The organism is Loktanella sp. Alg231-35, from assembly GCF_900143545.1.
GTDB lineage: Bacteria > Pseudomonadota > Alphaproteobacteria > Rhodobacterales > Rhodobacteraceae > Yoonia.
Genome location: NZ_FREV01000005.1, coordinates 1 through 57671, shown reverse-complemented (window position 1 = coordinate 57671; position 57671 = coordinate 1). Strand labels below are relative to the sequence as shown.

Annotated in this window: 54 protein-coding genes and 3 pseudogenes (1 of these 57 running past the window's edge); 22 read left to right on the top strand and 35 right to left on the bottom strand. The window is 56.9% G+C overall.

The features are described 5' to 3' along the window. The 13 genes from DHN10_RS13000 to iolD all read right to left on the bottom strand — a co-directional run. Window positions 1-457, bottom strand: partial view of an ABC transporter permease subunit gene (locus DHN10_RS13000; RefSeq protein ID WP_108815782.1) — the 5' portion only. It extends 437 nt beyond the left edge of the window; the window shows 457 of its 894 coding nt (coding positions 1-457); its start codon is at window positions 455-457; its stop codon lies beyond the left edge, outside the window. Beyond that, window positions 457-1464, bottom strand: coding sequence for an ABC transporter permease subunit (locus tag DHN10_RS12995; protein ID WP_108815781.1), 1008 nt, complete (start codon window positions 1462-1464; stop codon window positions 457-459). The genes DHN10_RS13000 and DHN10_RS12995 overlap by 1 nt, the downstream gene beginning before the upstream one ends. Next, entirely contained in the window at window positions 1458-2567 is a 1110-nt protein-coding gene (locus DHN10_RS12990; protein WP_108816061.1) for a M24 family metallopeptidase, read from the bottom strand. The genes DHN10_RS12995 and DHN10_RS12990 overlap by 7 nt, the downstream gene beginning before the upstream one ends. Before the next feature lie 63 nt (window positions 2568-2630). Beyond that, window positions 2631-4223, bottom strand: a complete 1593-nt coding sequence (locus DHN10_RS12985; RefSeq protein WP_108815780.1) for an ABC transporter substrate-binding protein — start codon at window positions 4221-4223, stop codon at window positions 2631-2633. Window positions 4224-4486: 263 nt separating this feature from the next. Continuing rightward, window positions 4487-6184: a dipeptide ABC transporter ATP-binding protein gene (locus tag DHN10_RS12980; protein WP_108815779.1), complete on the bottom strand. Its 1698-nt coding sequence runs from the start codon at window positions 6182-6184 to the stop codon at window positions 4487-4489. After that, window positions 6184-7089, bottom strand: coding sequence for an ABC transporter permease (locus DHN10_RS12975; protein ID WP_108815778.1), 906 nt, complete (start codon window positions 7087-7089; stop codon window positions 6184-6186). The genes DHN10_RS12980 and DHN10_RS12975 overlap by 1 nt, the downstream gene beginning before the upstream one ends. Continuing rightward, window positions 7086-8060: an ABC transporter permease gene (locus DHN10_RS12970; RefSeq protein ID WP_108815777.1), complete on the bottom strand. Its 975-nt coding sequence runs from the start codon at window positions 8058-8060 to the stop codon at window positions 7086-7088. The genes DHN10_RS12975 and DHN10_RS12970 overlap by 4 nt, the downstream gene beginning before the upstream one ends. Window positions 8061-8086: 26 nt before the next feature. Beyond that, window positions 8087-9667, bottom strand: a complete 1581-nt coding sequence (locus DHN10_RS12965) for an ABC transporter substrate-binding protein (RefSeq protein WP_108815776.1) — start codon at window positions 9665-9667, stop codon at window positions 8087-8089. 138 nt (window positions 9668-9805) lie between these two features. Then, entirely contained in the window at window positions 9806-10798 is a 993-nt protein-coding gene (gene iolG / locus DHN10_RS12960) for an inositol 2-dehydrogenase (protein ID WP_108815775.1), read from the bottom strand. Window positions 10799-10802: 4 nt separating this feature from the next. After that, window positions 10803-11630 carry a class II fructose-bisphosphate aldolase gene (locus DHN10_RS12955; RefSeq protein ID WP_108815774.1) on the bottom strand — a complete coding sequence of 276 codons (828 nt, stop codon included), beginning with the start codon at window positions 11628-11630 and terminating at the stop codon, window positions 10803-10805. Then, a complete protein-coding gene (locus DHN10_RS12950) occupies window positions 11627-12469 on the bottom strand; it encodes a 5-deoxy-glucuronate isomerase (protein ID WP_108815773.1) in 843 nt (280 codons plus the stop codon). The genes DHN10_RS12955 and DHN10_RS12950 overlap by 4 nt, the downstream gene beginning before the upstream one ends. A 14-nt stretch (window positions 12470-12483) precedes the next feature. After that, on the bottom strand, window positions 12484-13464 hold the full coding sequence (locus tag DHN10_RS12945) for a PfkB family carbohydrate kinase (protein ID WP_108815772.1): 981 nt from the start codon (window positions 13462-13464) through the stop codon (window positions 12484-12486). Further along, entirely contained in the window at window positions 13464-15335 is a 1872-nt protein-coding gene (iolD, locus tag DHN10_RS12940; protein WP_108815771.1) for a 3D-(3,5/4)-trihydroxycyclohexane-1,2-dione acylhydrolase (decyclizing), read from the bottom strand. Before iolD ends, DHN10_RS12945 begins: the two co-directional genes overlap by 1 nt. A 118-nt stretch (window positions 15336-15453) precedes the next feature. On the opposite strand from iolD, the gene DHN10_RS12935 reads away from it, so the two are divergent. From DHN10_RS12935 to DHN10_RS12925, 3 genes are read left to right on the top strand one after another with little or no spacing between them, the layout of a single operon-like run. Next, window positions 15454-16557: a Gfo/Idh/MocA family protein gene (locus DHN10_RS12935; RefSeq protein ID WP_108815770.1), complete on the top strand. Its 1104-nt coding sequence runs from the start codon at window positions 15454-15456 to the stop codon at window positions 16555-16557. Further along, on the top strand, window positions 16558-17460 hold the full coding sequence (locus DHN10_RS12930) for a sugar phosphate isomerase/epimerase family protein (RefSeq protein WP_234417126.1): 903 nt from the start codon (window positions 16558-16560) through the stop codon (window positions 17458-17460). A 24-nt stretch (window positions 17461-17484) separates the two neighbouring features. Beyond that, complete coding sequence (locus tag DHN10_RS12925; RefSeq protein WP_108815769.1) at window positions 17485-18639, top strand: Gfo/Idh/MocA family protein; 1155 nt, start codon at window positions 17485-17487, stop codon at window positions 18637-18639. A gap of 18 nt (window positions 18640-18657) precedes the next feature. On the opposite strand, the gene DHN10_RS12920 is transcribed toward DHN10_RS12925, so the two are convergent. The 11 genes from DHN10_RS12920 to hutI form a co-directional block, all read right to left on the bottom strand. Further along, window positions 18658-19653: a LacI family DNA-binding transcriptional regulator gene (locus DHN10_RS12920; RefSeq protein WP_108815768.1), complete on the bottom strand. Its 996-nt coding sequence runs from the start codon at window positions 19651-19653 to the stop codon at window positions 18658-18660. Between the two features lies 1 nt (window position 19654). Beyond that, window positions 19655-19906: a hypothetical protein gene (locus DHN10_RS12915; RefSeq protein ID WP_108815767.1), complete on the bottom strand. Its 252-nt coding sequence runs from the start codon at window positions 19904-19906 to the stop codon at window positions 19655-19657. Then, entirely contained in the window at window positions 19890-20663 is a 774-nt protein-coding gene (locus tag DHN10_RS12910) for an ATP-binding cassette domain-containing protein (protein WP_108815766.1), read from the bottom strand. Before DHN10_RS12910 ends, DHN10_RS12915 begins: the two co-directional genes overlap by 17 nt. Before the next feature lie 13 nt (window positions 20664-20676). Continuing rightward, window positions 20677-21750: an ABC transporter permease gene (locus DHN10_RS12905; protein WP_108815765.1), complete on the bottom strand. Its 1074-nt coding sequence runs from the start codon at window positions 21748-21750 to the stop codon at window positions 20677-20679. An 85-nt stretch (window positions 21751-21835) separates the two neighbouring features. Continuing rightward, window positions 21836-22780: a substrate-binding domain-containing protein gene (locus DHN10_RS12900; protein WP_108815764.1), complete on the bottom strand. Its 945-nt coding sequence runs from the start codon at window positions 22778-22780 to the stop codon at window positions 21836-21838. A gap of 73 nt (window positions 22781-22853) precedes the next feature. Then, window positions 22854-23696 (bottom strand): TIM barrel protein, encoded by an 843-nt coding sequence (locus tag DHN10_RS12895; protein WP_159086995.1) that lies wholly within the window; start codon window positions 23694-23696, stop codon window positions 22854-22856. A 93-nt stretch (window positions 23697-23789) separates the two neighbouring features. Beyond that, entirely contained in the window at window positions 23790-25310 is a 1521-nt protein-coding gene (locus tag DHN10_RS12890; RefSeq protein WP_441338183.1) for a trimethylamine methyltransferase family protein, read from the bottom strand. A gap of 100 nt (window positions 25311-25410) precedes the next feature. After that, on the bottom strand, window positions 25411-27081 hold the full coding sequence (gene hutU, locus DHN10_RS12885; RefSeq protein ID WP_108815761.1) for a urocanate hydratase: 1671 nt from the start codon (window positions 27079-27081) through the stop codon (window positions 25411-25413). Then, a complete protein-coding gene (hutG, locus tag DHN10_RS12880) occupies window positions 27078-27878 on the bottom strand; it encodes an N-formylglutamate deformylase (RefSeq protein ID WP_199910684.1) in 801 nt (266 codons plus the stop codon). Before hutG ends, hutU begins: the two co-directional genes overlap by 4 nt. Next, a complete protein-coding gene (gene hutH, locus DHN10_RS12875; RefSeq protein WP_108815759.1) occupies window positions 27875-29419 on the bottom strand; it encodes a histidine ammonia-lyase in 1545 nt (514 codons plus the stop codon). The genes hutG and hutH overlap by 4 nt, the downstream gene beginning before the upstream one ends. Further along, the gene (gene hutI, locus DHN10_RS12870; RefSeq protein WP_108815758.1) at window positions 29416-30609 is read right to left on the bottom strand and encodes an imidazolonepropionase; all 1194 of its coding nucleotides are present in this window, start codon (window positions 30607-30609) and stop codon (window positions 29416-29418) included. Before hutI ends, hutH begins: the two co-directional genes overlap by 4 nt. 76 nt (window positions 30610-30685) lie before the next feature. Between hutI and DHN10_RS12865 the strand changes: the two genes are divergently transcribed. The 4 genes from DHN10_RS12865 (at window position 30686) to DHN10_RS12850 (ending at window position 35028) form a co-directional block, all read left to right on the top strand. Then, window positions 30686-32050: a formimidoylglutamate deiminase gene (locus DHN10_RS12865; protein WP_108816059.1), complete on the top strand. Its 1365-nt coding sequence runs from the start codon at window positions 30686-30688 to the stop codon at window positions 32048-32050. Continuing rightward, entirely contained in the window at window positions 32047-32748 is a 702-nt protein-coding gene (locus DHN10_RS12860) for a GntR family transcriptional regulator (RefSeq protein WP_108815757.1), read from the top strand. Before DHN10_RS12865 ends, DHN10_RS12860 begins: the two co-directional genes overlap by 4 nt. A gap of 77 nt (window positions 32749-32825) precedes the next feature. Then, window positions 32826-33638 (top strand): phytanoyl-CoA dioxygenase family protein, encoded by an 813-nt coding sequence (locus tag DHN10_RS12855; protein WP_108815756.1) that lies wholly within the window; start codon window positions 32826-32828, stop codon window positions 33636-33638. A gap of 97 nt (window positions 33639-33735) precedes the next feature. Next, window positions 33736-35028 (top strand): glycosyltransferase family 4 protein, encoded by a 1293-nt coding sequence (locus DHN10_RS12850; RefSeq protein ID WP_108815755.1) that lies wholly within the window; start codon window positions 33736-33738, stop codon window positions 35026-35028. Here DHN10_RS12850 and DHN10_RS12845 read toward each other — a convergent pair. Both DHN10_RS12845 and DHN10_RS12835 read right to left on the bottom strand, forming a co-directional pair. Beyond that, the gene (locus DHN10_RS12845; protein ID WP_108815754.1) at window positions 35025-35972 is read right to left on the bottom strand and encodes an NAD(P)-dependent oxidoreductase; all 948 of its coding nucleotides are present in this window, start codon (window positions 35970-35972) and stop codon (window positions 35025-35027) included. The genes DHN10_RS12850 and DHN10_RS12845 overlap by 4 nt on opposite strands. A gap of 489 nt (window positions 35973-36461) precedes the next feature. Beyond that, entirely contained in the window at window positions 36462-37157 is a 696-nt protein-coding gene (locus DHN10_RS12835) for a hypothetical protein (RefSeq protein WP_108815752.1), read from the bottom strand. A gap of 186 nt (window positions 37158-37343) precedes the next feature. Here DHN10_RS12835 and DHN10_RS12830 point away from each other — a divergent pair, with 186 nt between their 5' ends. Both DHN10_RS12830 and DHN10_RS12825 read left to right on the top strand, forming a co-directional pair. Then, window positions 37344-38489: a helix-turn-helix domain-containing protein gene (locus tag DHN10_RS12830; protein ID WP_108815751.1), complete on the top strand. Its 1146-nt coding sequence runs from the start codon at window positions 37344-37346 to the stop codon at window positions 38487-38489. 392 nt (window positions 38490-38881) lie between these two features. Beyond that, window positions 38882-39160, top strand: coding sequence for a helix-turn-helix domain-containing protein (locus DHN10_RS12825; protein WP_108815750.1), 279 nt, complete (start codon window positions 38882-38884; stop codon window positions 39158-39160). A 109-nt stretch (window positions 39161-39269) separates the two neighbouring features. On the opposite strand, the gene DHN10_RS12820 is transcribed toward DHN10_RS12825, so the two are convergent. The 6 genes and pseudogenes from DHN10_RS12820 to DHN10_RS12795 all read right to left on the bottom strand — a co-directional run. Further along, window positions 39270-40484, bottom strand: a complete 1215-nt coding sequence (locus tag DHN10_RS12820) for a cation:proton antiporter (RefSeq protein WP_108815749.1) — start codon at window positions 40482-40484, stop codon at window positions 39270-39272. Between the two features lies 1 nt (window position 40485). After that, a complete protein-coding gene (locus DHN10_RS12815; RefSeq protein ID WP_108815748.1) occupies window positions 40486-40950 on the bottom strand; it encodes a carboxymuconolactone decarboxylase family protein in 465 nt (154 codons plus the stop codon). A 15-nt stretch (window positions 40951-40965) separates the two neighbouring features. Continuing rightward, window positions 40966-41268: a hypothetical protein gene (locus DHN10_RS12810; protein ID WP_108815747.1), complete on the bottom strand. Its 303-nt coding sequence runs from the start codon at window positions 41266-41268 to the stop codon at window positions 40966-40968. A 63-nt stretch (window positions 41269-41331) separates the two neighbouring features. Next, a complete protein-coding gene (locus tag DHN10_RS12805) occupies window positions 41332-41832 on the bottom strand; it encodes a peroxiredoxin family protein (RefSeq protein ID WP_108815746.1) in 501 nt (166 codons plus the stop codon). Window positions 41833-41911: 79 nt separating this feature from the next. Continuing rightward, complete coding sequence (msrA, locus tag DHN10_RS12800) at window positions 41912-42418, bottom strand: peptide-methionine (S)-S-oxide reductase MsrA (RefSeq protein WP_108815745.1); 507 nt, start codon at window positions 42416-42418, stop codon at window positions 41912-41914. Beyond that, window positions 42418-42600 (bottom strand): annotated as a pseudogene (locus DHN10_RS12795) (peptide-methionine (R)-S-oxide reductase); the annotation flags it as partial. The gene msrA and the pseudogene DHN10_RS12795, both read right to left, overlap by 1 nt. A gap of 54 nt (window positions 42601-42654) precedes the next feature. Here DHN10_RS12795 and DHN10_RS12790 point away from each other — a divergent pair. The 8 genes and pseudogenes from DHN10_RS12790 (at window position 42655) to nadC (ending at window position 49763) form a co-directional block, all read left to right on the top strand. Further along, window positions 42655-43772, top strand: a pseudogene (locus DHN10_RS12790) (IS3 family transposase). Between the two features lie 2 nt (window positions 43773-43774). Further along, window positions 43775-44056, top strand: a complete 282-nt coding sequence (locus tag DHN10_RS19755; protein WP_159086994.1) for a hypothetical protein — start codon at window positions 43775-43777, stop codon at window positions 44054-44056. A gap of 35 nt (window positions 44057-44091) precedes the next feature. Continuing rightward, entirely contained in the window at window positions 44092-44784 is a 693-nt protein-coding gene (locus DHN10_RS12785; RefSeq protein ID WP_108815744.1) for a phosphatidylserine decarboxylase, read from the top strand. Window positions 44785-44787: 3 nt separating this feature from the next. Further along, window positions 44788-45546: a CDP-diacylglycerol--serine O-phosphatidyltransferase gene (gene pssA, locus DHN10_RS12780; RefSeq protein ID WP_108815743.1), complete on the top strand. Its 759-nt coding sequence runs from the start codon at window positions 44788-44790 to the stop codon at window positions 45544-45546. 4 nt (window positions 45547-45550) lie between these two features. Next, on the top strand, window positions 45551-46174 hold the full coding sequence (locus tag DHN10_RS12775; protein WP_108815742.1) for a class I SAM-dependent methyltransferase: 624 nt from the start codon (window positions 45551-45553) through the stop codon (window positions 46172-46174). A gap of 123 nt (window positions 46175-46297) precedes the next feature. Next, window positions 46298-47347 (top strand): quinolinate synthase NadA, encoded by a 1050-nt coding sequence (gene nadA / locus DHN10_RS12770; protein ID WP_108816058.1) that lies wholly within the window; start codon window positions 46298-46300, stop codon window positions 47345-47347. 5 nt (window positions 47348-47352) lie between these two features. Continuing rightward, window positions 47353-48918 (top strand): L-aspartate oxidase, encoded by a 1566-nt coding sequence (locus DHN10_RS12765; protein ID WP_108815741.1) that lies wholly within the window; start codon window positions 47353-47355, stop codon window positions 48916-48918. Continuing rightward, window positions 48915-49763: a carboxylating nicotinate-nucleotide diphosphorylase gene (gene nadC, locus DHN10_RS12760; protein ID WP_108815740.1), complete on the top strand. Its 849-nt coding sequence runs from the start codon at window positions 48915-48917 to the stop codon at window positions 49761-49763. Before DHN10_RS12765 ends, nadC begins: the two co-directional genes overlap by 4 nt. Before the next feature lie 175 nt (window positions 49764-49938). Here nadC and thyX read toward each other — a convergent pair whose 3' ends face one another. Beyond that, the gene (gene thyX, locus DHN10_RS12755; RefSeq protein WP_108815739.1) at window positions 49939-50844 is read right to left on the bottom strand and encodes an FAD-dependent thymidylate synthase; all 906 of its coding nucleotides are present in this window, start codon (window positions 50842-50844) and stop codon (window positions 49939-49941) included. 171 nt (window positions 50845-51015) lie between these two features. On the opposite strand from thyX, the gene DHN10_RS12750 reads away from it, so the two are divergent. The 5 genes from DHN10_RS12750 to DHN10_RS12730 all read left to right on the top strand — a co-directional run bounded on the left by DHN10_RS12750 (window position 51016) and on the right by DHN10_RS12730 (window position 55687). Then, on the top strand, window positions 51016-51891 hold the full coding sequence (locus tag DHN10_RS12750) for a hypothetical protein (protein ID WP_108815738.1): 876 nt from the start codon (window positions 51016-51018) through the stop codon (window positions 51889-51891). 27 nt (window positions 51892-51918) lie between these two features. Next, window positions 51919-53286, top strand: a complete 1368-nt coding sequence (locus tag DHN10_RS12745) for a surface lipoprotein assembly modifier (protein WP_234417125.1) — start codon at window positions 51919-51921, stop codon at window positions 53284-53286. Between the two features lie 116 nt (window positions 53287-53402). Further along, the gene (mobC, locus tag DHN10_RS12740; protein ID WP_108815736.1) at window positions 53403-53831 is read left to right on the top strand and encodes a plasmid mobilization relaxosome protein MobC; all 429 of its coding nucleotides are present in this window, start codon (window positions 53403-53405) and stop codon (window positions 53829-53831) included. Beyond that, window positions 53828-55318 (top strand): relaxase/mobilization nuclease domain-containing protein, encoded by a 1491-nt coding sequence (locus DHN10_RS12735; protein ID WP_108815735.1) that lies wholly within the window; start codon window positions 53828-53830, stop codon window positions 55316-55318. The genes mobC and DHN10_RS12735 overlap by 4 nt, the downstream gene beginning before the upstream one ends. Before the next feature lie 189 nt (window positions 55319-55507). Then, window positions 55508-55687 (top strand): hypothetical protein, encoded by a 180-nt coding sequence (locus DHN10_RS12730; RefSeq protein WP_108816057.1) that lies wholly within the window; start codon window positions 55508-55510, stop codon window positions 55685-55687. Window positions 55688-55743: 56 nt separating this feature from the next. Here DHN10_RS12730 and DHN10_RS12725 read toward each other — a convergent pair. Continuing rightward, a pseudogene (locus DHN10_RS12725) lies at window positions 55744-55953 on the bottom strand (zincin-like metallopeptidase domain-containing protein); the annotation flags it as partial. Between the two features lie 29 nt (window positions 55954-55982). Beyond that, window positions 55983-57671, bottom strand: a 1689-nt coding sequence (locus DHN10_RS12720) for a UPF0149 family protein (RefSeq protein WP_159086993.1), incomplete at its 5' end; no start/stop codon positions are given.

Below are 57671 nucleotides of genomic sequence, written 5' to 3'. Positions count from 1 at the left end.
GGATCGCCACCAGCACAAGCGCCAGCAGCAGTGACGGAAACGCAAGGATCACATCCATGATCCGCATGATGATCGTATCTACCCATTTGGGCGCAAAGCCCGCAAGGAGCCCCACCAGAATACCACCCGTGGCTGCAATACTGACCACAACGATCCCCACAAAGAAGGAAAAACGCGCGCCCACGATCAGGCGCGACAGCATATCACGGCCCAGTGGATCAGTGCCCAACGGATAGGTCCAACTGCCGCCCTCTTGCCAGACGGGGGGTTGCAGTGTTGCATCGCGGAATTGGGCTGTGGCATCATGCGGTGCGATCCACGGGCCGAAAAGTGCAACAAAGGCGAAGGCCGCAAAAATCCACAGCCCAATGACCGCGCCACGGTTTTCCCGGAAATAGAACCAGAACTCTCGCAGGGGGCTGGGGCGTTCGATGACGGTTTGTGCTGTGTCAGTCATTACCGCTTCCTGATCTTGGGATTGATGACGCCGTAAAGCATATCAACGGTCAAATTCACGATCATCACGGCCACCGCGATCAGCAGCAGCCCGCCCTGCACCACCGGATAATCGCGCCGGAAGATACTATCGACCATCCATTTGCCGATGCCCGGCCAGCTAAAGATCGTCTCAGTCAGGATCGCACCGGCCAGCAGCGTGCCAACCGACAGGCCAATCACCGTGATCACCGGGATCAGCGCATTGCGCAGCGCATGCACCCCGTTGATCCGCCCCGGTGCAAGGCCCTTGGCACGGGCTGTGCGGATGTAATCCTCGCCCAGCACCTCAAGCATGGCAGAGCGTGTCTGCCGCGCAATCACCGCCAGTGGGATCGTGCCTAGCACGATCGCGGGCAGGATCAGGTGCCGCACCGCAGATCCAAACGCCCCTTTTTGCCCTGAGGCGATACTGTCGATCAGCATGAACCCTGTGGGATCAGGGAAGTAGTAGATCAGGTCAATCCGACCCGATACGGGCGTCCATTGCAGGTTGCCCGAAAACACGATGATCAGCAGCAGCGCCCACCAGAAGATTGGCATCGAATAACCAATCAGCGCGGTGGACATCAGCGCGCGGTCATAGAACTTGCCACGGTTCACCGCAGCAATCACCCCCGCAGGCAGGCCAATCACCACCGCAAAGATCATCGCACATAGTGACAGCTCTAGCGTGGCGGGAAACAGCGCAAAGAACTCATCCCAGACAGGTTTCTTAGTGACAAAGGAATTGCCCAGATCGCCTTGCAACACGCCCGTCAGATATTCCCAGAACTGCTCATACAGCGGGCGATCAAACCCGAACTGCGTGGCAAGCTCTGCATAGCGTTCATCGGTTAGACCCCGTTCGCCCGCCATCACCACAATAGGATCGCCCGGCAGAACCCGGATAAACCCAAAGGAAATCAGCGTCACCCCGATGAAAGTGGGCACAAAGGTCAAAAGGCGGGTCAGCACATAGTTCAGCATTTCAACACCGTCAGTTCCTTGGGAAATTCTGTGAGCGAGGTGCAGCCGCCTTCAGTGATCAACACGTCGTCCTCAATGCGGACGCCGAAATTGTCGATGTCATAAAGGCCCGGCTCATTGGTATAGACGGTGCCTGCGGGCAGAACCTGATGATTGCCGCGCATGATATATGGGGCCTCATGCACTTCGCGGCCCAGGCCATGCCCGGTCTTGGTGCGGATGCGGTCAGCATAGGGCGAGGCTTCGAGTACACCAATCACCGCATCATCAATCTGATGCGCGGTTACTCCGGCACGGGTGACGTCAAACCCTTTGAGGTTCGCGCGCAGCACCGTGTTATAGACCGCCTGCCCTTCATCACTGGCGTGGTCCAGAAACACCGTCCGGGTGATGTCAGCGGCAAAGCCGTGCTTGCGGGCACCAAAGTCCAAGAGCAGCGCATCGCCCGCTTTGACCGCATAATCGGCGCGGGCCTTGGCATGGGGGCGGGCCGATCCGTCACCAGCGGCAACGATGGGCGCAAAAGATTGATCCTCTGCCCCTTCGGCAAAAAGGTTCTGGATCAGCGCCTGTTCAATGTCTTTTTCGGTCTGGCCCAGACGGACGCTTTCCAATGTATGCACCAAAGCGCGTTCAGAAATTCCAATTGCGGCCTTCAGGGCGCTGATATCATCATCGGATTTGATCATCCGGGGGGCGGAAAGTTCACGCTCGGCATCCACGATCCGCAGATCAGGTTGGGCGCGCAGCATGGCGTGATGCACAAAGACGCGCATCACCTGACCTTCGACAGCCAAGGAACCTATTTTCAAATGGGCCATCAAGCCCGCAAAGGCGGCGTCATAGCCATCCTGATCGCGCCAATCAAAGACAGCACCGTCAAAACCCACCAGCTCCCAACTGCGCAATTCCAGATTGGGCACCAACGCGGCGGGCGTACCCTTGGCCGGGATCACCAGTACGAACGGGCGTTCGTGGCTCATGAAAGGATGAATGATGGCGCGCGTAAAATTCGGGCCGGGCACAAGGGCCACGGCATCAACGCCAAGATCTTTGGCAATGGCTGCGTATTCCGCAAGCCGGTCGTTCAGGAAATACGTCAAATGACAATCCACATGCTCAAATTGCTTGGGGCGCCCGATGACGGACGCCCCAAGCGATTGCGATTATTCAGACAGGCCAACTTGGTTAAAGATGTGCCCACCCAGCGGGTGAACAACATAACCGTCAACCTCTGGACGCATTGTCATGTAAACAACAGAGTGCGCGATGGTTGCCCAAGGTGCCTGCTCTTTGAAGATCACCTGCGCCTGCTCGTAGAGTGGCTGACGCTCTTCTTGCGTTGGCAGCACTTTGGCTTGCTGGATCAGATCTTCAAACGGCTGGTGGCACCATTGCGCCCGGTTTGAGTTCTCGCGACCATCACAGCCAAGTAGCACAGCCATGAAGTTGTCAGGATCACCATTGTCACCGGTCCAACCCAGCAGGATCGCACCATCACGGTCCAACTCGCGTGAACGCGACAGATACTCGCCCCATTCATAGGACACGATTTCAACCGTGACGCCGATCTTGGCAAAGTCTTCCTGCATCAGCTCGGCCATGCGGCGTGCGTTGGGGTTGTAGGGGCGCTGCACAGGCATCGCCCAGATCTTCATGTTGAGGTCCTCAACACCTTCCGCGGCAAGCATCTCCATCGCCATTTCAGGGTTGTAGTCATCATCAGCCACAGCGTCGTTATAGGACCACATGGTTGGCGGGATCGGGTTCTTGGCGATCTGGCCAGAGCCCTGGAACACAACATCGATGATTGCCTGCTTGTCGATTGCCATGTTCAGCGCACGACGGACGTTGGCATTGTCATAGGGAGGCATGGTCGTGTTGTAGGCCAAGTAACCCACGTTTAGGCCTTCCTGTTCCATCACAACGATATCTTCGGCATCTTTCATGGCCTGAATATCAGCGGGATTTGGATAGGCCGTGACATGGCATTCGCCCGCTTGCACCTTCTGATAACGCACGGATGCATCAGGCGTGATCGCAAAGATCAGGCTTTCTACACGGGCCGCATCACCCCAGTAGTTGTCATTGCGCAGATAGCGGATGACAGCATCTTTCTGGTAGGCTTGGAATGCAAATGGGCCAGTCCCGATAGGTGCTTGGTTCAGCATCTCAGGTGTGCCGGCGGCCATCATTGCGTCGCCGTATTCTGCTGACACGATCGATGCGAAATCCATCGCCATGTTGGCAATGAACGGCGCTTCGGGGCGGCTGAGGTTAAAGACGACGGTGTAGTCGTCGACCTTATCAACGCTTGCAACCAGATCAGGCATGGACATGCCGTCAAAGTATTCCCACGTACCGCCGGACACCCCGTTGTAAGGATGATCGTCGTTCTTTTGGCGGTTGAAGGTAAAGATCACATCTTCGGCGTTAAAATCGCGGCTAGGCGTGAACATATCGTTGGAATGGAACTGGACGCCCTGACGCAGGTTGAACGTCACGGTCATGCCGTCTTCGGACACTTCCCAGCTTTCGGCCAGCGCCGGGATCACCTCGGTTGTGCCGACCCTGAACTCTGTCAAACGGTTGTAAAGTGGGTGGCTGGAGGCATCAAAAGTTGTGCCTGCGGTATAGAGTGCGGGGTCAAAACCCTCTGGCGATCCTTCCGAGCAATAGACCAGTGATTGGGCCGATGCCACGGACGCGCCCAGCGCGCCCATCAGCAAGCCCAATGAAATAGTATGTTTGAATAACATCACGTTATCTCCCTTTTTCATATTTGGGTGACAAAGGTACGCGGCGCATCACAAAGCGATAGGCAACAGTCGGATCAACGTCCTTTGCTGTTCCTGAGTGTTCGCTATTGGTGTGCAGCAGTCCCCCAGTCTCGATAGGCAGATAGGAACATGATTGATTGGATTTGCCAATGGGTGCTTTTGAGGAAACTAAATTTCCCTGGGTTACAGACCCGCGTGCGTTCTGTGTTCAGGTCATTGAAGCGCCAAACACCGGCGGCGGCCTAGCCCGTCACAGCCTCTGACTGCCATTCACGCGGCATCACCGGCGTCAGCGCCAACAGCTTTTGGGTGTAGTCGGCCTTTGGCCGCGCAAATAGGTCTTCTGTTGCGCTCATTTCTTCGATCACGCCATTGCGCAGCACGGCGGTGTCATCAGCCATCTGGCGCACAACCGCGAGATTGTGACTGATAAATAGAATCGTCAGGCCAAACATGGCTTGCAGGTCTTTGAGCAGGTTCAGGATTTCCGCCTGTATCGAAACGTCCAAGGCCGAGGTCGGTTCATCACAAATCAGGAACCGGGGCCGCGCCAGAAGTGCCCGTGCCACGGCAATGCGTTGCCTTTGCCCACCAGAGAATTGATGCGGGTATTTGTCGACGGCGTCAGGGGCCATGCCGACAAGTTCCAGCATGGCAGCGGCCAGCCTTTCGCGTTCTTTGGCATCTTGGACAAAGCCATAGAACCACAACGGCTCTGTCAGGATCGCGCCAATGCGGTGACGGGAATTGAGGCTGGAGTATGGGTCTTGAAAAACCATCTGCACCAATTGGCGCGACGGATGATGGCGGCTGCGCGCCTTGCCATCGGGCAGGATATCATCCCCCAAGTGCATCGTTCCACTGCTGGGGGTGATCAGGCCCGTGATTGCCTTGGCCAGCGTCGATTTGCCCGACCCGCTTTCGCCGACCAGCCCCATGATCGATCCGGGGCGCACTTCTAGGTTCACATCCTTCAACGCCACGTAGGGCTCTGGCTTGCGGAAAAGCGAGGTACGCGGGCCTGCAAACCGCACGCAGATATCTTGCAGCGTCAGCCCCGTCAGCGCATATTGCTGCCCTTCCAGCAGCCATTTTTCGGCAGCGTTCCCGGTCACAACGCCTGCTGTGTCTTCTTCAGGTACCCGGAATCGCGCGATCCGATGGTCCAGCGGTGGCACCGCATCCATCAGCGCCTGCGTGTAAGGATGGGTCGGCGCGCCCAGCACCTGTGGCGTCTCACCTGTTTCCATGACCCGCCCGTTGCGCATGACCGTAACGCGGTCAGCAATCTGGGCGATCACACCGATATCATGGGTGATCAGCATAAAGGCGATCTGGCGGTCGCGGGCAAGCCTGCGGATCAGGTCAAGCACCTGACTTTGCACCGCCACATCCAGCGCCGTTGTCGGCTCATCTGCGATGATCAACTCTGGATCGGTGCAGATCGCCAGAGCGATGACAACGCGCTGGCGCATTCCGCCGGAAAACTGATGCGGATAGGCCTTGATCCGTTCTGCGGCATTCTTGATTCCGATCTCTTCAAGCAGATCAACGGCACGTGTGCGGGCGGCGGTTTCGCTGACGTCAGAATGGGCCTGTATGGTTTCGATCAGCTGATCTTCAATGGTCATCAGCGGGTTCAGGCTGGTTTGCGGATCCTGAAAGATCATCGAAATCCGGTCGCCCCGGATTTCATGCGCCTGTTCGGGCGTCAACTTGCGCAGATCGGTGTCGCCCAGCGACAGCTTTCCGTTCGCGACATAACCGGGTGCGGCCAGCAGGCCGATCACAGCGGCACCAACCGTCGACTTGCCTGCCCCGCTTTCGCCCACAAGCCCGTGGATTTCACCGGGCTTGATCGTCATGTCCACATCCGCAATTGCGGTCACATCGCCAAAGCGCGATGGGAATTTGACGGCAAGGTCTTTGATTGTCAGCATCAGCGCAACCTCGGGTTAAAGACATCGCGCAGGAAGTCGCCAAGGATGTTGATCGACACCACAAGGGCCACCAGAAACAGGGTGGGTATCCACAAAATCCACCACTCGCCCGACAGCAGAAACTGCATCCCGATGCGGATCAACGTGCCAAGGCTGGGGCTGTCGGCGGGCAGGCCAATGCCAAGGAAGGACAACGTGGCCTCCAATAGAATGGCAGAGGCCAGATCAACCGTCATGATCACCAGCAAAGGCCCAAGGATATTGGGCAGGATATGCACGAACATCACGCGGCTGGGACGTTGGCCCATCATGATCGCCGCCTGCACATATTCCTTGTTCATCTGCACAAAAGTCGAGGCGCGGGCGGTTCGCGCAAAATTCACCCAAAGCGATAGTGCAATCGCCAGCGTCAGCACAGCGACCCGCAAGTCCTGTTGCATCGCCGCTGGCAGAATACCCCGCGCGATGCCGTCAATCAGCAGTGCTGTCAGGATCGCAGGCAAGGCCAATTGCACGTCCGCAATCCGCATGACAATCGCATCAAACCGCCCGCCATAATACCCCGCGGCCAACCCAAGCCCCACTCCCAAGACAGCCGCAATCGTCAGCGCCGCAATGCCAATCACCAGTGATAACCGCGCCCCGTATAAGATGGACGAAATCATATCCCGGCCCTGATCGTCTGTGCCAAGCAGGTACTTGGGGTTCGCTCCGTCTTGCCAGACAGGCGGCAGCAAGCCGTCAAACAAGCTAAACGACGACAGATCATATGGGTTCACCAAGGCGATCCACGGCGCAAAAACCGCACCGATCATGATCAGCACCGCCACCAATGCCGCAACCATCGCCGCTGGCGAATGCACGAAAAGCCACAGCCCCTCATATCGCTTTAGAAACGCGATCATTGCACGTCCCTTATGCGCAAACGTGGGTCAATCGCGACATAGAGCATGTCTACGATCAGGTTCACCAGCACAAAGAAAAAGGCGATCACGACAAGGTAGACGCCCATCACCGGGATATCGACAAAGCGGATCGACTCAAGAAACAGCAGGCCCATGCCGGGCCATTGGAAAACGCTTTCGGTCACGATGGAAAAGGCAATGACCCCGCCAAACTGCAACCCAATGATCGTAATGACAGGCACCATCGTGTTGGCCAGCGCATGCCGGTAGTGCAGCTTGCGCATCGGCACGCCACGCGCCATGGCAAAACGGATGTAGTCAGAGCGCATGACCTCCATCATCTCGGCCCTGACAAGTCGCATCGTCAAGGTCAGTTGATAGACGCCCAGCGTGATGGCGGGCAGCAGCAGCGCGCGCCAACCCTCAAGGGTGAAAAGAGAACTTTCCCAACCGCCGATTTGCACGGTACCGCCACGCCCAAAGGTCGGCAGCCACCCCAATTGCACGCCAAAGACAAAGATCAGCATGATGCCAATCACAAAAGTCGGGATCGAGACGCCGACAAGTGTGGTCATCAAGATGGCTTGCGTCGCAATCCCACGCGGTCGCAGGGCGGTATAGACCCCCGCCGGAATACCCACGAGCAGAGATATCAAAAGCGCGACAACCCCAAGCTCCAGCGTGGCCGGTATCCGGTCGGCAATCATCTCTGCCACCGGCTGGCGCGTGCGGTAGGAAAACCCGAAATCACCTTGCAGCATGTCGCTGGTAAAGCGACCGAATTGCAGGATGAACGGATCGTTCAGTCCCAGTTCTTCGCGCAGGCGTTCCTGATCGGCGACAGAGGTTTCCACCCCCGTCATCTGGGTGATCGGATCACCCACAAAACGAAACAGAGAAAAGGCCAAGAAGGCGACGGCAAGCATCACAAAGACAGACTGCACCAGCCGTTTGAGGATAAAGTAAACCATCGCCTTCTTGCTGTTCTAGTGTGTGATCAGTTGACCGTCACCCAACGCAACATAAAGAAGTTATCGGCACGCTGTGTCAGATCCACATTGTCCTTCGCCGCCCAGATCAATGGCTGGGTATATAGCGGGATGTAGGCGACCTCTTCCTGCGTGATGGCGATGACTTCATCAATCATGGCCTGACGTGCAGCCGGATCAATTTCTTGCTGGATTTGCGGTAAGAGTTCATCAACGCGGGCGTTTGAGTAGTTCCCAAAGTTCCATGATCCCAACTTCTTTTCATCGTCCTGAGAGTGCATCAGGAAACGGATCGGGTGCTCCATGTCGAAAGTGCCCGGCGACCAACCCAGCAGATACATGTCGAAATCATCTTCGCGCAGCTGCGGCCAGTAATCACGCACCGGACCCGTGGACAGCTCTGCATCCAGACCAACAGCGGCAAACATTGATGCGGCAGCCCGGCAAAGCGCCTCATCGTTGATGTAGCGATCATTGGGGCACTTCAGCCCGAATGAGAACCCATCGGGATAACCTGCCTCGGCCAGTAGCTCCTTGGCACGCGCGGGGTCATAGGCCGGACGGTCCTGATTGGCCTCTGAGAAGCCAGAGATACCAGCAGGCACCAGCTGACTGGCCGCTTCGATCTTGCCACGGAACAACACCCGGTCGATGCTATCGATATCGATGGCATGGGCGGCGGCAAGGCGCACGCGTGGATCAGCAAACGGATTGCTGTCGGTCACGTCGGTTGAATAAAGCAGCGCGTCATGCTCGTGGCCAAAGCCAAACATGATCACACGGGTTTCTTCGCCTTCAAGCACCTTAAAGCCATCACGGCCTTCGACTTGCGCCACATCCTGCAATGGAATTGGCTGAATAAAGTCAATCTCGCCAGACAACAGGGCCGCAAGGCCAGTGGCAGAGTTGCCAATAGGGGTAAACACTGCCTCGGTCACATTGTGTTGGGCATCGTCCCACCAGCCGCCATTTGGCACCAGCGTCGTGCGCACGCCCGGATCGCGGCTGGACAGGGTAAATGGCCCGGTCCCGTTCACGTTCATCGTGGCAAAGTTTTCGGCATCGCGCGCGGGCAGTGCCGCATCGTTGCTTTCGGCCCAATCCTTATCAAGGATCATGAAGTTGGCGATAGAATCAGGAAACAGCGGATTGGGCGCCGCGGTCACGAAATCGATGGTGAAGTCATCAACGACACGCACCTCTGACACGGGTGCAAACCAGGAACGCACATCTGCTGCCTCGTTCGATGCACGCTGATAAGAGAACATTACGTCCTCTGCGGTAAAGGCTGCACCGTCTTGAAAGGTCACACCTTCGCGCAGGTTGAAGCGCCAGCCGTTTTCGCCCTCAAGCGGTTCCCATGACGCGGCCAGGGACGGCTCGATCGACATATCCTGCCCACGGCGCACAAGGCCTTCGTAGACGTTGTTAAGAAAAGACAGAACAGGGGCAGAGTTCACCGCATGCGGATCCATTGTCTGCGGGTCGGTTGTGGACGCCCATCGCAATGTCTCTGCCGAGGCACCCATTGCGCAGAATGCAACTGCGCTGCCCAACAGCGCGGAATTTCGCAGATTTCGTCGTGTCATGATCTCTCCCTCCAGAACCAGTTCGTTAAAGACAGACTGACCTTAATTGCCGCAAGGTCAAGACGGCATCGTATCGGCGATCCGTTCAACCTGCTGCCTGCAATCAACTTTTCGCGATAACGGGGCGTCCCAATTGGGCTAGAGTTCAACCACTTTCATTTGCCCATCACGCGCCGCCTGATCGGCAGCATCGGCCAGCATCTGCGCTTTCAATCCGTCGTGCCCTGTGGGTGTGACAGGCTGGCCGTTTTTCAGCGCCGCCACGAAGTGCTCCATCTCCGCCCGGTAGGCCGCCGCATAGCGTTCAAGGAAAAACGGCTGTGTCGGTGCTTTGCGCATGCCTGTGGCATTGGACACTTCAACGCTGTGCTCCAGCATATTGTCGGCGCGCAGCATGCCGGTGCTGCCATGCACCTCAATCCGTTGGTCATAGCCATAAGTAGCCCGGCGCGAATTGGAAATCTGGCAGATTTTGCCGCCAGCGGTCTTGAGCGTCACCACAGCGGTGTCAAAGTCACCCGCCTGCCCGATCTGAGGATCAACAAGGCAGGACGCAGACGCTGTCAATTCCACCGGTTCTTCCCCCAGCAGGAACCGCGCCATGTCCAGATCGTGGATCATCATATCGCGGAAAATCCCGCCCGAGGTCTTGATATACCCAATCGGTGGCGGTGCCGGATCGCGCGACAGGATCGTTACAAGCTCAACATTGCCAATGACCTGGTCGGCAATCTGTCGCTGCAGATGGGCAAAACTAGGGTCAAAGCGCCGGTTAAACGCCGTCATGAAGGGCACGCCCGCCTTTTCCACTACCGCCAGACAATCGTGGATGCGGTCGACGGATAGGTCGATGGGTTTTTCGCAAAAAATCGCCTTGCCCGCGCCTGCTGCTGCATGGATCAGGTCGTAATGTGTCGTGGTTGGCGTGCCGATGATCACCGCATCAATGCCCGGATCATGGATCATCGCATCCGCGTCCATGACTTTGGCACCTGTGACGCGGGCCAAAGCCTCTGCCGCCTCAGGCATTGCGTCAGCCACAGCCGCCGCGCGCGCATTGGTCATGCCGCGCAAAGTGCCCCCGTGGACCTGACCAATCCGACCACAGCCCAAAATCCCGATATTGATCATCACCCTAACCTTTCAGATTGCGCAACACGGTGCGCGCTGCTGCCATCACCGGATCATGCGTTTCCTTGAGAATGGTGACACGGTCAAACCTCTCTGGGTCACGATTGACTGCCTCGCGCATCGCATTGCCAAATGCCATGCGCAATTCGGTTCCAATGTTGAATTTGCAAACATTGGTTGTCGTCGCTAAACGGCGGCGCTGTTCAACCGGCACACCGGACCCGCCATGGATCACCAAGGGCACATCCGTGGCGGCCTGAATGGCGGCGATCCGGGGTTCATCCAAACCACCCTCTTTGTCCTGCTGCAAATGGACATTTCCCACTGAAATTGCCATCGCATCAACGCCTGTTTCTACGGCAAATTGGGCGGCTTCCGCGGGGTCGGTCCCGGCTGAGGCTTCGCCACCTGAGTAGCCGACAAACCCTATCTCACCTTCACAGGAAATCCCTGAATTATGCGCCATTTCAGCAATTTGCAGCGTCTCTTTGATGTTATCAACCAGCGGTTTGCGCGACCCGTCAAACATCAGTGAGGTAAAGCCAGAATCCAACGCTTCGGAACATTCATCATAGGTATAGCCATGATCCAAATGCGCCACGACCGGCACCGACGCACTCTCGGCCAGATGCCGGAACATTTTGCCCAACACGGGCAAAGGCGTATGCGCCCGACACCCCGGCCCTGCTTGTAGGATCACCGCGCAATTCTCGGCCTCAGCGGCGGCGACATAGGCACGCATGTCTTCCCAACCCAAGGTCACCAAACCGCCCACGGCATAGCCTTGCTGCAACGCTGGTTGCAGCACATCTTTTAGCGTCACTAAAGTCATTTGAATTTGGCAATCATGTCTTTGATGCCGGGGATCGTTTCGATCTGATAGGCATGAGATGGCTGGAAATACTGGATCAGGCTGCGCTGCGACAAGCCACCCAGAATGGTGAAGTAATACATCTGATAGCCCGGCAGCACCGCACAAGGGTGATAGCCGCTATCAAGACAAATGGTTGAGCCATCAACGATATGATAGGCATCCCCTGCCTTGCCATCCTCGCGCTGAAGCATCTGCACGCCTGACCCGTGGTTTGGTTTAAAGCGGAAGTTGTAAGTCTCATCGTGGCGCGTCTCGTCTGGCAGACGGTCAGTGTCATGCTTATGCGACGGGAACCCGGACCAGCCGCCCTCACCCACGGTGAACAGCTCTGACACCAGCAGACGGCCCACTTTGTCATGGTATTTGGTGCCTAGGATATGTTTGATCTTGCGATGCGTTTTCGTGTCGTCGGACCCGTATTGCACCAGATCCAATTCATCGGAGCGCACGGCAAAGGCATCCAAAACCTTGTCATAGCGCGCGCCGCAGACGAACACCTCGGCCTCATCTGAGGTACACACCATTTCGGCTTTGGCGCCCACGGGCACATAAACACCCTCAGGCTCTCCGTCCCAGACATCCTCGCCGCGTTCGCCAATGCCGCCTGCCTTGAAGCCTTCGATGTCAATATCAATGGTGCCGGTCGCAGGAACGATGCAGGTTTCATAACCGGGCACGGCATATTCAAACGCCTGCCCTTTGGTCAGCTTTACGATATTAAAATAGTTCAGCGGAACGGTCGGATCATCCACATCCACAATCGGTTTGTTCTGGTTGTCAAAGGGGGGGATGTGCATAGCTTCGGTTCCTCTTAAGCATCGGTCGGGCCGGGGTGTTCGGCCATGAAAGTGTTCAATGTTGGTGTATCCGCCATGGCAGGCGCGCAGCCGGGGCGTGACACAGTGACAGATGCACAGGCAGAGCCGCGCAGGATCGCCGCGCGTAAATCCTGCCCCTCGGCCAGTCCGGTCACCATGCCCGCCATAAAGCTGTCACCTGCCCCTGTGGGTTTGAGCGCCTCAACCGGCCAGATACCAGTGTGGATCTCTTCGCCGCCTGCAAAGGTCACTGCACCTTTCTCGCCCATCTTATAGACGACAATCGTGGCAGTGTCTGCGGCCAGCGCGCGTGCCTTGGCAAGGCCTTTGTCGATGCCACCGGCCATAAAGCCGAACTCTTCATCATTGCCCACAATCATATCCGATTGGGCCGCGGCACGGCTTAGCACGTCTTCGGCAACCTGCGGCGAGGGCCATGAATACGGGCGATAATCCACATCAAAGATGATCGGCAAGCCAGCAGCCTTGGCGCGCGCGAATGCGTCAAAGGTCGCACTGCGCGAAGGCTCTGCTGCAAAGACGGTACCTGCAGTGATCAGCGCGCCGAATTTGCCATAATCAACTGCCGCCACATCGTCTGCGTCCATCTGGAAATCCGCTGCACCGTTGCGGTAGATTACATTGCGGTGCCCCGCGACCCGGCTTTCGTAGAACGCCAGAGAATTGCGGTATTCGCCCCCCACAGGCGTCACATATTCGGTGCCTACGCCATAGCGCTTCAACTGCCCCACGCAGTAACTGCCCACACTGTCACCTGACACGCGGGTGACCAGAGACGCCTGCCCGCCCAGCTTGCAAATGCCTGCTGCTATATTGGCGGATGAGCCACCAAGGCCCACGGTCACGGTTTCGGCGTCTTCGACGGCGACACCTGCATCGGTAAAGAAATCAATGCCGGCCCGTCCGACAACGACAAAGTTATTCTTGGCGATGCCGTCAATCAGCGCGGACATCACACACCTTTCCGCTGTTTGTGGCGCGAGGATTCCCAATCGGCATGGGCCTCACGCACCCTGTCGGATGTGGTGACATGCGGGGTGCCGACCTCCCACCAGGTGTGGCCTTCGGTTGTCCAGCCCTCGTATGGATCGACCTTCATACAGATCACATAAGTCCGGTCCGCCGCCTTGGCGCGCAGGAATGCCGCCTCCAACTCCGCAGGAGAGCTGACCGTTTCCGCCTCAGCGCCCATCGCGCGTGCATGCGCCTCAAAATCGACACCGACTTGCGAAGTCGCCGTTGGCGTATCCGCGATCAGGTTGTTGAAGCTTTCGTTGCCCGTGTTGTTTTGCAGCTTGTTGATGACGGCAAAGCCGCCGTTGTCGAGCACCATAACGATCAATTTTTTCTCTGTCAGAACAGAAGAATAGATGTCGGAGTTCATCAAAAGATATGACCCATCGCCAGTAAAGACGATAGTATCCTGCTCCGGCTCCATCTGTGCTTGCGCGATCCGCGCACCCCAGCCACCTGCAATCTCATAGCCCATGCAGGAAAAGCCGAATTCCACATCAACCGTGCCGATATCAAGCGTTTTCCAGTTCGCCGTGACCTCTGCAGGCAAGCCACCCGCCGCCGCGACCACACGGTCACCGGTGTCACACAGGCGGTTCACTTCGCCAATGGCCTGCGCATAGGAAGCAGGCCCATTGCCCACCCGCGTATTCTCGGCCACGTAGTTGTTCCATTTCGCGCGCTCGGCCTGCGCCTTGGCGGTCCACGCATTGGATGTTTTGTGCTCTTCCATGCCAGCGGTCAACGCCTCCAGCCCCAGCATCGCGTCGCCCACCACGGTGGCTGACATATGCTTGGCCGCATCGTGGCGTGCGGCGTTCAGGCCGATAATCTTGGCATCATGCGCAAAAGCAGTCCAAGACCCGGTCGTGAAATCCTGCAAGCGCGTGCCGACGGCCAAAATCACATCGGCCTGCTCCGCGATGGTATTCGCCGAATCCGATCCGGTCACACCAATCGGCCCGATGTTCAGCGGATGGTCATGCACCATATTGGCGCGGCCTGCGATGGTCTCAACCACGGGGATGCCCGCGCCTTCGGCAAAGGCGGTCAGTTCTGCCACAGCGCCGGAATATTGCACGCCACCGCCCGCAATGATCATAGGACGCTTGGCATCTTTGAGCAGTGATACGGCCTCGGCCACCTCGACAGTGTCCGGCGCCTGACGGCGAATGCGATGCACCCGCTTTTCAAAGAAGCTGACGGGATATTCATAGGTCCACCCCTGCACATCCTGCGGCAGACCGACAAAAGCGGGGCCGCAATCGGCGGGGTCCAGCATCGTGGCCAAGGCGGCGGGCAAGGATTGAATGATCTGGGCGGGATGCGTGATCCGGTCCCAATAGCGGCTGACCGCTTTGAAGGCGTCATTCACCCCGAAGGTAGGGTTTCCATAGTGCTCCAACTGCTGCAACACCGGGTCCGGCAGGCGCGTCAGAAAGGCATCGCCGCACAGCATCAGCATTGGCAGGCGGTTGGCATGGGCAAGTGCGGCAGCGGTCAACAAGTTCGCAGTGCCCGGCCCCGCAGAGGCCGTACAGAACATAAAGCGGCGGCGTAGCCATGTCTTGGCATAGGCCGCGGCAGCAAAGCCCATCCCCTGCTCATTCTGGCCACGGTAAAGCGGCAGTTCAGCACGGTGTTCAAAAAGCGCCTCACCCAGACAGGTTACATTGCCATGGCCAAAGATGCCGAAACCGCCACCGCATAGACGGCGTTCTTCGCCATTCACAACGATCCACTGGTTCGACAGATAGCGCACGATGGCCTGCGCCGTTGTCAGCGTCACGGTCTGCTGGGCTTGCCCCATGATTCCCCCTCAATCGCACGAATTGTGCTTTGGTCACGATTGGATATTGACCTTAGGCCTAAAAGAACGATACCAAAATTGCAACCGGTTGCAACCGGTTTTTGGAGGAGCGCGCAACATGGCAGAAATTGGCATCGGGATCGTTGGTGGCGGCTATATGGGCAAGGCCCATGCGGCGGCTTATGGATCAGTGGCCACGCTTTTTGACACCGCTTTGCGCCCGCGTCTGGAAATGGTCTGTGCCTCGTCCGAGGCTTCGGCGGCCAAGTACAGGGACGCCTTTGGATTCGCGCGCGGCACCGCCGACTGGCAGGCTTTGGTGAACGATCCCAAGGTCGACGCCGTGGTGATCGCCTCTCCACAAAACACGCACCGAAAGATCGCGCTGGCAGCCTTTGCGTTGGGCAAGCCTGTGTTCTGCGAGAAACCACTGGGGGCCACGCTGGCTGATTCCATCGCCATGCATGCGGCAGCGACCGAAAGCGGCGCCATCAATATGGTAGGTTTCAACTACATCCGCACGCCTGCCTCGCAATATGCCTGCCAGTTGGTTGCAGAAGGCCGGATCGGTGATGTCACCTATTTTCGCGGCGAACACACCGAGGATTTTCTGGCCGATCCGGCCCTGCCCGGCACGTGGCGCACGCAGGGGGTGTCCAATGGCACCATGGGCGACCTTGCCCCGCATATGATCAATGGCGCACGGGCGCTGATCGGGCCGATCACAGCGCTTTGCGCGCAGGTCGAAACTGTGCACGCCAAACGCGGCACTGAAACGGTGACCAATGATGATCAGGCACAGATGATGTGCCGTTTTGAAAATGGCGCACAGGGGCATCTGTTCTTCAGTCGCGTGGCGACAGGGCGCAAAATGGGCTATGCCTATGAAATCCACGGCACCAAGGGGGCGATCCGCTTTGATCAGGAAGATCAGAACGCCCTGCATCTTTACACAATGGACGGACCCGAGGCCGAACGCGGCTTTCGCAAAATCCTGACTGGCCCCGCCCACCCCGACTATCTACCGTTCTGCCAAGGCCCCGGCCATGGCACCGGCTATCAGGATCAGATCATCATCGAAGCCAAGGATTTCCTGACCGCTATCGCCACAAAAACCAACATCTGGCCCACCTTTGCAGAGGGCCTCGAAGTCAACCGCATCGTCACCGCAGCACTGGACTCAAGCGACAAAAAGGCCTGGGTCACAGTTGCGGACTACTAAATGAAAGCAACAACCATGATTAAAATCGGGAACGCTCCCTGCTCTTGGGGTATCGAATTTGCCTCTGACCCTGCCTACCCCACGTGGCAGTCGGTGCTAAGCCAATGCGCGGGTGCCGGCTATAAGGGGATCGAACTGGGGCCCATCGGCTACATGCCCGAAGACCCTGCAATCCTACGAGACGAACTGGCCAAGAATGACCTCAACATCATCGGTGGTGTAGTCTTTCGCCCGTTCCATGACGCCGCCAAATGGGACGAAGTTGTCGACGCCTCCAAGCGGACCTGTGAAGCACTGGTTGCCCACGGCGCACAGCACCTTGTTCTGATCGACAGCATCTCGCCCCGCCGTGCCCCTACCGCAGGCCGCGCCGATGAGGCAGAACAGATGGACACCGCCGAATGGACAGCCTTCCGCGACCGCATTGCGACCATCGCGAAAATGGGTACCGAAGAATACGGGCTGACCGTTGGCATGCATGCTCATGCCGCAGGCTTTGTCGATTTTGAACCAGAGCTGGAGCGTCTGCTGGACGAGGTGGACGAAAGCATCCTAAAGATCTGTTTCGACACTGGGCACCACTCTTATGCGGGGTATGATCCTGTGGCGTTTATGAAACGACATATCGACCGGATCAGCTATATGCACTTTAAGGATATCGATCCTGCGGTGAAGGCAGATGTCGTCGCAAAGCGCACCGATTTCTACAAAGCCTGCGGTCAAGGGATTTTCTGCAACCTTGGTCAGGGTGATGTGGATTTTCCCGCGGTGCGCCAAGTGCTGTTGGATGCAGGTTTCGAAGGCTGGTGTACGGTCGAGCAAGACTGCGACCCATCCCTGCCCGGCACGCCCTTGGAAGACGCGCAAAGCAATCGGCAATATCTTGAATCCATCGGCTTTTAAGCCCCCTTACGAAAGACAAAGACCATGACAAAACTAAAATGGGGCATGATCGGCGGCGGCGAAGGCAGCCAAATTGGACCGGCACACAGGTTAGGCGCGGGACTGGACAGCCTGTTTGAATTCAGCGCAGGCGCACTGGATCACCGCCCGGAATACGGCATCGACTATGGTCAGCGGCTGGGACTGGGCGACCGGGCGTATGGCGGCTGGCAGGATATGCTTGAGGGTGAGAAAAAGCGCGACGACCGGGTCGATCTGGTGACCGTGGCCACGCCGAACTCCACCCATTTTGAGATCACCAAGGCTTTCCTTGAAAACGGCTTTCATGTGCTTTGTGAAAAACCGATGACGATGACTGTTGAAGAAGGCCAAGAGATCGTCGAGATCGCCAAGAAAACCGGCAATATTTGCGCGGTGAATTATGGCTATTCTGGCTATTCACTGGTGCGCCATATGAAAGCGATGATCGCCCGTGGCGATATCGGCAAGGTCCGTCTGGTCAATGCAGAATTCGCCCATGGCCACCATGCAGATGCGACAGACGCAGATAACCCGCGTGTACGCTGGCGTTATGATCCGGCACAGGCGGGTGTGTCGGCGCAATTCGCTGATTGCGGCATCCATGCCATGCATATGGCCAGCTTTGTGACCGGACAGGAAGTGACGAAGCTGTCCGCCGACACTGTGTCTTGCATTGATGTGCGCACGTTGGAAGACGACGCGATGGTGAACTTTCGCATGGACGGCGGCGCTGTGGGGCGGCTCTGGACAAGCTCTGTCGCCATTGGACGGCAGCATGGGTTGGGCATTCAGGTGTTTGGCGAAACCGGCGGGCTGCGTTGGTCGCAAGAGCAGCCCAATCAGCTTTACTATATGCCGCTGGGCGAACGCTTGCAGGTGATTGAACGCGGTGAGGCGAACCTATCGCCCGAAGCGGATCGGACAAGCCGCGTGACCATCGGCCATGCCGAAGGCATGCCACTGGCGTTTGCCAACATCTATTGCGACCTGGCCGAGGCGATTGGCGCTCGCAAGGACGGCCGCACGATGGATCCGGCAGCAAACCTTTATCCGCGCGCAGAGGATGGGTTGCGATCGATGGCGGCTGTGTATGCGGTGGCTGAGTCCGGCAAAGCCGAGGGTAAGTGGCTGGACGCACGGCCACCGATGTTTCGGTAAGGTGGGTTTAAACCCACCTTACGGCAGGGGCCGCAGCGTACCCCTTTCCACAATCGTACAGGCAAACAGCCGCGCCTCGGGGTAGCGGCTGTCGTCTTTCAATGAGGCCTCAATCAGCTCAATTGATGAGGCGATAATCTGTTCCACAGGGTTGCGGATCGTCGTTAGGTTGATGTTGGCCCAGCCTGCCATCTCCATATCATTCAACCCAATAATCCCAATATCCTGCGGCACGTTCAGCCCAGCATCTTCGATCGCCGAAAGTGCGCCGATGGACAGCACATCGTCACCGCAGAAATAGGCCTCTGCCGGGGTGTCTTGCAGCAAGCGCTGCATCTCCGCACGGCCTGCATCAAAGGAATAGTTGCTGGCGTAGCTAAAGGTCACTTCCACATCGGATTTGCCAATAACCTCTTCAAAACCGGCAAAGCGGTCCTGGGTCGAGGTCGCCGTTTTCGGGCCACCCAAAAACGCGACGCGGCGATAGCCGCGATCGATCAATGTCTGTCCGGCCAGACGCCCTGCCTCGATATTGTCGATGCCCAGCACGTTGACCTTGGGGGTGGCGGATTGACGGCCAAAGGAATGCACCACGGGCACGCCCGCATCCTTGAACCCTTCGGCAAATGTCGCGGGCAATGTGGATGAGGCCACGATGACACCATCGACCGAATAAGCGCGCAGCATGCGGATGGAGTTTTCGGGGTTCACCTCATCCGTCAGATTGACCAGCAGCGGGCGCAGGCCGCGCGCCTGCAGGCCTTTGGTAAAAAGGTCAAAGACTTCAAGAAAAATCGGGTTATGGAAGTTGTTCGAGACAAGCCCAATCAGCTTGGTTCGTCCGGTTGTCAGCGACGACGCCAATGCATTGGGACTGTAGCCCAGCGCATTGGCCGCCTTTTCAACCTTGGCGCGGGTTTTCTCGGAGACGGATGCGCCTTCGGTATAGGTGCGCGACACAGCAGAGCGGGAAACACCCGCGCGTTTTGCCACATCTTTCAGCGTCACCGCCACTCTAACCGCCTCCTCTTGCGTCCTCTTCGGCCTGGGCGGCCACTGCCGCCCAATCCGCTGTGTAGAACTTCCATATTGCCGTGACGCCTAGGGCAAAAAAGATCAAGGCCCAGAACGCCTCTCCGCCCGCTAATTCGACGGTCGACCACAAAATGGGAACAACGGCGGTCACCACCCTGCGCCACATCGGCAGAAAGAACGGGACCGCCAGATCGAAGAACTTCGGTTTTGGCCGATCAGGCGGCGCCTTCATATTCTGCTCCGGTTTTTGCGCCGGTGATGTATGCCACGACGTCCTGCCCGTCGGTATCCTCTTTATTGAGGTTGGCCACAATACGGCCCCGACGGAACACGATGATACGGTCCACCAGATCGAACACCTGCCGCATGTTGTGCGACACTAGGATCAGGCTTTCGCCCTGATCTTTGAGCGTGCGAATGATGTTTTCGACCTGTGCGGTCTCTTGCACACCGAGGGCGGCTGTCGGTTCGTCCATGATGGTCAGTTTCGACGCGAAGGTCGCTGTGCGGGCGATTGCCACACATTGACGCTGACCACCTGACATATTGGCGATGGTGTTACGAATATTGGGGATCTTCACGCCGGTCTTGACCAGACCGGCCATCGTATCCTCGCGCATCGATTTATAGTCCAGACGGCGAAACGGGCCGAGCCAGTTCCACATCGTCTTTTCCCGCCCCAGAAACAGGTTGTCCGGCACGTTCAGGTCATCGGCCAATGCGAGCGTTTGGAACACGGTTTCGATTCCCGCCTCGCGGGCATCGAGTGGTCCCGCAAAACTAACTTCTTCTCCGTTAAAGGTAACTGTTCCACGTGTGCGTTGTTCTACACCCGTGATCTGGCGCACGAAGGTGGATTTCCCCGCCCCGTTGTCGCCCATGATCGCCACGTGCTCACCATGCTTGAGGGTAAAATCAGCGTCCTCAAGTGCATGCACACCACCATAGTGTTTGGTCAGGCCTTTGGTTTCCAGAATGATATCTGACATTGTTCAGGTCCCCTTATGCCCGTGCCGCAGCACGTTGTTGTTGCCATTGGTCAAGTGCGACCGCACCGACGATGATCATGCCCAGAACCATTTCCTGATAGAACGCACCAAGGCGCAGGAAGGTAAAGCCAGAGGTGATCACACCGATGATCAATGCACCAATCACGGTTCCGATGATGGACCCACGCCCCCCAAAGAGCGACACGCCCCCGATCACAGCCATCGCAATGGCTTCGAGTTCGTAGGTCAGGCCCATGCCCGACTGTGCCGTCAAGTTCTTAGACGTCAGGATAACGGCGGCCAGCCCGGCCAGCATCCCTGCAATCACATAGACGAGCACTAGGTGTCGCGGCACGTTGATACCCGACATCCGCGCGGCCTGTTCGTTTGATCCGATGGCATAGGTGTGTTTGCCGTAGACGGTGTAGTTCATGATGAAGTGAAACAGCACAGCCAGCGACAGGAAGATGATCACAGGCATCATACCTGCGCCAATCTTTGTATAGGCTTCGGTCGGGAAGGACACTGGGTTGCCCAGCGACCACCACTGCGCGACGCCGCGTGCAAACAGCATCATCCCAAGCGTTGCAATGAAAGGTGGGATACGTGAATAGGCGACCAGAATACCATTCACCATTCCGGCAATGAAACCCACGCTTAGCCCCACAAAAACGGGAATGATCCAAGGCAGATCAAGCGCCCATTCGCCAAAGATCGCCTTAGGGTTTGGGCTACCGTTCACGGTGGCAACCTGTGCGAAACTCATCGCGATCATGGCCGTGGCCCCCACCACCGAGCCTGACGACAGGTCAATCCCCGCCGTGATGATCACTTGGGTCACGCCAAGAGCGATGATCCCGATAATGGCCACCTGAATGATAATGATGCGCAGGCGCGCCTCGTTGAAAATACTGTCAAAGCGGTCGTTGGTGTCAAACAGCAGGCTTTGGCCCACAAAGATCGCACCCAGCACTTCGAAAACAATAATGATCAGGATAAGTGCCCCGAACACGTTAAGCTCGTTTGGCCACTGACGTTTTGATTTGTCGAACGTCAGACCGCCGACACCATCACTATTTTCTGACATCTGCCAGATCCCTCCCTTGGGCGTGTTTTGTGTTGTGCAACAGGGGCAGTCACCCGCCCCTGTTGCGTGTTGTTATCTTACAAGCTTACTGCGTGAAGTCCGAAAGGTTGTCTGGTGTCACCAACTTGAATGGGATGAACACAGTCTTGTCGACATCGTCACCATTCGCCAGCGCGATCGCTGTTTCGATGGATCCGGCACCCTGACCTGCAAGGTCCTGGAACACTGTCACGTCCATGTCGCCAGCGGACATTGCCAGCAGCGCATCAGATGTCGCATCAACGCCACCAACGACAACGTCGTCCATGGAAATGCCCGACGCTTTCATCGCCTGAATTGCACCCAGTGCCATCTCGTCGTTGTTGCCAAAGACGGCATCGAATTCGTCACCAGACGAAAGCCAGTTTGTCATCAGGTCGTTGGCTTCGTCGCGGGACCAGTTGGCTGTCTGCTCATCAATGATGGTGATGAAGTTACACATGTCCATGCCGATCACGTCATGGAAGTCTTTTGTGCGTTGAACAGCGGCTTGGTTCGACAGTTGACCCACCAGAACATAGGCGCGCGCACCGCCGGCTTTGCCTTCAGCGCGCAGCTGACGACACATCTGGAATGCAGCCAGCGTACCGGACTCAATCTCGTTGGATGCAACAAACGCCTGACCGTCTGGCAGTGTGTCCATGTTGACAGGCTGGCGGTTGACGTAAACCAGTGGCACGCCAGCAGCGGCTGCCGCGTTTGACATCGCCTCGGTTGCGTTTGTGTCAACGGCGTTCACGATGATCGCATCAACGCCAGATGCGATGAAGTTGTTGATCTGGTCAAGCTGCTTGGCCACATCATCGGTCGCGTCTTCCATTTGCAGGCTGACGTCATCGCTTGCATCGTCAAAAGCTGTCATGCCATTGCGCATGACAGTCAGGCCGTTGTCGTCAAAACGCGCGACCGACACGCCAATTTGCATCTCTGCCATCGCGGTGGTGCCCATCATCAGGGTCGAAAGGCCAGCGGCCAAAAGGATCTTCTTCATGGTTTCCTCCCAAGGATCGTGCCCGGCGCACGGTTCATTGATACCGGGACCTCTGTCTGAGGCGATTGTTTCATCACGCCCGCCCAGCCGGAGCGCCCAGCAGTTGCGACGTGATGAATGCGAGAGACTGCGACAATGCTTCTGTCGGGTCTGTCATTTGGTGAATTTTGGGGGCGAAGGCCTCGAACGAGGCCGGGCCTTCATAGCCTGCGCCATAGAGCGCTCTGAGTTGGTCAATATTGCCCAGCCGGTCATCTGCATCGACCAGAACACGATGCGCATCCGTCATTTCGCTTGGTGACGGGGCGGGGTCAGCGACGCCAGAGATATGCACAATGGCGGTCAGCTCGGCGCAAATTTCATCGGCACCGGTCAGGAAGTGGTGAAACGTATCATGGATGATCGCAAAGCACTCTGGGCGCCCCAAGTCATCAAGAACCGCAACCACATCTTCCTTGAAACGCAAACTGCTGTTCCAGAAACCCAAAGGCTCGATCAGCCCCTTTTTTCCGTATTCTTCTAAAATCGGTTGCAAGACTGCCAGAGCTTCACGCAAGGCGTCGCGTTGCGCGCTGCGCGGCATCACATCATCGGCAACACGCGGGATCAAAACCACACCTTCGGCGCTACAGGCAGCAGCGGTCAGAACAAGCGCCTCGACGGCCTCTTGCTTATCGGCAGGGTTTTCGTTGAAGGCTTTGACCTCTGCCAAAGCCAGTATACGCTGGCCATTCGCTGCTGCGGCGCGACCAATGCTGCTGGCGTTTTCATCCTCAAATAATGCGCGGCCCAGATCATTGCGCAGCTCAACACCGACGCAATCCAACTGCGCTGCAGCACCAATGAGCTGACGCGCTGTCAGCCCAGGGGCAGTCATATGGTTTATCGCAATCGGCAGCATAGACGGTTCGGCCATTCCCTTTTCCGACTCACACTGTAGCAATCTCATTCATTTTTGCAACCGGTTGCATTATTGAATGTTTGTAGCGCACTACCAAAGATGCCCGCGTCAGCCGTGCAGGATATTGAACCGTTGCCTGATCGCCTTGTCTTGTGCGGCCGTCAGATAAGTGGGGTTATGCGTCTGCAAAATCTCGCGCACCTTGTCATGGGCAACGCTCCACGCGTCTTTTCCGCCATTTGCAGCCCAGGTGCGTGGCTCGTCCCTGTCAGCCAGCGTGGGATAGAAGTAATCCCGCTCCATCGCCGCATAAGTGTGCTGCCCGCCCAAAAAATGCCCCTCGCCCAGCACGGCCTCAACAATCGCGTCATAACCCAGGTTGTCCGCGCTCACCTCAATACCACGCAAGGCGCGGTAGGTATGCGAATGCATTTCGTCGTCGAGCACAAAGGCCTCAAAGCTTGCGCCAAGCAAAGACGCCGTCATGCCAGAGCTTTCATAGATCAGATTGCCCGCCGCCAATGCCGCCGCCAGCGATGTCAGCCCCTTTTCCATCCCGTATTGCGCGTCAATCGCCTTGGCGTCGGTCATTGAACAAGCAACCCCCGATGGCAGGCCCAGCCAGTTTGACAGCTGCGCGGATGCGGCATTCAGCACGGCCGTTTCGCCACTGCCCCCCGAAAAGGATCCTGTTCGCAGATCAATCACCAGCGGCCAGTTTGAAAACACCATCGGAAATCCGGGATGGATCGCATGCACCATCACAAGGCTAGCCAAAGTTTCGGCCAGCGATTGCGCCAGAAACCCTGCAAGCGTGGCGGGAGCTGTCGCCCCGGCCTGTGCAGCGGTAATGCATGATATCGGGATGTTGTGTTTGATGCATGCGTAAACCACGTCCACCGCATCCTCGCCAAACCGCATGGGCGAGATGATCGGGCTGATATGCGCCTTCATAAAGGGCCGCTTGGCGAATGCGCCGGGTCCGCCCGCAGCGATATCGAGCATCTCAACAATTGGGGCGACGTGTTCGGCCACGGTGAACGCTGTGGCCGTCGGTTTTGTTGTATTGGCAAGCAGCGCATAGGCCGTGTTGATGTCCAGATCATAGTTGTCCGGCACGTCCGTGGCGATGCAGCAGCGGGTGTACCAGCTGACGTTTTGCAACGTGTCCTGCAGGCGTGTGAAATTGTGCAGATCAGCCAGCGTGGACGGACGATAGGTCTGACTGTCCAAGTCCAAAGTCTGAACCGCAGCACCACCGGTGCCAAAGTGGACGCGGTTGCCGCCCACGTCGATAGAACGCGCCGCATCCCGCCCATGCAAAACAAAGGTTTTCGCCGCACTTTCAATGGCCTGACGCACCAACGCCGGGGGAAACAAGACCCGCCCTGCGCCGTCGTCAACAGCCCCTGCCCTGACCAGATCGGCCATCAGGTTGTCAGGGACTTCACCCAAACCGAGGTTTTCCAGCAGCCTCAGGGTTGTTTGAAAGATATCATTAAGGTCGGCATCCGACAGCGGCTTGTACGCGCCCCCGATCTGACCCGGCGGGCAAGGATCAACTGCAGGCTTGGCTGCGCGTTTCGCCAATCGCGCCTTGCGCCCGCCCCGGATCATGCGTTCTGACAAATGCTATCGTCCTTTTGTTGAACCTCACGAAAGGACGATAGCGGTGGTTTGGCGATGTGGCACTTAGAATCTGCGAGCCGTATCCATCAGCCCGCCGTCATCACTTGTTCAGAATGCCCGGCAAGTCCAACCCTTGTTCGCGCGCGCAATCCAACGCGATGTCATAGCCTGCATCGGCGTGTCGCATGACACCTGTCGCAGGATCGTTCCACAGGACGTTGGCAATGCGGCGGTCTGCATCCTCGGTCCCGTCGCAACAGATCACCATCCCGGAATGCTGCGAGAACCCCATGCCAACACCGCCGCCGTGATGCAGTGATACCCATGTGGCGCCACCGGCCACGTTCAACATGGCGTTTAGAAGTGGCCAATCGCTTACTGCGTCAGAGCCGTCTTTCATTGCCTCTGTCTCTCGGTTTGGGGAGGCCACCGAACCGCTGTCGAGATGGTCGCGACCGATCACCACTGGCGCGCTCAACTCGCCCGTGCGCACCATCTCGTTAAAGGCAAGACCCAGTTTATCCCGCAGCCCCAAACCGACCCAGCAAATCCGTGCAGGCAGACCCTGAAACGCGATGCGTTCGCGCGCCATATCAAGCCAGTTGTGCAGATGCGGATCATCGATCAGCTCTTTGACCTTCTGATCGGTTTTGTAGATGTCCTCAGGATCGCCAGACAAGGCACACCAGCGGAATGGGCCGATGCCACGACAGAACAGCGGGCGGATGTAAGCAGGCACAAATCCCGGAAAGGCAAAGGCGTTCTCAAGCCCTTCTTCCAGTGCCACCTGCCGGATGTTGTTGCCATAATCCAGCGTCGGCACGTCCGCGTTCCAGAAATCAACCATTGCTGCAACTTGGATCTTCATGGATGCCCGTGCCGCGGCTTCGACCGCCGCAGGATCGCTTTCCTGCTTGGCACGCCATTCCGCAACGCTCCATCCTTGTGGCAAATACCCATGGATGGGGTCATGCGCGCTGGTCTGGTCGGTCACGATATCAGGGCGGATGCCGCGCTTGACCAGTTCGGGAAAGACGTCGGCGGCATTGCCGATCAGAGCGACCGACTTTGCCTCGCCTGCCTTGGTCCATGCGTCAATCATGGCCAATGCTTCATCAAGGCTATCGGTTTTTTCGTCCACATAGCGCGTGCGCAGCCGGAAGTCAGCGCGGATTTCGTCACATTCGACGGCCAGACAGCAGGCCCCAGCCATCACAGCAGCCAGCGGTTGTGCGCCGCCCATACCACCAAGCCCCCCGGTGAGGATCCAGCGCCCCTTGAGGTTGCCATCATAGTGCTGACGGCCCGCCTCCATGAAGGTTTCATAGGTGCCTTGCACGATCCCTTGGGTGCCGATGTAAATCCATGACCCGGCGGTCATCTGACCGTACATCGCGAGGCCCATTTTATCGAGCTCGTTGAAATGATCCCAAGTGGCCCAATGCGGCACCAGATTGGAATTTGCGATCAGGACGCGCGGGGCGTCTTTGTGGGTCTTGAATACGCCGACAGGTTTGCCGGATTGCACCAAAAGCGTCTGATCTTCGTTCAAGTCCTTGAGGCTGGCGACAATCGCGTCAAAGTCTTCCCAGGTCCGCGCTGCACGTCCGATCCCACCATAGACCACCAGTTCATGTGGGTTTTCGGCAACGTCGGGATGCAGGTTGTTCATCAGCATTCGCATGGGCGCTTCGGTCAGCCAGCTTTTGGTTGAAATCTTAGGTCCGGTTGGCGGAAAGATGTCGCGCGTATTGTGGCGTGGGTTGGTCATTTTGAACCTCTCAGACGTGGCGCAAGTGCGGCAAGATGTGTCAGGATTGATGTCAAATGCACGCGGACGGCATCCGCTTTGGCGGTGTCGTAGTGCCAAGGGGGCCCTTCGCTGCGCAGATAAGTCGATTGGGCCAGTTCCATCTGGATCGCATGGATGTTGTCGGACGGCTGGCCGTAGTGCCTTGTGGTCCATCCGCCCTTGAAGCGGCCATTGTTGGTTGTGCTGTATCCCTGCGCCTGTTCGCAGAGCTGCGTCACTGCCTGTTCGATCATAGGATCGCAGGTGGTGCCCAGATTGGTCCCAATGTTGAAATCCGGCAGGGTGCCGTCGAACAGAAACGGTATCTGCGAGCGGATGGAATGGCAGTCGTAAAGGATCGCTGCGCCATGGCGCGCGCGGACCCGTGCAAGCTCGGCCTTTAGGGCGGCATGATAGGGCGCATGGAAGGTCTGCTGGCGTGCGGTCACATCATCATCCGTGGGCGCTTGGGCCCAAATCGCCTTACCGTCGAAGTCAGTCAGCGGCACGAGGCCCGTTGTATTTTGCCCGGGATAAAGGCTGTTACCTTCGGGATCACGATTGGCGTCGATGACATAGCGATGAAAGGTGGCTCGGACAGTTGTGATATCTGGCACAAGCCCCTGATGTAACTGATCTATGTGCCAGTCTGTATCGGCAAGCGCGCGACCCGTCGCATTCAACTTGGCGGCAACATCATCGGGCACAAATGTCCCTGTGTGCGGCAATCCCAGCACGATCGGGCTATCGCCTTGCTGTATTTCAACCGGCGTCACCATGCGGTTTGCCCTTTGACAAAACCGGGCAGAGCGACAGCATCAATCAGGCGCTGATCCGCGATCATCTCTGCGGCACTTTCCAGCGTGGGGGCCATATAGCGATCTTCGGCCAATGCGGGCACTTCGGTCCGGATCACGTCGATGACAGATTTTAGGTTCGCGCTGGTTTGCAGTGGCGCCCGAAAGCCAATGCCCTGCGCCCCGCAAATCGCCTCAACCCCCAAAATCACATTCAGATTCGCGTTCATTCTGGCCAGACGCCGGGCGGCATGCGCGGCCATGCTCACGTGATCCTCTTGGTTGGCAGAGGTCGGTGTGCTGTCGGTGGTGCAAGGATTTGCCAGATGCTTGTTCTCGCTCATCAACGCCGCCGTTGTGACCTCGGCTATCATCAGGCCAGAGTTGAGGCCGGGATCAGGCGTCAGAAACGGCGGCAAATCGAAGGATAGCGTCGGATCAACCATCAAGGCCACGCGGCGCTGTGCAATGGCCCCGATCTCAGAGACAGCAATCGCAATCTGATCAGCGGCAAAGCCGACTGGCTCTGCATGGAAATTCCCGCCCGAGACGATCAACCCATCCTCGACCAGCACAAGCGGGTTGTCGGTAACGGCGTTCGCCTCGACCTCTAGCGTGCGCCCGGCGAAATGGAGCAAATCCATAGCGGCACCAGTGACTTGCGGCTGGCAGCGGATGCAATATGGGTCCTGCACGCGGGTGTCGCCTTCGCGGTGGCTTTCGCGGATTTCTGACCCATCCATCAAGGCCCGCTGCGCCCGTGCGACTGCAATCTGGCCGGCATGGCCGCGCAATGTATGGATGGCGTCTTGCAAAGGCGCTGTAGAGCCCATGATAGCATCAGTTGACAGCGCGCATGTCACGACACTGGCTGCCGCGTTTGACCACGCCCCCCAAAGCCCAACCAGTGCACAGGCGGTTGAAAACTGCGTGCCATTGATCAGGGCGAGCCCTTCTTTCGGGCCAAGTGCAATCGGGTGAAGCCCCGCCTTCGCCATGGCAGCGTCAGAGCGCATGCGCGCGCCCGCAAACATCGCTTCGCCTTCGCCAATCATTGTGGCCGCCATATGCGCCAACGGGGCAAGATCACCGGATGCACCGACTGACCCCTGCGAGGGAATGACAGGGGTGACACCCTTTTCCAGCATCTTCTGGATCAAGTTGACCGTTGTCATCGCCACACCAGACGCCCCACGCCCGAGCGATAGCAGTTTCAGCACCATCATCAGCCGCGTGGTTGCAACATCCAGCGGGTCGCCCACGCCGCAGCAATGCGACAGGATCAGGTTGCGTTGCAGGGTTGCTGTGTCCTGCGCTGCGATCTTGACGCTGGCGAGTTTGCCAAAGCCGGTATTGACGCCATAAATCGCGTCCTCTCCTGCGGCTGCCTGTGCGACAAGGGCCGCCGCGGCGGTGATCCCATCATGTGCGGCAGGGTCAAGCACAGCAGCGCGTTCATTTCGCCAGATATCGTGAAGTTGGGCCAATGTCGCCGTGCCGGGGATGAGTGTGATTGTCATTGTGCGCCTTGAAAAATGCGTGAATGCAAAGGGTTGAACCCGATGCGGTAAGAAAGTTCTGCGGGGTGGGCAGCGTCCCAGATGCACAGGTCCGCCAGCGCACCGGGTTTGATTGACCCACGGTCGGTCGCGCCCAACGCCTGCGCTGCATGGCGGGTGACGCCCAACAGCGCTTCTAGCGGGGTCATGCGAAACAGCGTGCAACCCATGTTCATCGTCAGCAATAGCGAGGTCAGCGGTGACGATCCGGGGTTGCAATCGGTGGCCAGGGCCATCGGAACCCCATGTTTGCGAAAGGCATCAATTGGCGGCAGTTGCGTTTCGCGCAGCGTATAGAATGCACCGGGCAGAATGACCGCTACGGTCCCGGATTGTGCCAGTGCGGCAGCATCCGCGTCAGTAGCATATTCAAGATGATCCACAGACAAGGCGCCATAGCGTGCGGCTAATTGTGTCCCGCCGATGTTGGACAGTTGCTCTGCATGGAGTTTGACCGGCAGGCCCAAAGCACGGGCCGCATCAAAAACGCGGGCAATCTGTGCAGCATCAAAAGCAATGCCTTCACAAAACCCATCCACCGCATCAACCAACCCTTCCGCATTGGCGACTTGCAGCGCCGGAATGCAAACTTCGTCAATATAGGCCTCCGGGCGACCAGCATATTCGGGCGGCACCGCATGCGCGCCCAGAAAGCTGGTGCACACATGAATGGGACGGCAGGTGCCAATGGCCCGCGCCACCCGCAGCATCTTGCGTTCGGTATCGCGGTCCAGCCCATAGCCGGACTTGACCTCTAGCAGGGTCACTCCTTCGGCGATCATCGCGTCAACGCGGGTCAATGCTTCTTTTAGCAGCTCTGCTTCGGTTGCATCCCGTGTGGCGGTTACGGTTGAAACGATGCCGCCACCTGCTTTGGCGATCTCTTCATAGCTGGCGCCGTTCAGGCGCTGCTCGAACTCTGCCGCGCGGTTGCCGCCAAAGACCACATGACTGTGACAGTCGATCAAAGCTGGTGTGATCAACCGGCGCGCAACATCCTGCACCAAATCGCTTTGGTACTGTGTTGGCAGGTCCTTGGCTGCGCCGACCCAGACAATCCTGTTGCCTTCTATCGCAATTGCCCCATCCGCGATCAGGCCAAAGCTGTCCTGATCAGTCAACGTCGCGACGGTTGCGTTTGTCAAAATCATCGAAGCGACTCACTTGATTAATCATGTATTTAATAATATTAAGTATATACATATTAATCTGTCAACAAAGGCAATGATGAAAAAGATATGGGCACGGCACGCGTTGCTACCACAGGGTTGGGCGCAGAATGTCTTGATAAAGATTGATGCAAACGGGCGGCTCGGCACGGTCACGCCAGATGCGCCTGAGCAGGGTGAAACGCGGGGTTGCGTGCTCCCTGCCCCGGTCAATGTGCATTCGCATGGGTTCCAGCGCGCCATGGCTGGCCTGACCGAGGCACGCGGACCCAATGCCAATGATACGTTCTGGACATGGCGGCAATTGATGTTCCGGTTTTTGGACCGACTGACGCCAAAGCATATCGAAGCGATCACCGCGCTGGTGCAGATGGAAATGCTCGAAGCGGGTTATGCCACGAATGCTGAATTCCACTACTTGCACCATCAACCCGGCGGTGTGCCCTATGACAATCTGGCAGAAACCTCAGAGCGGGTCGCGGCTGCAGCAGCACAGACCGGGATCGGGCTGTGCCTGTTGCCTGTCCACTATCAGTTTGGGGGATGCGATGGGCGCGGGCTGGCCGATGGTCAGGTGCGTTTTGGCAATGACCTTGAGCGCTTTCAGTTGCTGCATGATGCGGCCGCGAAGACGCTTCAGACCCTCCCTGCGGATACAGCCATCGGTGTGGCTCCCCATTCGCTGCGGGCCGTGGCACGGGATGATTTGCGCGCATATGGCACGCTGTTTCCTTCTGGTCCGATCCATATGCATTTGGCTGAACAACTGCCCGAGGTCGATGAGGTGCAGCAGCAGTGGGGCGCGCGGCCTGTGGACTGGGCGCTTGATCACATGGGGCTGGATGCCCGCTGGTGCCTGATCCATTGCACGCAAATGACGCCAGATGAAACAACGCGCCTTGCGCAAACTGGCGCTGTTGCGGGCCTGTGCCCAATCACCGAAAGCAGCCTTGGCGATGGCATCTTTGACGGTATCCGCTGGATGGCAAGCGATGGTAAAATCGCAATTGGGTCTGACAGCAACATCCGCATCGCCCTGTCTGAGGAACTGCGCACGCTGGAGTACTCGCAGCGTCTGCGCGACAACAGCCGTGCGGCCTTTGCAACACCGGATCATGCCACGGGACGCCGGTTGTTCGATGCGATGCTGGCGGGAGGTGCGGCGGCAACGGGCCGTCAAACCGGAGCGATTACGCCGGGTCACTGGGCGGATCTGATGAGCCTCGATGATACCTCTGTTCACCTTGCTGGGCGCAGTGAGGACACCGCGCTGGACAGCTGGATATTTGCAGGCGACGACAGCCTCGTGACAGATGTTTGGTCCGCCGGTCGTCACATGGTACAGAACGGCAGACACATTCACCGTGCGGCGATCACCGACGCCTACCGCCGCACAATCCACGACCTGAAGGACGCGATTTGACCAAACCCCAATTCCGCAGTTGGCAAAGCGTTCAGGAAGAGGTTCTGCGCCGCATCCACGCCCGCGAATGGACACCCGGCGCATTGATACCCAATGAGGCTGATCTGGCCGAAGAGTTCGGCTGTTCAAGGGCCACGGTCAACCGGGCGCTGCGTACCCTTGCCGAAACCGGCCTTTTGGACCGCCGCCGCAAGGCAGGCACCCGCGTCGCGGCACAACCCGTTGCCAAGGCCACGCTGGATATCTCTGTCATTCGCATGGACGTCGAAGCACGCGGCCAGCGGTACGACCACCAGTTGACCGACCGCGCAACCACCCGTCCCCCCATGGCAGTGAGTGCCGCCATGCAAGCGCCAACCACATCAGATATGCTCTTTCTCAAAGCGCTGCATCTGGCCGATGGACAGCCCTATGCGCTAGAGGATCGGTGGGTCAATCTGGAGGTCGTGCCAGAGGCGTCGGAGGAACGATTTGACGCGATCAGCAGCAACGAATGGCTGCTCCGGCATGCACCCTACACCCATGGCGACATCGCATTTTCCGCCGCCAATGCAACCGAGGGCGAAGCGCAGGCCTTGGGCTGTGCGCCCGGTGCGGCCTTGTTCATCATTGACCGTCTGACATGGAACCGCAGCAAGGCGGTGACCAAAGTACGGATTGTGTTTGCGCCCGGCCATCAAATGCGAACAGTGCTTTAACGCATCATGAGATAGAGAAGCCATCTTGGGAACTGGTCCGCAAGATCATACGAACCGAAAAAAGGAGCGCCATAGCCATGCACCCACTTATCACGCAAGCGCATGTTGATACCTTCCAAGCGGACGGTGTCGTCCTGATCAAAGGTCTGTTCGCCGGCCATGTGGAGACGCTCCGCCACGGGATCGAGCGTAACATGAACGAACCCGGCCCTTACGCAGCCGAGAACCTCAAGGAAGGCGAAGGGGGGCGGTTCTTTGATGACTACTGCAACTGGACCCGTATCCCTGAGTTTCAGCAGGTAATCGAAAGCTCGCCCGCCGCAGAGGTTGCCGCAGACCTGATGAAATCTGACCGCGTTCAAATGTTCCACGATCATGTGCTGGTCAAGGAACCCGGCACGTCAAAGCCGACCCCTTGGCATCAAGACGGCCCCTATTACTTTGTTGAGGGCACACAAAACGTCAGCTTCTGGTCCCCGATGGATTCGGTCACTGATGCCAGCCTGCGCTGCGTGGCGGGCAGCCATGCCTGGCCCAAGCCGGTTCTGCCAAAGCGGTGGCTGGCAGATACCAGCTTTTTCCCTAATGAAGACGACTACATGCCGGTGCCTGATCCCGATGCCGAAGGCATGGACATTAAGGAATGGACCATGGCGCCCGGTGATGCCGTCGCATTCAACTATGCAACCCTGCACGGGGCGCGTGGCAACACATCTAAGGCCCGTCGCCGCGCGTTTTCATTGCGCCTTGTGGGGGACGATGCGCGGTATGTAGAGCGGCCGGGGCCGACGTCACCGCCGTTTCCGGGCCATGATATGCAACCAGGGCAGCCACTGCGCGAAGATTGGTTTCCTGTGATCTATCAACGCTCAGGTTTACCGCCCCGCTAGGGGTGGATATCGCACGCCACTTTACAGTCCTTGCTGTTGCGCAACCAGCGCGATAGCGTCCCGTCAACTCTCCTCGTGGTCCCAACGCAGTCACCTGATGCAAACCAAACCCCGTGTCCTCGTCATTGCAGAAGCCGCCAACCCTGAATGGGTGAGCGTGCCTCTGATCGGTTGGCTTCATAGTGAGGCCTTGCGCGCCGTCGCAGATGTGCATGTCGTCACGCAGGCCCGCAACCGCGCGGCATTTCTTAAGGCTGGCAGGGTCGAGGGCGAAGATTTCACCGCAATCGACACAGAATGGCTCGAAGCGCCTGCCGTGGGTGTGGCCAATAAACTGCGTGGCGACGCTGGCAAGGGTTGGACGACGTTACAGACGTTCCAGTCCATGACCTATCCCTATTTTGAACGGTTGGTCTGGCGCAAGTTCAAGGATCAGCTACGTGCCGGGGCCTTCGATATTGTGCATCGGATCACCCCGATGAGCCCGACTTCGCACTCAACCATTGCACGCAAATGTGCCAAGATCGACGTGCCCTTCGTGCTGGGCCCGATCAACGGCGGCTTGCCCTGGCCCAAGGGGTTTGGGGCAGAACGACGGCGCGAGCGTGAATACATGTCGTATATCCGCAGCGCCCATCGGCTTGCCCCCGGATATAGGCGTATGCTGGATGCGGCGAGCGCGATCATTGTGGGATCCAGTGCGACCGCTTCTGAAATCCCTTCAAATTTGACACAGAAGACCATCCAGATTTCGGAAAGTGCCGTAGATATTGACCGCTTCTCACTCTCCCCAAAAGAGGGGCTCAGCACACCGCTACGCGCCTGTTTTGTCGGCCGCATGGTGCCCTACAAGGGGCCTGACATACTGCTAAGGGCCGCTGCCCCGCTGTTGCGCGAGGGCCGCCTGCATATTGATCTGATCGGCGACGGCCCCTTGATGCCGACGCTCAACGAAATCATAGCAAGTGAGGGTATCGCAGAGGCCGTTACACTGCATGGTTGGGTGCCGCATGAAAACCTGCAATCCACCGCGATTGCGTCGGATATCTTTGCGTTCCCAAGCGTGCGCGAATTCGGCGGCACCTCGATCCTTGAAATGATGGCGATTGGCCTTGTTCCGGTGATCGTCGATTATGGGGGGCCGGGCGACAATATTCCGCCGGACCTTGGGTTCAAACTGCCGCTGAGCACACGGGATCAACTGATCACCGACCTGCGCGCGACGCTGACAGGGATTGCAGATGATCCCGCCCAGCTATTAGCGCTGCGCGAGAAAGGGCAACGCTGGATACACCAGACATTTACCTGGCCCCGGCGCGCCGAGCAGATCAACGATATCTATCAATGGGTACTGGGCAACCGCGACAGCAAGCCCGCACCGTTTGGTTAAAGCCCTGTTGGCGTGACCTCGTAACCGGGTTCTTCGGGTTCGTCGTCTGCCATCTCGGGGGGGAAGCCGGGCGCACGGATATCAAGGCCTGTGGCGTCTTCCAGACGGCGAATGATATTGGGCGAAAGTTCCCGGTCACCGTAGCGTGCAATCCCGTCCTCGAAAATCTTGCAGATCAGCGGTGAGACCTCCAAGGGCACATTGTTGCGCTCGGCGATTTCTTGAAACAGGCCGATGTCCTTCTTTACCAGATCCATCGTAAATGAGATATCGCGCGAACCATTCAGAATGACCTGACTTTCAGTGACATGGCTAAACGAGGTGCCCGAAGAAATGGCGATGGCTTCATAAGCGGTATTAAGGTCCATGCCCGCGGCTTTGGCCGTGACCAACGCTTCGGCATTGGCAACAAGGTGGACAGTCGCAAGATAGTTGGTCAGCACCTTGAGCATCGAAGCCGAACCCAGATCGCCCGTGTGCAGCACACGGCGCCCAAGCGTCGTCAGCAAAGGCAGGATCCGTTCAAAGGTGGCCCGATCACAGCCTGCAAAAATCGAGATATTGCCAGTATCGGCCCGGTGACAGCCCCCTGAAACCGGACAATCCACTGCTGCGCCGCCCGCTGCGATCACCAGACCGCCCAGGCGCTCTGCCTCGGCCTGATCGGTGGTCGACATTTCCATCCAGATCTTACTTGCGTCGATCTCTGGCAGCATTTCTTGCATGACCGCATCCGATGCCGCAGGCGACGGCAAACAGGTAATCACCACATCACAATCGCGCATCATCTGAGCGGGGCTTTCGCCTGCCTTGGCACCATCAGCGACTTTCTGCGCCACCAAATCACCATTCAAATCATGAACCGTCAGATCATGCCCGTTACGCAGCAGGCTGCCGCTGAGTTTCCCACCGACATTGCCAAGGCCGATAAATCCTATTTTCATTGTTCAGAGTCCTGTTGCTGAAAGAAGTTGTAGACGACGTCGCCATCCGCCGAGGTGACGACGAAAAACACCGTCGAGGTGTGACAGAGTAGCCGCAAGCGTCCATATGCCAGAGTATGAGCAGTGTCTGGCACGATGTCATTTGAATTCATCATGTAAAAAAAGCGCTGCCAACCCGATGACATCTGTCTGACGTCAGCGCCCTTGAAAACAAACACCTACGGCGAGTGTGGCGACTGTTACCGTGTTTGTATTGATATCCGTCAATACTGATGGAAAGCGCTTCGAGGCATTGTTGTTCGAATGGAGGGCTTTGTTGAAAAGAACGGCTATGTTGTACCACCGGGTGATGGGACTAACCGTTTAAATCAGCGTGATAGCTGTAGGCCTGTGCAGTTGCCCCCCAAGAAATACTAGATCAAGAATTGGTCGCCTCACAATGACAGTTTGAAGCAACGCGGACCGTTATCGCCCGAAATGGTTTGGACGCTAAGGCCGCGTCGGGAGCGGACGGCGCGCCCTTCCAAACAGGATACGGAAAAGCCAAAACAGCATCAGCAGGATAATTGTCAGTTCGGGAAGCGATAGAATGCCGCTATCACGCACGACCTCGGGAAAGATGCCCGCACCCGGCCCCGTGAATGCAGAGCCCGCGGCGATGAAAAATCCGATACACATACGCCACAAGTGCTGGGCGATCCGATGTCTGTCAGACAGGGTCTTGCGCAAGAGCACCGCAAGATCGTTGATGAAGGCCACGCCCGCGATACCCGCCAGAAAAAAGTAGTCGGTCGCAGCAAATCCACGCAAAATCTGATCTGGTAAGGTCAGCGCGAAAACTCCGGCGGCAACCAAGCCCATGGTATTCAGAAAGTTAATACATCCCAAGACAACGAATGGAGCACCGAGATGCCCGTTCTGCGCCCTTGCAAGCAACCACCCAGTTATGACCAAGGTCATCCCCAGCACGCCCGCATGGAAAGTAATGTAGAAGGTTTCAAACTTGATCAGCCCAAGGGCCGCGCCGAGAAATGACGACAAGCCCATCGCTGCGGTAAACACGCGGCCAGCGTTGACATGGGACGCTGCACCTTTTCGGACGGCGAAGGTGATGGCCCCCATCAAAACGGCGATGGTTCCGGATGCGATGTGGGCGACGGTGATCATGGTGACAAGAATAAACATTAGGGTTCTCTACAGTTGTGGCCGAACATCTGATGGCCGTGAAATTTAAACCCTCTCTGACCCAGAAATTTTGGTTTTTCGTCCGCGCGGGACGGCGCGTACCATTTCAACTGTCCGGAGTGGCATTTCGTACAATGATGTTGGTAGAGCATTGATGCCGGTAAAGAACTGAGCCTATCAATCTACATGCATACAGATGGAATCATCCCCCTTTCTGCCGCCTGCTTGGGTATCGCGCTGGCAGGCGCAATGGCAGCGGTACGCGGCACGCAAGACAGGCTTGCAAGTTTTTATCTCTCGCTGGTCTTTGGTGTGTTTGCCGGCATCGTTTCAATGCCGCTCGTATTTACATACGCCCCCTCGATTTACGGGTTTTACTTACCAGCCGTTCTGGTGCTGCTGCTCATTCTCCCCCCCGCAGTCTTCTATTATGTGGGTGCAAAGACGACCGAACTCCGGCCTTCGACGATACGTTGGCGCGACATCGTTTTGCCGGTTGTGGGCGGCGTGGTCATGATCGGCTATTGGTTCCAGCCCGCTGCTAACAAATCTGCGATGTTCATTGCGGGTGAGCTGCCAGCGGGGATTATACCTTCAACGCTGGTTCTGGTCACGTTCATCCTGATTTTCTGCTGGGTCGTTTCATCGTGTCTGTATCTCGTCGCGACACTTCGACGGTTGCACAAATACCGGTCTGAACTCCGGTCGCTTTATTCTAACCTTGAAGATCGCGAATTGCGTTGGCTGGACTGGTTTGTGGTGTCCCTTGTTGCCCTATGGGCCGCGACCGCATTCACTTTTGTTGCAGATAACACAGGGTTTGATCGTCTCGTTGTTAAGGAGCTCATTTGCGTCCTGACAGCCTGCCTGCTGTTATTCGTTATGGCCTTTGCATCGATAGAAACACCAGAAACGGAGATCGAAGAACATGCGCCGTCAAACGACCCGTCGGAGCCGAAGTATGCGCGATCTGCTTTGACAGAAGCACACGCGGAACAGCTTGCAACGCGGATTAGAGCGGCAATGACACAGGATGCGCTATACCTTGATCCGAACCTTTCCTTGCAAAAGCTATCCCGCCATGTGGGCGCTTTACCCAATCAAATTTCGCAAACGCTCAATGAGCAAATGGGGTCAACGTTCTTTGACTATATTGCGCATCACCGGATTGAGGCCGCAAAACCGCTTATTTTTGAGGGTGAGGCATCGACATTGACGGTGTCATTGGATGTTGGTTTCAACTCGCGCTCGACATTCTACAAAGCGTTCAAGCGGGAAACGGGCATGACGCCCAAGGCCTATCGGGACGCAGCAAGCCAGCCAAGGGATTGAAAAGCCGTGCGCGCGGAGCAGCCACCAATCTTACTGATTTATGTGCGTCTCGTTGCCGTGCGCGCTGGCTCTAAGTATTGCTGACACTGCGAGCCCACGCAGCACGAAATCAAAAGGCCCGATCTGGGCTCTCGGCTGCCGTCGGAGGCATTGCAGCATCTGCCCGAACTTCTGCACCAAAATCCCTCACGATCAAGACATCGCTGTTCTCAACCGCAACACAGCTCCTGGCATACCTATCACTGAACCCTTAGGCTGAAGCCGTCAAATGTAAGGGGAAGAAGGTCCTTCACCCGGTTCGTGCAACAAAGCCCCCATTGGGATTAAACTAAGAAATTTATGGGCCTGCATTATGCCTAGAAAGCTAGGGCAACACTTGATAGTTGATTCCAATGACAAACCAATTGCACATCAAAAGTGATCGCCTCAAAGCCATTCGTAGAGGCCGGAAAATCGGGCGACCAAAACTGGCAAAATTGTCGGGCCTTACCGAGCGAATGCTAGCTAAAATTGAAGCAGAGACCCAGTCTTCTCTGCCGCAATCGACCGTCGCAAAGCTCTCGGTCGCACTTCAAGTGCCGGAGTTGACGCTCACAGGTGATTTTCCGCTGAGTGAAGAAGACGTAAAACCTGTTAAGAAATCTCAATGCACGAGTGGTTGCTGTAGTTAACGGCCCTTAGCGGACTTTGACTAAGAGCGCAGCAATTTCTAGATCAAACGGCGACACTGCAGACTATGCAGGCTTTATGCCCATTGAGATCTCCGGTACTTGCGAAGGGTTACAGAGAGGCGCGGCCGATCCATTTGGACAATGGGACGGCGGACATGCCGTGCAAGATGATCGACAGAAAGACGGTCATCGAAACACAAGCGAGGAGTTCCTGTTCACCGGGGAAATCAAATTCGTCCATCATGATGAGCGTGAACAATATCGAGGCAAGCCCACGTGGGCCGAACCAGCCTAAGAAAAGTTTTTCGCGCAACGCTAAACCCGTGCCCAGAAGTGACAGCCAAATGGGAAGCATCCGAACGACTGTCAGAAACAAAAGGGCGAGGATGACGGCGTTCCAGGTCATGTGCTCCAACCCGTCTGGCAACAAGAGCGCACCGAAGATCAAGAAGGCAAACATCGTGAGCAGTTGCCCAACACCTTCCATGAACTCACCGATAAAGTGGATTTCGTGCTGATAGGTATTGCCGAAAACCATGCCCGCAACAAAGGCCGCAATAAATCCGTTCCCGCCAATCAATTCAGACCCGATGTAGGCCGAAAACGCGACAGCAAGGAAGGCTACGCCGCCCGCTGCCTCAACCATTAGGTCTTTGTATTGGGCGTAATCCATTACCTTGGCAACGCCCCAGCCGAACGCGATGCCGACCACTGGCCCCAAAATCACCTGCAAGACGGCAGAGGTCGCCAATCCATCGGTGTTTGCGCCATCCAAGCCCGCAGCCGCAAGGATCGCCCCAAACAACACAAACGGCAGAACCAGCCCATCATTAAGGCCACTTTCTACATTGATTGTCTCGCTGAGGTGTTCGGGCACGTCCTCGCTAGAGACCACAGTTTGCCCTAAGGCGGCGTCCGTTGGGGTAAGAACCGCCGCCGTCAAAAGCGCCATTGCCAGCCCGCTTTCCGGGCTCAAAAGATATGCGACGAGCATGCCAAGTGAGATGGTGAGCGGCAGCCCGATCACCAACATGCGCAATGGCACGTTGAAGTTCCTGCGCAGGGTCTTAAAGCGCACATGGCTAGCGTCCGAAAACAACACAAGGATTAGCGTGACTTCTGCCAGAAGGCGTTTTCCGACGTCCAGAACCTCGGGTTCGGCCAGCATCTCCAGCGGGTGCGCGCTGAGGTATCCGACGATCATGAAGATGATCGGCAACGTCAGAATGGTTTTTGAAATGGCTTTGGTCAGAAGGGAATAGACGAAAACGCACGCCAGAATGCCCAATAAGATAATCTCGAACGAACCATGCGACGTTTCCATATCAGTTTCCCAAAACCGGTGTTGCGCCTTGTGCCAGTTTCAGGCGTGTCCACAAGTTCATGTTGATGACGATGGCGGCGATTTCAGCAATTTCGACGGCTGAGAAATATGCGCTTAAAGCGTCATGCAGCGGCGCGAAACCTGCGAGATCATAGGCGGTGAGCCCCTCGCAATAGGCCAGTGCGGCTTGTTCGAACGGCGTGAACAATGTGCTTTCCTGCCAACTTGCCAAATGCGCAGTTTTTGCGGGATGGATGCCTTGGTCGTGGGCGGCTTGTGTGTGCAGGATTAGGCAGTAGGAACATGGGTTCATCTGCGCAACCCGCAGGCGCAATAGCTGTGCGAGCTGGCCGTCCACTGTCATATCAGCAGTATATCCAACCGATTTTGCCATTTGCTTGGCGATGTCATGAAACGCGATCTGATCGGGATCAAATCGCGTGTTTTCAAATGCTACGTCGGTCATTTCTTTTTCCCTAGATTAAATTTCGCATACCAATTCTGATGCGTGACCGGGACCCGCAGCAGAAACGGGCAGGTCAGGCGGATTTTGTGCTTCGCCGCACCTGGCAAGTGCAACAGACAAGATCGGCGCGGCGCCTGCGGGGGCTGGCCCTTCGTAATCTTCAAGTCCGTCGGGTTTGGTGAACGGGGGGCGAAGGGCTTCCAGCAGTTTTCTGAACGGAGCCATATCGCCCGCTTCAGCGGCTTGAAGCGCCTCTTCCACGCGGTGGTTGCGGGTGTTGGCGTTGCCGAAACCCAACTTGAGATCATGTTTGGTCATCGGGCGTCCTCTTCAAATCAAAGCAGGTTTGGCGAGGCGATTGCCACCCCGCCAAAGGTGTCGCTAGGCGTTTTCGAACTCGACGTCGTCGGCTCTGAGCGCCTTCATGAAACGCACAGGATCGATCCGGAAATCAGCGTAGACGACATTGCCCTGCGGGTCGATCACGGTGAACCAAGGCGTGCCGCCAGAGACGTAATCCTCCATAAACGACGGGTGCCGTTCGCCTTCCGCGGGCACATCATGGCCAAACGGAATTTTCAGGCTGTATTGTTCCTGATTGATCCGCAGCTTGTCGAACGTGTTGACCTTGGGCCCCTCAAAGACAGTTTGGATCGCTGCAAAGCTGAACCCTTTGTCTTTCAGGTTGTCGTGCAAATACTTCAGCGCAGGAAACCCGCGTGAATGACAACCGGGGCACCAGTGTTGAAACGCATAGATGATCTTATACCCATCACCCAGATCAGCCAGTTGCAGCGGCTTATCCATGAGGTCGCCATTGCCGTCGATCCATTTCCTAACACGCAGTTCGTGGGCCGGACCATTGAGGGAACCAAATTGCATAGTGTCTCCTTTCATCAGGCAAATGCCTGAGTCCATTTCAGGGCAGCCCCCCGCGGGACACGGGGGGAGGTATCGGCATTTATTCGGCGGCTTGCCGTCGCGGCAGAACCCAATCCGGCCGGACAAAGTGGCAGGTATAGCCATTGGGGCGGTTGACCAGATAATCCTGATGCTCCGGTTCGGCCTCCCAGAAGTCATTCGCAGGCTCAACCTCGGTCACAACTTTGCCAGGCCACAGCCCAGACGCATCAACATCAGCAATCGTGTTCAACGCCTCGTCACGTTGAGCTTCGTCGGTGTAATAGATCGCCGAGCGATAGGACGTTCCGCGATCATTGCCCTGGCGCAGTGCCGTTGACGGGTCGTGGATCTGGAAAAAGAACTCCAGAAGGGCGCGGTAACTGGTTTTTGCCGGATCAAAGTTGATTTCGATCCCCTCTGCGTGGGTTCCATGATTCCGGTAGGTGGCGAATTTCACGTCGCCACCCGTATAGCCAACGCGAGTGGATACAACGCCTGGAAGTTTGCGGATCAAATCCTGCATACCCCAGAAACAACCACCAGCCAGAATTGCACGTTCAGTCATTATATGTCCTCCACTTGGTCGATGAATGCGCCATAGCCTTCGCCGTCCATCGCATCGCGATGAATGAACCGCAGGCTGGAGGAATTGATGCAGTAGCGCAGGCCACCTTTGTCGCGCGGTCCATCGGTAAACACATGCCCCAGATGGCTGTCACCGTGTTTGGAGCGTACTTCTGTGCGCATGTCTTGGCCCCCTAAAACTGTGCCAAAGTTGGCTTAGTTTTGGAGATTGGATTGATGGCACGGAAACGGTACTCGGATGAAGATGTTCTTCGGCTTTTGCGTGAGATTGAACTGAGCCTAGCGTCTGGCTCAGATGTAGCGACGGCCTGCAGAAGTGCTGGTGTCAGCGACGCGACCTATTACACATGGCGCAAACGGTTTGGTGGCATGGGACGATCGGAGATGGCCAATCTGAAGGCGCTTCAGAAAGAGAATGATCGGCTCAAGAAGATCGTGGCGGAGCTTGAGTTGGATAAGCTGATCCTCAAAGAGAGCCTTGATTATTTAAAGCCGAAGGCCTGACGACAGACCAGCTTCGTCAGGCCGTGGTGCACAGCCGACAAAAGCTGGCAACCTCTGAACGGCGCACATGTCGGGTTCTGGGCGTGGCCCGAAGCACGTTGCAATACCAAGCGGTTTCCACGGATGATGAGGTGTTGCGCCTGGCAATGATCCGATTGGCCAAGCAATATGGGCGCTACGGCTATCGTAAGGTTGCGGAACTACTGCGAGTCGAAGGCTGGCCCGTCAATCATAAGAAGATCGAACGCCTGTGGCGCGAAGAAGGCCTGCAACTTCCAAGGCGACACAAGAAACGCAGGCGACTGTACCACAAGGACAGCTCAATCATCCGGCTGCGGCCGCAACATCCCAATCACATCTGGAGCGTCGATTTTGTGCACGACAAACTGAGCAACGGGCGGCCCTACAAGATGCTCACGGTGCTGGATGAATATACCCGTGAGGCACTGTGTGTCGCGGTCAAACCAAAGATGAACAGCGCGGATGTGCTGGATGCGCTCTACCCACTGCTTTTGCGGCGCGGGAAACCCGTATACATTCGTTCGGACAATGGCTCAGAGTTCATCGCAACAGCACTACAAGACTGGCTGAGAAAGGTCGGGATTAAGCCGATCCAGATATACCCGGGGTCACCCTGGGAGAACGGATACAACGAGCGCTTCAATGGCACGCTGCGCCGAGAAGTCCTGAATGCTGAATGGTTCCACACCACGAAACAGGCACAGATCGTCATCAATACATGGCTCAGACAGTACAATCGTGTTCGACCCCATCAGGCTTTAAACATGCGTCCGCCAATTCCAGAAACATTGCTCAAAAGTGGCCCATAGAAATGGGGCTGGACAATCTCAAGAGAGATGACGAACAGTTTGTTATTGGTGCGCTGCAAGCCGCTGCCTATGAGGCAAAATATGGCGATTGTATATTTGACCGACCCAATCATCTATATTTATGCAGGGCATTGCGGGACAAAGTTGATTTTCGCTGCCGCCGCGTCAAAGAACATACAGTTCTACAGCTTTGCGGGCTGATTCCAAATAGAGACGACTGGTCCAAGTTCTATCCCGCCACTCCTCTCTCAATTGAGTTGCAGGGGCTAGGCTTAACCTTATAGGTAGCGGGTATTACACAGAGTATTGAGACACCCCTATGAAGATGCGTGACACGTTCATTAAGCCGATGCATCCCGAAGGTCGCAGATTTGTAGCCATCTTTGCTGCCGTCACGCTTTTACTTTTCCTTGTGGCTTCTTTCTTAGGTTGGATTGGTGTTGGGCTGACGATCTGGTGTTATTACTTTTTTCGCGACCCCGTGCGCGTCACACCGACGCGCGAAGGTCTGATCGTTAGTCCGGCCGACGGCGTCGTCTCTCTTATTGAGAAGGCCATCCCACCGGCTGAGCTCGGCATGCCCGACGTGGCCCTGACCCGCGTCAGTGTTTTCATGAGTGTTTTCAATTGCCACGTGAACCGCGCCCCTATCGCGGGTCAGGTTTCGGCGATCGCATATCGTCCGGGAAAGTTCTTCAATGCGTCGCTGGACAAGGCCAGCGCCGACAATGAGCGCAACAGCCTGTGCATTGATATGGCCGACGGAAGGCAGCTTGCCGTGGTGCAAATAGCAGGGCTGGTAGCACGTCGGATTGTCTGTTTTTCCGCCAAAGGCGACACTTTATTGACCGGCGAGCGGTTTGGCCTGATACGCTTTGGCTCTCGTTTGGATGTTTACCTGCCTGATGGTGTCGCACCTATGGTCTGCCTCGGACAAGGCATGATCGCGGGGGAAACTGTTCTTGCTGATCTTACTACGGCTGAGCCTGCACGCATTGGGCGGGCGGACTAGATCATGGCCGCTGAGCCGCCAGAATCCGCAAATCAACCCAATGTTCGGGTCATCCATCTGCTGCCAAATCTGCTAACAATCGCGGCTGTTTGCGCCGGACTTACGGCGATCCGTTTCGGCTATGAACGCGACTTTGAAATGGCGGTGCGCCTTGTTCTGGTGGCCTGTGTTTTGGACGGCTTGGATGGTCGATTGGCGCGATTGATGAACCGCTGCAGCGAGGTTGGGGCCGAACTCGATTCTTTGGCCGATTTCGTCAACTTTGGCGTCGCCCCGGTTTTGATCATGCACAGCTGGTTGTTTCAGGATTTTCGAAGCGCTGGGTGGATTGCCGTATTGATCTATACAACCTGCTGCCTGCTGCGGCTCGCGCGCTTCAACGTCAGCAGCCGTTCAGAAAATGATGACCCACCTTCGGATTTCTTTGTGGGCATCCCGTCGCCCGCCGGAGCCATTCTTGTACTGCTGCCGATGATTGTCTCATTCGCCATTTCTGACCTGCCTTTGATCCCGCCTGTGATTGGCGCGCTTCACATCTGCCTGATTGGATTTTTGATGATCAGCCAAACGCCTACATACTCTTTCAAGAATGTCGCGATAGATCGCGCCAATGCCAAATTCTTCCTGTTGGGTGCTGCCATTCTAACAGCGGCGTTGCTGACCTACCTTTGGGCAACGCTCACCGTGCTTGCACTGGCATATATTGGGTGCCTGATCTGGGCCTACCTCACCTCCCCCAATTCACGGGAAACCAAAGGATAACGTCTTGGAACTCAAAGCCATTAAAACTTCATACGCGCGTTGGGCGCCGATTTACGATAGAACGTTCGGCGCCATTACAAATGTCGGGCGGTGTAAAACAGTCGAATATATCAATGCGCAAGATGCCGAGACCGTTCTTGAGGTCGGGGTCGGCACCGGCCTAGCTTTGCCGAGATATCGCCCCAACTTGGCCGTAACCGGAATTGATTTCAGCGAAGATATGTTGGCCAAGGCGCAAGCCAAAACTGATCAGCTCGACCTGAAACAGGTCCGAAACCTCGTCCAGATGGATGCGCGCGACCTCGACTTTCCGGACGCGTCGTTTGATGTCGTCGCGGCGATGCACATCATATCAGTGGTTCCTGAACCCGAAAAGGTCATGGCCGAGATGGCGCGGGTCTGCAAACCCGGTGGCCGCATTGTCATAACAAATCACTTCGCCAGAGAACGTGGCCTGTTGGCCTGGATCGAGCGGCTAACGGCCCCGTTTGCCAACCTTCTAGGTTGGCATTCGGATTTTGAAATCAGCACAGTTCTAAAAGAATCCAACACTTCGGTTGTTGAACAAAGATCGCTGCCACCCTTGGGCATGATGACGTTTCTGGTGTTGCAAAAAGACGCGAACTGACGCGTCTATTCTTCGCAGCACCGGTTCCAAAAGTAGACCTGTAGACGCCGACAAGCGACTGAGCCATTGGCCTATGAGGGGCGGTTGTGTATTGAAAATCCGATTCGGCAGGAGATCCCAAAAATGTTAAATATTTCGCGTGTTCGCACTGTCCTTGCGGACCATTATGACCTGGAGCCATCGCAAGACTGCGCTGAGGCCCTAGAGAGTACCTATGCACGCATGTCTCGGGTCGTGACGCCGCCAGACTGGATAACTTTTGCGCCCTATGTCAGAGCGATCAATGCCCTAAAACAAGAACGCAATGCCGTCATTCTTGGGCATAACTACATGACGCCCGAGATTTTTCATGGGGTGTCCGACTTTGTCGGCGACAGCTTGCAACTTGCAATGAAGGCGAGTGAAGTCGAAGCACAGGTCATTGTTCAGGCAGGCGTTCATTTTATGGCGGAAACGTCCAAAATCCTGAGCCCGGAGAAAACCGTTCTGATGCCCGACATGGACGCAGGCTGTTCCCTCGCCGAGAGCATCACCGCCGATGGTATCGAAGAAATGCGCGCGAAATACCCCGGCGCACCCGTCGTGACCTATGTGAATACGACAGCCGAGGTGAAAGCCGCTTCGGACATTTGCTGCACGTCCTCAAATGCGCTTCAGATCGTCAATGCGATGGAAAGCGATACGGTCATCATGACGCCGGATCAGTATCTGGCGCAGAACATTGCCAACCAAACCCATAAGAAGGTGGTGTATTGGCCCGGCTCTTGCATCGTGCATGAACAATACACAGCCAAAGATCTGCGAGAGTTCAGAGAGTGGAATCCGGGCACCGAATTGATCGCGCATCCAGAGTGCCCACCAGACGTCGTCGCAGAAGCTGATTTCTCTGGGTCGACCAGTGGGATTCTCAAGTACGTCACAGACCGCAAACCAGAAAAGGCGTTGCTGATCACCGAATGTTCGATGGCGTCCAATATTGCGGATCAGTTGCCAGAGGTGGAATTCGTGGGCCCCTGCAACATGTGCCCCTACATGAAGAAGATATCGCTCGAAAAAATTCTCTGGGTGCTGCACAGCGGTGAAAATGAAGTTTTCGTGGATCCAAGTGTCGCTGAAAAAGCGCGCCAATCCGTTCAGGCCATGATCGACCTATCGCGCAAACTGGGCCTTTGAGCGAAATGAAAGCCATCCAAACTGACCGAATTGTCATTGTCGGTGCTGGGCTCGGTGCGCTCTATGCGGCGCTTTTGCTGGCGCCCCGCCCCGTCGTCATAATCTCACCCGAGCAATTGGGCGAAGGCGCAAGTTCAGCTTGGGCGCAGGGCGGTGTCGCGGCTGCCATGGATTCCGCGGATAGTGCGCAGAGCCACGCAGCCGACACCGTGAAGGCAGGCGACGGCACGGTCGATCCCAAGGTTGCTGACCTTGTCACCCAAGAAGCACGGGAACATGTCCTTAAATTGACCGCATTGGGCACGCCTTTTGATCGGACCGAGAACGGCGACTATGTGATGTCGCGCGAGGCCGCACATAGCTTTGCCCGTGTCGTCCGTGTCAAAGGCGATCAAGCTGGTGCTGAGATCATGGCAGCACTGATTGATGAAGTCCGACAAACCCCAACTATTCAGGTTCTTGAAGGCACAATGGCGCTGGACCTAGAGGTCACAGACAGCCACGTCACGGGGATTGCCATACAGTCAGCGGATAATCTGCGGTCTGCGCCGGTCATGCTGCGCGCCAACGCCGTATTGATGGCTGGCGGTGGCTCTGGCGGGCTTTATGCCGTGACCACAAATCCGCCACGTATTCGTGGTCAAGTCATCGGTCTGGCGGCGCGCGCAGGGGCGGTGATTGCTGATGCCGAATTTGTCCAATTCCACCCAACTGCGCTGGACGTCGGTGAAGACCCATCGCCGCTGGCCTCAGAGGCTCTGCGCGGTGAAGGTGCGACACTGATCAACAACCGCGGCGAACGGTTCATGCAATCGGTACATCCCGACGCAGAGCTTGCACCGCGTGACGTTGTCGCCCGTGAGATTTTTGCCCAATCCCAAGCAGGGCTTCGCCCGATGCTCGACACGCGCGACGTGCTGGGAGAGGCCATCAAAACGGAGTTTCCCGCCGTTGCGAAGGCTTGTGCTCGCAACAACATTGACCCGGCACGCGAGCCAATTCCAGTGGCTGCTGCGGCCCATTACCACATGGGCGGCATTCGAACGGATACGGAAGGCCGCGCATCGCTTGGCAATCTGTGGGTCTGCGGTGAGGCGTCGTCGACGGGTTTGCACGGGGCCAATCGCCTGGCGTCAAACGGATTGCTGGAGGCGCTCGTCTTCGCGCGCATTTGCGCCACGAATATTGCAGCCTACGTGCCTGAACGTGCTTCTCCTCAGATCAACATCACTTTCGAAGATGGCAGCACGCCGCCCGACGCAAAAGCCGTCGCCGAATTGCGCCAGACAATGACCGCCCATGTTGGCGTTGTGCGGGACGCCAGCAGTCTCAAGAGAGCTTTGCGTAAGATTGCGGAGCTTGAGGCAACTTTTGGGGCCAGCGTCTCGTTTCTCAACATGACCGCGACGGCCACCTTGATCGCGGCCTCAGCGCTGTGTCGCGAAGAAAGTCGCGGCGCACATGAACGGTCTGATTTCCCGGATCGTCTGCCCGGTGATGGCCAAAGGTCGCACTTCACGCTGAAAGACGCACTGACCCTTCGAGCCAAAATTTGCGAGGAAACATCATGAGCTTTTCAAGTGTTCCAGATTTAATCTTAGAACCAATGATCAAGAACGCGCTGATGGAAGATTTGGGCAGCTACGGCGATGTCACAACGCGCGCTGTGATCCCATCCCAAACGACTTACGAGGCCCGCCTGAACGCCCGTGCAGATGCGGTAGTATCGGGGATGCAGGTGGCGCGCATTGCATTTCATTTGGTTGACGCCACGCTTGATATCCAAACACACCGCGCGGATGGCCAGTCCTGCAAATCCGGCGACACGTTAATGACCATAAAAGGAAGCGCCGCCTCTATCCTGTCCGCGGAACGGGTCGCCTTGAACTTTGCAGGGCGTTTGACCGGAATCGCAACAAAAACAGCTTCATTTGTGGCCGAAGCGTCAGGCACCAACGCTCGCGTGACCTGCACCCGCAAGACGACACCGGGCCTGCGTCTGGTGGAAAAACTTGCTGTGCTGCACGGCGGCGGTTTCAACCACCGCTATTCACTATCTGATGCGATAATGATCAAGGACAATCATATCGCGGCGGCCGGTGGGGTTCGGCAAGCGCTTGAAGCCACAAAGGCGCATGCAAGCCACATGATGGCCGTTGAGATTGAAGTGGATCTGATCGAGCAGTTGAAAGAGGTCCTTGATGTCGGCGGAGCGTCGGTGGTGCTTCTTGATAACATGAGCAATGCACAGCTGCGCGAGGCCGTCGCCTTGATAGACGGGCGCATGAAAGTCGAGGCCAGCGGAAACGTCACGCTGGACCGGATCGCTTCGATCGCAGCGACGGGCGTTGATTACATTTCATCTGGAGCTTTAACGCATTCTGCGATGACAGTTGATCTTGGCCTCGATTTCTGACCCTACACGCAAGTGCATCGTTTATTCGGTAATCCCACCATTCTTAATGGGGCCCAACCCAAGCCCCCAGCCTGCTTCAACACCACCACGACCCACCTGCGATCATACGGTTTTCAATATGCATGTCGCCTAGCATCAGTGCCAACGCCTCAGAAACCCTGTACCCGGTGTTTCCTTACCCGATAACCCCTTCAAACTCCCGCCATTCGCCCTTGGACATGCCCGAGGTCTCTTGCGTGACTTCTTCGCCTTTGAGCATGCGCCGCAGGCAATCAATTGCCTTAGATGAGAGTGTCGCCCCACCCATGCGGTAATCTTCGAACGCCCCATAGGCCGCGGGCACCCAGTCGGCGACGACTTTGCAAATCTCGTCGGCATAGACCCGGATTTCGTATTGCGCGTGGCTGTCGGCCCGCAGCCGCAGGAAATGGAATAGGTTGTGCAAATCGACCTTCCAGTACCATTGCGTATAGATGTTCGCGGGCAGGTTCATGCGGGCGAGTTCGCGGGCGAGGCCTTGTTGGCCGTCGTCCGATATCATCTCGGCGTAGTGGTCATAGCAGCGCGCTGCGTCGCCTTTGAGGTATTCGAGCACGCGAGCGGCTTCTTCGCCCGTCAGTGCTTCGCCTCGTCCTTGGTTGTTGATCACCGATTGGGCGGCAAGTTTGTCGGGCTCGGGGATGTAGAATTCACGGTCGAGGATCGAGTAGCGCGCGGAGTATTCGTTGACGTTGGCGGTCCGGTGCCGGATCCATTGGCGGGCGACAAAGACGGGCAGTTTGACGTGCAGCTTGATCTCGCACATCTCGAATGGGGTCGAGTGCCAGTGCCGCATCAGATAGCGGATCAGCCCGGCGTCGTTTTGCACTGATTTGGTGCCTTTGCCATAGGACACGCGGGCGGCCTGGCAGATGGCTGCGTCGTCGCCCATATAGTCAATGACCCGGATGAAACCATGGTCGAGCACGTCATAGGCAGTGTAGAGGTGCTGCTCCATTCCCGGTGCAACTGCGCGCAGCGTGGGCTGCGGGTTGCTGCGCAATTCGTCGATTTCGGCCTGTTGTTCGGGGGTCATGGGCATTGCGGTCTCCGGGGGATCAGGGTCTGAGTCGCGCCACTATAGAAAATGGAGAGCCGTGACAAAACCTCCATCCCTCCACGTAAAGGCGATTAAATCATAGGTTGCGTATTGACTTGTACTGGTGCCGCAAAGAAGTTGCGCGCAACTGAGATTGTAAATGAGGATTTAATAATGAACAGATCCGTCGCACTAACCGTACCAGCGCTCGTTTTGGCCGCGTGCTCTGACCAACGCGCAGATGACTCTACTGATCCTGATCCTGATACTGGTGGTGTCACCGATCCGACCCCAGGTGCTGTGACAAGCGACAATATTGTAGTTGGTGACTTGCGCGCCGCAACATATAACGCCGGTGACGGCAGTCTTCTTGTGCAGATCACGCTGGATGGCAATGACGTCAACCAATCCTACGGCCCGGCTACCGCCGATGGGGATTATGACATTTTCACGCTGCAAAACAGCGCGACAGATCGCTTTTTCACTGCATTTGCTGGTGAATCGACCGATGGCAGCGTAAGCGCTGTGGTTGTATCCGATGGCGGTCAGTTTAACCGTTTCTTTGGTGGGGCGACTGTAAATCAGGTCACTTACGCGGCACCCACGGGTGGAATCGCCAACTATTCCGGCGATTACGTTGGCCTGTTGAACTTTGGCCCCGCTGCCGGCGACGGTCCTGGCGAAGCCTCCACACCACAACAATCGATGCAGGTGAATGGTGAGGTCTTCTTCAAGGCCGACTTCACCGACAACGCCGTGAACGGCAATATTTACAACCGGACATATGGCCCCACCGGGACAGGTACCGCATTGCCAGAAATCGTGCTAACGGTTGGCGACATTTCCGCGGATGGCAGTTTTACTGGGACTGTGGAGCTTCGCGACCTAACTGGTATTGGCGATTATTCTGGTGCCTTTGGTGGCAGTGGTGCTACTGCCGTTGCCGGAACAGTTGCGCTTGGCGCCGGATTTTCGGACGGGGCAATTGCAGGAGCTGATGGCAGGGAACGTGAGTATGGTATTTTCGTGTTGGATCAGGACGCGCCCTAAACCGCGTTTCGGCTTGTCGGTCGCATGATGCGACGTGGCATTCTGGCATTGGCGGCGGCACTGTTTTGCAGCTCCGCCAATGCACAAACACAGATTGATGTGCCCATTGCGCAGGCCCGTGTCATCATGGCGCAGGCCGCCGTCGGTGGTGATCCGGCACTGGCAGTTGAGATTGCCAATGCGATCCTCGCCCAAGATCCTGATGACCGTGATGCCCTTGTTGTGTTGGCTGTCGCATCCCCGCGCTTGGGCGACCCAAAAGCGGGTCGCGCGGCTGGTGCCCGTGCTTGGCGCCTGTCCGAAAGCCCCGCCCAGCGTTATGAGGCCGCGCGTGTCACCGCCCTTGCTGCTGCCAATGCCGAAGAACTCACCCTTGCCACGTTCTGGCTGCGCCTCGCTCTGATCTCTGCGCCGGATGAAGCTGAACGCACCCGCACGATCAACGATGCCCGCGCCGTGGCGCAGCGCAATCCATGGTCGACGCAGTTGTCGTTTTCACTTGTGCCGTCGAATAATGTGAATGGAGGGGCCGAGGATGAGGATTGTTCCTCGCTTGGTGTATTGACCTGCACATTGTCGGAAGACGCAGTTGCACTGACCGGTTGGCGCGGCTCATTTGGGTTTGGCACCCAGTATCGATTGCAAGAAAGCCCGACGAGCCGCACAATCGCTAGCCTTCAATATCAGGCAGCGCGGGTCTGGATCACCGAAGATACCAGCGTGCCTAATGACGCATTAAGCACCAACTCCCTACAATTGTCGCTCCGCCATGACCGGGCGCTGGAAAACGGCACGGTGAGCGGCACCCTGTCGCGCGCCCAAGTGCAATACCGCGATCTGGACCTGAGCGCGGGCACAACCGAAGATCAATCATACGATATCTGGCGAGTTGGGATTGATCGCCGGTTTCCTCTGGCAGAACGCACCAGCATGTCGTTGTCGTACCGGCGCGAGTTGCTGATCTACGGGGCGACCGGCATTGGCGAAGTCAATCGCAATTCCGTCAGCGCCGGTTTGACCTATGGTCTGCAAAATGGTGATCAGATCAGCGGGACCGCGACGTTTACAGACAGCGTTGGCGATTTGGATAACTACACGTCACAAGATCAGAGTTTGCGCATTCTCTATGGTTGGTCAGAACCAATCGGCCCTATCAAACTATCCGCCGGTGGCGGAATTCGATGGGCCGACTATCCCGTTTATGCAGTGGGCTTCAATATCGACGAACGCCAGGACACAACCGTCTTTGCCGAAGCCAACATCGGTTTTCCAGAGGTCTCTTTTGCCGGGTTCACTCCGGGTTTGCGTGTTGATCTGTCCAAAGTAGACAGCAATGTCAGCCGATTTGACAGGACTACGTTTTCGGTTGGCTTTACCATCAATTCGCAGTTCTGAACCAAGAAGATTGATGGTGCAGTTGCAGAGAGATAGTTTGAACTCTCTCTTTGACGTCCTTCTCGAATGGGAAACCCATCTCGCACAACATGATCCAAGTGATCTGAGGTGCGACGATGAGCACATCAGACAATAGTTTCAATGCGATAGCCGGAAAGCAGGCAAAGAAGAAGCCTGCGCCGTTCTCATTGCGCCTCACGTTCGAGGAAAGAAGCCGCCTGGAAGAGCTAGCGGGCGATGAGCCGTTGGGCAGCTACATCAAGCGCAAACTCTTTGACGGGCGTGGTGCATCGCACAAACGCGCCCGCTCGAAGCTCAGACGCCCTGTCAAGGACGATGCCAGCCTGGCGAAATTGCTGGCCTTGCTTGGTAGCTCTCGGATCGCCAACAACCTTAATCAACTCGCCAAAGCAGTGAACATTGGCTACTTGCCGGTCTTAGAAGAAACCGAGAAAGATATTCGCAGCGCATGCGCCGATGTTGCTGCGATGCGGGAAGAGCTGCTGCGCGCTCTCGGTCAGCGCAGCGATTTGGGGTCGTCATGATCCTCAAAGGCTCTCAACGCGGCGGTGCCAAGCAGCTCGGGCTTCATTTATTGAAGACCGCCGAGAACGAACATGTCGAAATCCACGATGTCAGGGGCTTTATGACAGATGATGTCGTAGGTGCGTTCCGCGAAGCTGAAGCAGTCTCGAAGGGCACAAAGTGCCGTCAGTATTTGTTTTCTGTTTCGCTCAACCCACCTGAGACCGAATCCGTGCGGATCGAAACCTTCGAACAGGCCATTGCAGCCATTGAAGAAAAACACGGACTGACCAGCCAACCCCGTGTGATCATCTTCCATGAAAAGGAAGGACGGCGACATTGCCATGCCGTGTGGAGCCGGATCGATGCCGAAACTATGACGGCCAAGCCGCTTCCGTTCTTCAAGAACAAGCTGATGGAAGTCTCTAAACAGCTCTATTTGGAACATGGCTGGCAGATGCCAAGGGGTTTAGCCAGCAACCAGGACCGCGATCCGCGCAACTTCACCCTGGCTGAATGGCAGCAAGCCAAACGTGTCGGGCGGCATGCCGGAGACCTAAAAGCCGATATTCAGGAAGCCTGGGCGATCTCGGACAGCCGCAACAGTTTTTCGCATGCACTTGAAGAGCGTGGGCTTTTCCTGGCGCGTGGTGATCGGCGCGGTCATGTCGCTTTGACGTTCGAGGGGGAAGTGATCTCGATCCCCCGCGCCATTGGCAAGAAGTCGAAAGATATCACAGCGCGTCTGGGTAAGCCGCAGGAGCTGAACACTGTCAGTGAAACCCGCCAACGCATCGCGCAAGACATTGCGCCCAAGCTTGCCTCTTACATTACCAAAGCACGCGCTGACGCGAACGCGGAGAAGTCTGCGCTTGAGATACGCCGTCAGGAGGTGCAAGCCCAGCAACAGGCTGAACGTGCTAAGCTCGATGCCGGTCAAAAGGCCCGCGTTGAACAAGAAGCCGCCGCTCGATCAGCGCGATTGCGAAAAGGCCTGCGCGGCTTGCTCGACCGCGTGACCGGCAAACGTGCCGCGCTTGAAAAACAAAACGAGATGGAGGCGATATGGTCGGTTCAACGTGACCGTGAACAGCGTCATGCCTTAGTCGAAGCTCAGCTCCACGACCGGCAGAACCTTCAAGCTGAAATTGTCTCAGCCCGCAATCGTCATGCTGAGGTGCTGCGTGGCCTGCATCATGATCGAACAAACAACCGATTGATGATGCGTGGCTTAGAACAACAGGCGAAGAAAGAACCACGCGTTCAGAGCTCCAAAGCTGATACGCGTTCGGTGAGGCAGGCCTACGTTGAGAACCAGAAAAAGATATCGGCTGAGCGGGTGAAGAATGCTCAAGAGCGGCTTGAAAGTTTGCGTAAAGATCAGCAGCAAAAACCAACCGTCCGCGTTCGTCAGACAGGGCGAGACGCCATATCACCGCAAGATCGTCTTCAACGCCTGCGAGAAGGTCGAACACGCAAACCGCGCGGTCCAGAACTCGACAGATAAAGAGCACGCTCCCTTTGAAGAATGTGAATTGTGCAGTCCGGCAGAAGATTGCTGCACCAAACGACTGTCTTCGCTTCCGTGAATCCTCACTGCTACGACACGTAGACCAACCAAACCATCAAGCGCCTTGATGTGTATGGGCCGAAAGGCCCTGAGTGGTTTGGGGCCTCCTTGACGATGGAGGATCACATGAAACTCGTCACACGATTTGAAGCAGCTTCCCGCAGCACTGAACAACTGCACGGTCTCTTCAGAGAAGCTTTCAACGCTTTTTCTGTTGCGCCGCGCGGATCGCAGGAGCGCAAAGATGCTCTGGCTTCCTTGGAAAACATCGAGGCTGAACTGGCATCCCGAATGCGAGGTCTTTAAGCCTCGCGCGGTGGGCCGAAAGGCCCACCGCAATTTTCTTTTGCTGCTTGGAGCGGCTATGCCGCCGCTCCTGCTTTTTTCTCTTCGACCTGAAACCCATGAAGGAAATCTGCTGCGCGTTGGGCGTGGGCAGCGGCGCTGAAGATCGCGCGCTTGTCGTCCTTCAAAACCTTCAACCAGCTTTGGATATATGCTGCATGATCGGTGCCGGGCTCCGGCGTCAGTGCCAGATCAGCGCACAAGAATGCTGCGCCAAGTTCGGCGACTTATCCTGACAGTCAACAGATAAGCAGCATCATTTCTGTTTTTCGGCGCTCGCGATCAACCATTTGCGTAGCTTTGGCGCTTGGTCGGTTTTGGTTTTGCAATCCGCCGCCTCTTCGAGGAGCGTACGCATGGCTTTGCTGTCTTTTCCGAGAGATTTTGCGGACCATTGAGGTTTGTGGGCTTCCCAGGCTGTCAGATACCCGTCGGCCCAGATTGAAAACAGGATAGGGTCTGCCGGAAACAGGGCCTCTGATGGCGCGCCTTCACGCAACAGGGACAGGCGGTGATTGTAGGCCAGCACGATCAGGTCGAGGAGCTTTTGCATGTCGTCTTCTGAGGCAAGGTCTTCGGCAACGACATTGAAGATCGTGACGATCCACTCGGAGGGTTTGATGAACTTGGGCGCGGTGCAGAGACCGGTCAGAAAGCCTTCCATCCAGGGCAGCGTGATCTTCGCGGGGCGCAGGAGTTTATCCAGCGCCTTTTGTTCCTTTGCACCAAAAGGTGCGACTTCAGCATAGTCTCCCGGTGGCAAGCGCTCTTCGGTGACCTCAAGGCCACCAGACGACATCGGCAGCCCGTCCTGATGGACCCAGGCTTCAAAGCTCATGCCATGAACGAAGTGCATGATCGGTGTCTTCTTCAGATCGCGGCCCTCGGTCATAGCCTGGGCTACGGCGACAAACTCGGAGGCTGTGGGGTCTTTTGCGGCCGCCAGCAAGACGGCGTTGCGGGCAAAGACCATGGCCCAGAAATCGCGGCGGGTCTCCAGATGCTGCCAAAGCTTGCGGTTCATCGAATTCTGCGTCGTCGCGCTTTCGATGGCATCTGAAGAGGCATCGCTGTCCTCGAACCAACTGTCCGAGATCGGGAAGCGATCGAGCCAATCTTCGCTGGCCATAATCAGACTGCCGCGGGCACGAGCCGAAAGGGCGGAGACTTCACCGTCGGGGTCGGCCGCGGAGGCGATACCTGCGATATCTGCCTCTCGCGGGCGCAGATCACCAAAACCTGCGGTCTCGACGACATCAAGCAGGCCTGCTGCGGGCATGTTGCCGTTTGATTGCCCGTCGGCAAGCGCCCAGGACAAAGCGGCGAACGCATAATCCGCTGTTGTATCCAACGCGCCTGCCTCATCCATGATTTGTCCGATCATCTGTTTTTGCTCGGTGGCGCTGTTGCACGGGATCACAAAGGCGTCCTTGACGCCAAAGCCCTGCTTGAGCAGCACGACCGCCAGGGCCCGGCGGCTACCGGATTGAATGGCCATGGAGATGCTCTGAGCGCCGCTGCCGTCGATCATGGAGGAGACGGCACGATGGATTTTGGGTTTTGAGCGCGCCTCGGGTGCCTTTGTCCCGCTCTTGAGGGCGGACCGGATGATAGCATCGATTCCGCGCAAAGTGCCTGCGTCCTGCAACCAGCTTCGGATCAACGTGATCCTTGAGAACAAGGCTTGCGACAAATCACCGGCCTCCTCGCGCAAAGTAAGGCCCGCCAGCGCACCAGCACGCACTGACGGGTCGGTAGCAAGTAGTAGCGCAGCAGCAGCTTCTCCACACAGGGGCTCCGACCGGGTCGCCAGCTTGCGGATGAAAGCGAACCGTGCCTCAGATGGCAAGGTGGGCAGCATCTCATCGAGCAGCGCCAGCATGGCCGAAACCGATTGTTGCCCGATCTCGTTGAAGCCTTTGAAGATCCCGTCAAACATCTCGTC

What these genes read in the sequence shown, in the direction of transcription:
- DHN10_RS12995 (WP_108815781.1), bottom strand. Translation starts at nt 1,464, where the DNA reads ATGCTGAACTATGTGCTGACCCGCCTTTTGACCTTTGTGCCCACTTTC.
- DHN10_RS12985 (WP_108815780.1), bottom strand. Translation starts at nt 4,223, where the DNA reads ATGTTATTCAAACATACTATTTCATTGGGCTTGCTGATGGGCGCGCTG.
- DHN10_RS12980 (WP_108815779.1), bottom strand. Translation starts at nt 6,184, where the DNA reads ATGCTGACAATCAAAGACCTTGCCGTCAAATTCCCATCGCGCTTTGGC.
- DHN10_RS12975 (WP_108815778.1), bottom strand. Translation starts at nt 7,089, where the DNA reads ATGATCGCGTTTCTAAAGCGATATGAGGGGCTGTGGCTTTTCGTGCAT.
- DHN10_RS12970 (WP_108815777.1), bottom strand. Translation starts at nt 8,060, where the DNA reads ATGGTTTACTTTATCCTCAAACGGCTGGTGCAGTCTGTCTTTGTGATG.
- DHN10_RS12965 (WP_108815776.1), bottom strand. Translation starts at nt 9,667, where the DNA reads ATGACACGACGAAATCTGCGAAATTCCGCGCTGTTGGGCAGCGCAGTT.
- iolG (WP_108815775.1), bottom strand. Translation starts at nt 10,798, where the DNA reads ATGATCAATATCGGGATTTTGGGCTGTGGTCGGATTGGTCAGGTCCAC.
- DHN10_RS12955 (WP_108815774.1), bottom strand. Translation starts at nt 11,630, where the DNA reads ATGACTTTAGTGACGCTAAAAGATGTGCTGCAACCAGCGTTGCAGCAA.
- DHN10_RS12950 (WP_108815773.1), bottom strand. Translation starts at nt 12,469, where the DNA reads ATGCACATCCCCCCCTTTGACAACCAGAACAAACCGATTGTGGATGTG.
- DHN10_RS12945 (WP_108815772.1), bottom strand. Translation starts at nt 13,464, where the DNA reads ATGTCCGCGCTGATTGACGGCATCGCCAAGAATAACTTTGTCGTTGTC.
- iolD (WP_108815771.1), bottom strand. Translation starts at nt 15,335, where the DNA reads ATGGGGCAAGCCCAGCAGACCGTGACGCTGACAACGGCGCAGGCCATC.
- DHN10_RS12935 (WP_108815770.1), top strand. Translation starts at nt 15,454, where the DNA reads ATGGCAGAAATTGGCATCGGGATCGTTGGTGGCGGCTATATGGGCAAG.
- DHN10_RS12930 (WP_234417126.1), top strand. Translation starts at nt 16,558, where the DNA reads ATGAAAGCAACAACCATGATTAAAATCGGGAACGCTCCCTGCTCTTGG.
- DHN10_RS12925 (WP_108815769.1), top strand. Translation starts at nt 17,485, where the DNA reads ATGACAAAACTAAAATGGGGCATGATCGGCGGCGGCGAAGGCAGCCAA.
- DHN10_RS12915 (WP_108815767.1), bottom strand. Translation starts at nt 19,906, where the DNA reads ATGAAGGCGCCGCCTGATCGGCCAAAACCGAAGTTCTTCGATCTGGCG.
- DHN10_RS12910 (WP_108815766.1), bottom strand. Translation starts at nt 20,663, where the DNA reads ATGTCAGATATCATTCTGGAAACCAAAGGCCTGACCAAACACTATGGT.
- DHN10_RS12905 (WP_108815765.1), bottom strand. Translation starts at nt 21,750, where the DNA reads ATGTCAGAAAATAGTGATGGTGTCGGCGGTCTGACGTTCGACAAATCA.
- DHN10_RS12900 (WP_108815764.1), bottom strand. Translation starts at nt 22,780, where the DNA reads ATGAAGAAGATCCTTTTGGCCGCTGGCCTTTCGACCCTGATGATGGGC.
- DHN10_RS12895 (WP_159086995.1), bottom strand. Translation starts at nt 23,696, where the DNA reads ATGGCCGAACCGTCTATGCTGCCGATTGCGATAAACCATATGACTGCC.
- hutU (WP_108815761.1), bottom strand. Translation starts at nt 27,081, where the DNA reads ATGACCAACCCACGCCACAATACGCGCGACATCTTTCCGCCAACCGGA.
- hutH (WP_108815759.1), bottom strand. Translation starts at nt 29,419, where the DNA reads ATGACAATCACACTCATCCCCGGCACGGCGACATTGGCCCAACTTCAC.
- hutI (WP_108815758.1), bottom strand. Translation starts at nt 30,609, where the DNA reads ATGATTTTGACAAACGCAACCGTCGCGACGTTGACTGATCAGGACAGC.
- DHN10_RS12865 (WP_108816059.1), top strand. Translation starts at nt 30,686, where the DNA reads ATGAAAAAGATATGGGCACGGCACGCGTTGCTACCACAGGGTTGGGCG.
- DHN10_RS12855 (WP_108815756.1), top strand. Translation starts at nt 32,826, where the DNA reads ATGCACCCACTTATCACGCAAGCGCATGTTGATACCTTCCAAGCGGAC.
- DHN10_RS12850 (WP_108815755.1), top strand. Translation starts at nt 33,736, where the DNA reads ATGCAAACCAAACCCCGTGTCCTCGTCATTGCAGAAGCCGCCAACCCT.
- DHN10_RS12845 (WP_108815754.1), bottom strand. Translation starts at nt 35,972, where the DNA reads ATGAAAATAGGATTTATCGGCCTTGGCAATGTCGGTGGGAAACTCAGC.
- DHN10_RS12835 (WP_108815752.1), bottom strand. Translation starts at nt 37,157, where the DNA reads ATGTTTATTCTTGTCACCATGATCACCGTCGCCCACATCGCATCCGGA.
- DHN10_RS12830 (WP_108815751.1), top strand. Translation starts at nt 37,344, where the DNA reads ATGCATACAGATGGAATCATCCCCCTTTCTGCCGCCTGCTTGGGTATC.
- DHN10_RS12825 (WP_108815750.1), top strand. Translation starts at nt 38,882, where the DNA reads ATGACAAACCAATTGCACATCAAAAGTGATCGCCTCAAAGCCATTCGT.
- DHN10_RS12820 (WP_108815749.1), bottom strand. Translation starts at nt 40,484, where the DNA reads ATGGAAACGTCGCATGGTTCGTTCGAGATTATCTTATTGGGCATTCTG.
- DHN10_RS12815 (WP_108815748.1), bottom strand. Translation starts at nt 40,950, where the DNA reads ATGACCGACGTAGCATTTGAAAACACGCGATTTGATCCCGATCAGATC.
- DHN10_RS12810 (WP_108815747.1), bottom strand. Translation starts at nt 41,268, where the DNA reads ATGACCAAACATGATCTCAAGTTGGGTTTCGGCAACGCCAACACCCGC.
- DHN10_RS12805 (WP_108815746.1), bottom strand. Translation starts at nt 41,832, where the DNA reads ATGCAATTTGGTTCCCTCAATGGTCCGGCCCACGAACTGCGTGTTAGG.
- msrA (WP_108815745.1), bottom strand. Translation starts at nt 42,418, where the DNA reads ATGACTGAACGTGCAATTCTGGCTGGTGGTTGTTTCTGGGGTATGCAG.
- DHN10_RS19755 (WP_159086994.1), top strand. Translation starts at nt 43,775, where the DNA reads ATGGGGCTGGACAATCTCAAGAGAGATGACGAACAGTTTGTTATTGGT.
- DHN10_RS12785 (WP_108815744.1), top strand. Translation starts at nt 44,092, where the DNA reads ATGAAGATGCGTGACACGTTCATTAAGCCGATGCATCCCGAAGGTCGC.
- pssA (WP_108815743.1), top strand. Translation starts at nt 44,788, where the DNA reads ATGGCCGCTGAGCCGCCAGAATCCGCAAATCAACCCAATGTTCGGGTC.
- nadA (WP_108816058.1), top strand. Translation starts at nt 46,298, where the DNA reads ATGTTAAATATTTCGCGTGTTCGCACTGTCCTTGCGGACCATTATGAC.
- DHN10_RS12765 (WP_108815741.1), top strand. Translation starts at nt 47,353, where the DNA reads ATGAAAGCCATCCAAACTGACCGAATTGTCATTGTCGGTGCTGGGCTC.
- nadC (WP_108815740.1), top strand. Translation starts at nt 48,915, where the DNA reads ATGAGCTTTTCAAGTGTTCCAGATTTAATCTTAGAACCAATGATCAAG.
- thyX (WP_108815739.1), bottom strand. Translation starts at nt 50,844, where the DNA reads ATGCCCATGACCCCCGAACAACAGGCCGAAATCGACGAATTGCGCAGC.
- DHN10_RS12750 (WP_108815738.1), top strand. Translation starts at nt 51,016, where the DNA reads ATGAACAGATCCGTCGCACTAACCGTACCAGCGCTCGTTTTGGCCGCG.
- DHN10_RS12745 (WP_234417125.1), top strand. Translation starts at nt 51,919, where the DNA reads ATGCGACGTGGCATTCTGGCATTGGCGGCGGCACTGTTTTGCAGCTCC.
- mobC (WP_108815736.1), top strand. Translation starts at nt 53,403, where the DNA reads ATGAGCACATCAGACAATAGTTTCAATGCGATAGCCGGAAAGCAGGCA.
- DHN10_RS12735 (WP_108815735.1), top strand. Translation starts at nt 53,828, where the DNA reads ATGATCCTCAAAGGCTCTCAACGCGGCGGTGCCAAGCAGCTCGGGCTT.
- DHN10_RS12730 (WP_108816057.1), top strand. Translation starts at nt 55,508, where the DNA reads ATGAAACTCGTCACACGATTTGAAGCAGCTTCCCGCAGCACTGAACAA.